Origin of the sequence: Streptomyces sp. NPDC048419 (assembly GCF_043200415.1) — a bacterium.
In the GTDB taxonomy this organism is placed as follows: domain Bacteria; phylum Actinomycetota; class Actinomycetes; order Streptomycetales; family Streptomycetaceae; genus Streptomyces.
Genome location: NZ_JBICXT010000028.1, coordinates 1 through 55,747, shown reverse-complemented (window position 1 = coordinate 55,747; position 55,747 = coordinate 1). Strand labels below are relative to the sequence as shown.

Sequence of the window (55,747 nt, the reverse complement as noted above, 5' to 3'; positions counted from 1 at the left end):
GGGTGAACTGGCCCGCCCCGTAAGGCTGTCGGCCCCGGACGTCATCGACGTCACCCGTCGCAGCCTAGGGGGCGGCGGCCACCGCATGGATCGGCCGAATGGCTGACGGGGGCGCATCGTCGACGGCGCCCGAGGAGTGGCGGGCGATGAACACCCGTGCGGTCGTTCGGCCGGTTGCGACCGAGGCGCAACTGGGCGACGACAGCTACCGCTTCGGCCGCATCGTGAAGCTGGGGGAGGGAGGACCACAGGACCGGTTTCCGAGCGGAGTGCTCGCCTACGACCATCGGGCCGCGTCGCAGCGGCCCGTCCCGGAATTCGCAGCGCTGACATCGGACCGTTCGTTGATGCCGCCGTTCTTCACCATGAACTGGGTCTGGCACAAGGGCTATTTCAGGACCGTGGCACACGAGGAGCTGAACGCCGGACACCTGCACCTGCTGGCCGGGGGTGCTGCGGGCGCAGCCTGCTGAGGGCACTCGCGTCCTGACGATGCCTGACGTGGTCAGTCATCGTCAGGACTCAGCTGGGGCAGACATCGGGTGTCCGCCCAACAGACTCATTTGCAGGGTGAGTTGGCGTGCCCGGTGCGGTGTCCGGGGTGTGCCGGTTGCCCTGGTGTGCCCGTTGGGTGGCAGTGTGTGCAGGCGCATACACAGCGTGAGACCTGATAAGATCATCCCACTTTCGGCAGGCTGACGGCGCGTCACGTTGCACGCGGGGGACGGTCGCCTCTACGACCCCATCGCCAAGGAGTTCCCGTGAATCCGGATGCACGGCCCGATGGGCGTGCGATGCGCCCGGCCCTCCCGCGAATCGCGCCGTCCTGTATTCGCTGTGATGAGGGTCCAAGCCAGCCATCCGGCGCCGTCGCGCCAAGTCCGGCCGGCGCTTGACCCGGCATTCTGAACGGTAGTCAACAACCGGTAATTAACGGCGTGTTGAGCTTGCGTAGGAACCCGGGTGGGGCTCTCAGAAGCTCGCTTCCCGGTGATAGCATCCCCGCATCTGCGACCTTGATCCACTCACTTCAGGCGCTGACTTGAGGGCCAACTGCTCCGAACGCCACCGCGCTTGAGCATGCGGCATGTTGTGTCGCGGATGCGTACTCACGGGGGAATGTATCCGTCTACGTCCGCATTTCATGCGCCGGGAAAGGTTTCCGCATGACTCGAGAGGCGCTCGCCTGGTGCCTGGTTGCGGTGACGGCGATAGCCGCCGCGGCGATCTGGGTGCTCGTTGTCCGTAACAGGGCCCTGGGACGAAGAAGGCAGCAGGCCGAGGAATCTCTGAACAGTCAGCTCGACGCAGAGCGCGGCAGGCTGGCCGCCGCCAATGCCGAGCTGACGAGGTACCGGCAGCACTTCGACGTGACGATCCGTGAGGCCGAGGAGGCCGCCGAGGAAAGCACGAAGGCGGTCCTGAAGGGCTCCGCCAGCTTCCTGCAGAGCCTTGCGGCCGAGCAGATGACCGTCCTGGAACACATCCAGGCCAAGTACGGCGGCGACGCGGTCCTCGCCGACCTCCTCAACGTGAGCCACGCCAACGCCCAGATTCAGCGGAAGGCGCAGGGCATCGCCGTGCTCTGTGGGGCGCCGGTAGGGCGCCGTAGCCACCCCGCGAGCGTCTACGACGTGGTGCGCAGTGCGACAGGACAGATCCGCAACTTCCGCCGTGTCGAAGTCAGGCAGAAGACCGGGTTCGCCATCAAGTCCTCCGCCGTCACGCCGGTCGCGCTCGCCGTTGCCGAGCTGCTGGACAACGCGGCCAGCTTCTCCCAGCAGGACGCTCCGATCGACGTGACCTTCCAGCGTTTCGGGAACAACCTGGGCATCGTGATCGACGACGGCGGCGTCGGCATGATCGACGAGGAGAAGCAGCGGGCCACCGAGCTGCTGTCCGGCGCCTTCGTTCCACGCCTGTCCCAGCTCGGGAACCAGCCCAAGTTCGGGTTCCCGCTGATCGGTCTCCTCGCCCGCCAGTACGGGTTCCGGGTCGACGTCACCGGAGACTCCCGCTACGGCGGTGTCCGCGCCGTCGTCCTGCTGCCCGAGGGCCTGTGGACGCAGGAGCAGCCCTCCCCGGTGGCCCAGGCCCCGGCGAGCGTCGCGCATGTCGCCGAAGGCGGGACGACACAGCCGCTCCGCACCGTCAACGGACTGCCCAAGCGCGGGGCCCGGCAGACCGCTCGCACCACGACCGGCACTCCGGAAGACCAGCAGCCGCGAACAGCCGAGGATACCGGCACCACTTCCGGCCGCAGGGCGGGCGCCCTGGGGGCCTTGCAACGAGGCACGCTCTCGGGCCGCAACCTCGATACCGAAGGGCCCGACGCATGACCACCGATCTCTCGTGGATGCTCGAGGACATCGTGACGAACGTGCCCAAGGCACTGCACGCGGTCCTCCTCTCCGCGGACGGAGTGCCGCTGGGAGCGTCCGAAGGCCTGGTCGACAACGATGTACAGACCATCTCGGCCGCCATGGCGGGGATGCAATCACTCAGCCAGGCCACGTCTCACTTCATCGAACCGGTCACAGACCCGCGGTGGCACCAGACGATCATCGAGTTCTCCGAGGGGTGGATCTTCCTCATCGGGGCTGGGGCGGGGGCCTACCTCGCCGCAGCCGCCGAACCGGACGTCGACATCCAGCAGATTTCCTTCCGGATGCACCGGCTCGTCGCCCGGCTCCGGAACAACCTGACCTCGCCGCCGCGGGTGGATGCCGAGGAGCCGCCGGCGGGGGCGAATGCCTCCGCCCGGAACGAGGAGCCGGACCGCTCCTCTCCGGTGCTCGCCGAACTCGACAACGTCGTCGACAGCGTGCACGGCGCCCGGCACGTCGTGCTGCTCGGCGTCGACGGCCTGCCCCACGGCACGAGTTCAGGCATCAGCCGGAACCTGGTCGACACGGTCTCCGCCGCGATGATGGGCATTCACGCCTACAGCCGGGTCACCTCCCAGTTCACCGGCGTCAAGCAGGCCGGCTGGCGCCAGACGGTCATCGAGTTCGGGACTGGCTGGATCTTCCTCGTCGCGGGGGTGCGGGGCACCCTGCTGGCCGCGGCCGCCGAACCCGACACCGACATCGAGGAGTTCACCACCCGCCTGCACGAGGTCGTGCCCAAGCTGCACGGGGGATCGACAACGCGGGAAGGGGCGCCTGGCGATGCCTGACGAGCACGGCCAGGACCACGAACTCGAGGTGGAACTGACGTCAGCGTTAGTGCCCTTCTTCGTGATCACGAACGGGCGCGCTCTGCCTACGGACCAGCAGTACGAGCGCACCGCTCTGGTGACCGCGCTCAGGGACGCCTCGGCCGCAGTGCGCACGCTCTCCCCGGAAGCCCAGGCCATCGTGGACCTGGTCGCCCACGGCTTCCTGTCCGTGGCCGAAGTGGCAGGCCACACCCACCTGCCGCTGGGCATCGTGCGCATCCTGCTGGCCCAGCTGGAAGAGAGCGGTCTCGTCCTCGTCAGAAAGCCCGTACCGCGCGCCGAGCCCACCGACCGAGAGCTGCTCGGCGACGTCCTCGCCGGCCTGAAATCCAAATTCGGAGCGTAACCCGTGTACCTGGATCCAGACGTCACTCGCATGGTGAAGATCCTCGTCGTCGGGGCCTTCGGCGTAGGCAAGACCACCTACATCGGCAACATCAGCGAGATCAAGCCCCTGCAGACCGAGGAAGAGATCACCGAAGCCAGCGTCGGTGTCGACGACCTCTCCCGCACACCCGAGAAGACGACCACCACCGTCGCCATGGACTTCGGGCGGCTCACCCTCAGCGACGAACTCGTCCTCTACATCTTCGGAACGCCAGGGCAAGAGCGCTTCAAGGAGATGTGGGAGGAACTCAGCAGGGGAGCCTTGGGCGCTCTGGTCATCGTCGACCCCCAGCGGCTCGACGAGTCGTTCCCCGTCCTGGACCTCGTCGAACGCTTCGGTCTGACCTACGCCATCGGCGTCAACCACTTCGAGGGCGCCACCACCTACCCGCTCGACGAAGTCCGCGAGGCGCTGAACCTGCCCGCGGACACCCCCGTCGTGGCCTGCGACGTACGCGACCAGCAGTCGGCGGCCCATGCACTGATCACCCTCGTGCAGCACCTGAAGTCCCTACTCGACTAGGAGCCCGCCCATGGACCAGCACCACGACAGCAGCCAGGGGATACCAGCCGGTTGCCCCGCACACGGCAACATCCCGCTGTACGGAGCCCAGTTCGGCGCCGACCCCGAGGCCACCTACGGCTACCTGCGCTACCTCGGCCTCAGTGCTGCCGTCGACATTGCTCCCGGTGTCCCGGTCGAGCTGGTCACCAGCTACGACGCAGCCCTGTACATCTTGCAGAACACCGAGATCTTCAGGCGCGACTCGCGCCGCTGGAACGCAATGAACCAGGGACTCGTTCCTGCGGACAGCCCGGCCATCCCCATGATGGGCTACCGGCCCAACGCCCTGTTCAGTGACGGGGCGGCGCACGCCCGCCTGCGCCAGGCCGTCGTCGACAGCCTCGCCACCGTCAACGAACTCCAGCTGCGGCGCAAGGTCCAGCAGTCCGCCCAGTACCTGATCAGCCAGTTCGGTACGGAAACGCGTGGTAATGCCGACGTCATGGTCTCCTACGCCATGCAGTTGCCGCTGCTGGTCTTCAGCGACCTGTTCGGCTGCCCGCCTGAGCTCGGCGACCGTGTGATCGCCGGGATCAGCGGCATTTTCCAGGGCACCCCCGGCGCGAACGAGATCCTCGGCGCCGCGCTCGCCGAGTTGATCGCGCTCAAGCACCGGCAGCCCGGCACCGACCTGACGACGAAGCTCATGCAGCACAAGGCCCAGCTGACCGACGAAGAAGTCCTGCACCAGCTCGTCACCCTGCTCTCCGGCGGCACGGCCCCCACAGCCGCAGCCATCGGCACCAGTACCGCCCTGTACCTCGGCGACGAGGGCCAGGCCGCCCTCCCCGTCGAAGACGCCGTCTACCAGACGCTGTGGAACTACGCGCCGATCGCCAACTACGCGGGCCACTACCCGATCCACGACATCGAACTGGGCGACCGGATCCTCAGGGCAGGCGACCCCGTACTGATCTCCTTCGCGGCAGCCAACACCGACCCCAAGCTCACCCAGCACCGTGAACAGCGCAGCCCCAAGGCCCACTTGTCGTTCGGCGCAGGACCCCACGCCTGCCCGGCCAAGGACCCCGCCTTCATGATCACGGTGACCGCCGTCGAGGCCCTCCTCACCGAGCTGCCCGACCTCGCGATGCGCGTCCCCTTCAAGGACCTCCAGTGGGCCGAGGGGCCGTGGAGTCGCACCCTGGTCGGCCTGCCCGTCCAGTTCACCCCCCGTGCCCTCGCCGCCACCAGCCCGGCGCCCACTGCCGGCCCGCAGCAATCAGCCCCGGCCCCGCACCACGCGGCGGCCGCGGCACCACAGGCAGCGGCCAGGGCGACGCCCCAGCAGCGCGGCCTGTACAGCCGGTTCCGGGCCTGGCTGAACGGCGAGTGACGAAGGTAACCCTCACAGCACCGCCACAAGTGGAATTGTCAATCACCCCATGGGGTACGTATGGCGGCTGGTTTCCCCGGAAGGAGCCGCCATCGTGGTGGTGGACGCACGACCGTCGCACGACCGCCGTTCAGCCGTCAGCCTCTTCGCCCGTCTACGGACGGCGGAGGGGCAGACCGACCCCTTTCCCCTCTACACCGAACTCCGGTCGATGGGCCCCGTCGTCCCCGCGCCCTGGGGCGGCCTGCTCGTGAGCAGCTTCGACATCTGCGACCAGGTGCTGCGCGACCGCACCTGGCTGGAACCGGACAAACACTGGCGGGACAAGCAAGGCCCCCGCACGCGCTGGAACGCCCCGTCCTCGCAGGAGATGAGCAACACCCTGCCCGCCCTCAACCCCCCGGACCACACCCTCGTCCGCCGGATGGCCGGCACCTTCGGCGGCGCTGCCCTCAAACGGGTCCGCCGGACGATCATCCGGGCCACCGATCAGCTCCTGACCTCCCTGGCCGACCAACTTCACCACGGCGAGGCCGACTTCGTCGCCGCGGTGAGCGACGAGCTCCCCGTCGCCGCGATCGGCGACTGGCTCGCCCTGCCGACCGCCGACCGGTCCCGCCTCGTGAAGTTGACCCACGACCAGGTCTTCACGCAGGAGCTGCTGCCCACCGCCAGCCAACTGGCCCTCTCCGACGCCGCCACCGCGGAACTGCGCACCTATTTCATGGACCTGGTCCGCGAACGTCGCCGCCGGCCCGCCGAGGATGTCGTATCGCTGTGGATACGGGCCTGGGACACCATCGAACCCGACCGGGACAAGGCCGACCAGGCCGTGTACTACCTGGCGTTGTTCGTCCTCCTGGCAGCCCTGGAGACCACCTCGACCCTGCTGTCGACCATGGTGCTGCGGCTCCTCGAACAGCCCCTGATGTGGGACCTGCTCGCCGCCAACCCCACCTTCGTGCCGGCGTTCGTGGAAGAAACGCTTCGTTTTGACCCGCCGACACACGTGATCAGCCGCGTCGCCGCCGGCGACCGCACCGTGGGCGGGATCGAGATTCCCCAGGACGCCATGGTCCACCTCATGGTGGGTGCGGCGCACCGCGATCCCGCCCGGCACACGAACCCCGACCGCTTCGACCCCCAGCGTGCCAAGTCCGACCATCTCGCCTTCAGCAACGGCATCCACTACTGCCTCGGCGCACCGCTCGCCCGGCTGGAAGCCCAGACCCTCCTCCACCACCTCGTCAGACGCCTGCCCCGCCTCACCCTCGCGCGACGCCCGTCCTGGGCACCCCGGGTGGCGTTCAGACGCCTTATGAACCTGGACGTCGCCCACGCATGACGCACACCACCGAACCCTTCACCGCCCGCGAGCACAAAGCCGTGGCCGTCGAACCCGACGGCCCGGTGCTCCGCGTCTTCCTCAACCCGGGCCGGCACGACGGCGACTCGCTCAGCGTCGCCGTCCTCGACGACCTGCTCGCCGTCCTCGACGACCTCCACCAGCGGCCCGACATCCGCGTCCTGATCCTGTCGTCCCACGGCGAGAACTTCTGCCGGGGCGCAGACCGCAGCGAATACCAGGCAGCACTCTCCGCGGACCCGACCGGCGCCGCGCTGCGCCGCATCGCGGACAAGGCCCACCGGCTGTGCCAGGCCCTGGAGACCAGCCACGCGATAACGATCGCCCGGCTGCATGGCGAAGTCATCGGCGCCGGCCTCGCGCTCGCCTCCTACTGCGACCTGCGCGCCGCCGTGGACACCAGCCGCTTCCGCATGCCCGAAGTAGGACTGGGCCTTCCGCCTGCCTGGGGAGGAGCCATGGGCCGCCTCATCGCCGAGGCCGGCGCCGCACGGATCCGCGAACTGATGCTCACCTGCGAGCCCTTCGACGCGTACACCGCCCAGCGACTCAACCTCCTGCACAAGATCGCACCCGCTGACCGGCTGGACCGCGTCGTCGACGCCTGGGTGAAGCCACTCGTCCGGCGCCAGCCGGAAGCGCTCGTCCTGACCAAGCGCATGCTGGCCGGCTACGCACGCGCCGACCGCACCGCGGACCCGTCCCTGCTCGACTCCCACCTGCTCGCGGCGCAACTCACCGGCCCTCAGGGCCGGTGACGGCGGGCAACGCGCTCATGGAGCTCCGTGGGCGTCCGTGGCCGCCTTCTTGAGGCACTCAAGGGTCTGCCGCTCGGAGGGCTGCAGGGGAGGCTCACTGATCTGGCGTAGGAGGGGCTTCGTCAACGTGGCCAACAGGGCCGCTGGGCGCACGGCGCGTGAGGGGGGTGCCTGGAGGCTGGTGATGTCCCACAGGGCTGCTGCCGCATTCCAGGAGCTCGTGGCCGCACGGGTCAACCGGCGTACGTACGCAGCCGCCGCGCGGTCGGCGATCGTCGGCCTGCCGCCGCGTACCTCTGGGTAGAGGACGTCCATGGCGACCGCGGTGGACCACGCGGTGTTGACGTGCCGGGACACGCTGTGAAGAACACGCTCGGTGAGGCCGGGGCTGCAGATGCCGCCCTGCTGCAATGCCCGGTAGAGGTCACGAGCGCCGAGAGCGGCCACGGAGATGCCTTGACCGTAGGCCGGGTTGAAGGTGGCCAGGGCGTCGCCGAGTACGAGGAACTGCTCGGGCCACAGTGGAGACTTCTCGAAATAGCGGCGCACGTTACTGGTGCTGCGGCTGACCACGACGTCGGTGAGAGGTTCGGCGCTGGAGATGAGTTGGCCGACGATCGGGTGCGGCAGGCTGAGACAGTATTCGAGGAAGCCCTGCTCATCGCTGGGGGGCTCGCCGCCTCTGGTGCCGCCCGCACTGACCATCCAGCGATTGCCTTCGATCGGCAGCACCATGGCGCTCCGGCCGGGCCGGCCGCTGTAGGGGTTCGCCTGGACCAGGGTCAGCGGAAACGTCTCGGCACCTGCCGGAGTGCGGTATATCCGGGTGGCGTTGGTGAGGCCGGAGTCGACCTTCCTCTCCTTGACCTCGCTGATGCCGATGTCCTTCAGCCATTGGACGTTGCGGGATCCTCGTCCGGTCGTGTCGACCACGAGGTCTGCTTCCAACTCGCTTGTGAGGGTGGTGTCGGCCCCGCTGATGCGGACACCACGTACCCGCAGCGCGTCTCCCAGCAGCCCCTCCACGGTGGCCTGATGGATCGACACATTGGGCGCCTCCAGCAAGACTTCACGGACGACCCAGTCCAGCAGGGCGCGCGTACACGTGAACATGCTGGGGCCGTTGCGCCGGTACCGGCGCAACCAGCCGACGTCGGGCGCGAGGGTCAGCATGCCGTTGCCCATCGAGATCCGGTGTGCGCCCGCCTCGATGAGGCGCTCACGCAGGCTGTCTGTGAAGAGGATCTCCATGGCGGACAGACCACCGGCCATGAGCAGGTGGGCATGCTGCCCCTGGGGCACGCCTCGCCGGTTCTCGGGTCCGTCGGGAAGCACATCCCTTTCGAGCAGGAGAACCTCTGCGTCGCGAGCCGCCCGGGCGATCGCCGCTGCGGCGAGCAGCCCGGCTATTCCTGCTCCGATCACGACAGCTCTCTGCGGCAACTGATGCTCCTCGGTGGGGTCGTGGGACACGTATCAAGCCTGTACCCGGTCTGGCGGCGATGCCCGAACTCGGTTCACAGCGTTCGCCAGGTCGACCAGATCAAGGGTGATGCGGAAGTTGTCAGGCGGATCAGGCAAGCCGTCCGTCTGCCCCGACGCCCGGAGAATGCCATCTATGATCATCGCCTTCTCCGAATTTATGCGCGCCACCTCCTCTGTGGCGCCGCGCCTGACCGCGGCCGCGTACGCGGTGCGGCCGACGTGCTGGTCGAACTGCGCGCTCAGCTGAAGCAAGGCGTCGTGGATGTTGGCCTCGAGCAGGTAGAGACGGCTGCTGGGCAGCTGCCACCACAGCTGCCACCACTGTGGTTCCGCCTTCGGAGTGGTGGTCAGGTCCCGCAAGGCCGACCACAGGGGCCTGAGCGCGCGATAGTTGATCAGGTTCTGCCTCTCCGCCGCGGCGGAGGCGAGACGTGGAAGGACGAAGCCGGCGGAGTAGATCAGTGCGCCGAGGGAGGCGGCGGGCGGCGCCACGGTGGTCGACAGGACGTCCAGGTCGTATCCGCACCAACGGGCCACGACTGCAGTGCTCTTGGCGAGTTCGAAACCGACGACGTCCAGCAGCAGCCCGGCAAGGATCAACCGCAGACCGATGCGCAGCAGGCCCGTGACCTCGTCCCGTGCCCACCTCAGGCAGACGACGCTGAGGACGATGGTGCTGGCCAGGTGCCCCACCAGATAGAGAACGATCATCTCGCGCATGTAAGGGGTGTTGGCGTAGTACGTGTCGAGGTCGGTGAGCCGCTCGGCGCGGGCGTCGGCGAGAGCGAACAGTACGCAGATGGCGATGATCAGCGCCCCGTACACCGCGATGCTCCACTGGACCATGCGCCGTATCCGGTCCTGCGGGCCGCCCCTCCAGTGGATCAGCAAGATGATCAAGGAGCAGCTGAAGGCGCTGATCGAGCTGTATGTGATCGGCGCACCCACGTTGGGAATGCCGGTGGCGCGGTTGACCGCGGCCAATGTCGCCGGAGCGGCGCAGGTGAAGCACACGGCGCCGAGGAGCGCGGTCGCGCGCGTGGGAACAGTCAGCGGGGTGCGGGGAGTCCTGCGTGACCGGCGAAGCAGCATGGCGGCCACAACCAGCAGAAAAGCCGCCGTATACACGACAAGACTCATAATCGAGGACTTCCGTTCTGCAGGCTGTGGGGGGAGGCGGCCCTGGATCCGCGCATCACGCCGATCCAGCTCTGGCAGGGCCAGGCGCCGGCGAGCGTGCCTCCCGCGCGGACCTCTTGACGGCGTCAGCGATGAGGACCAGCGCCTTCGGGTCGCGCGGAAGCGGCAGGGGAGTCGACTCGCCGACGGAATCACGTGCGGGCTGTGTGCTTCTCTGCGCGGCCGCGGCGATCGTGGCGGCCCACGCGGCGGCAGCGGCGAGATCTTGTACGGCAGGCCCGTGTTCGCGCCGCTGCCCCGGCGCCCGCAGCCTGTTCAACTCCGCTTCGTAGAAGTCGTCGTAGAGCTGCTGATCGAGAACCGTTTCAATCTCGCGCAGGCCGTTGAGAATGCTGCTGCGGCGCCAGGTGGCCCACAGAAGCGGCGAACGTGGTCGTTCGACACGCAGCGCACGCTCCCGCAGAAGAGGATCGAGTACGGCATCCAGGGGCGCCAGGCGCACGAAGTCGCCCCAGGTGGACAGGCGGTGACCGGCCACCGGCAGCAGGACCCCCGCCACCGTGAGCAGTGCACCGAGACCGGCGCACATGGGTGGGATGGACGTTCCGAATACCGGCCAGTCCCGGCCGGACCACTGTGCTGCAACGGCGATGAGCTTGGAGCTGCTGTAGCCGGCACTGAGCACCGTGCCTGTACCAATCGTCAGCAGGCTGGCCCGCAGCCAGGGTCGCTGCCGCACGTCCGGCTCGCGAGCCCAGCGCAGAGCCCACAGGGCACTGACCGTCGTGGCCGTCAGGTGGGCGAGGAGGTAGAGCACGACCATCTCGGCGACCCACGGTGTCATCGCATAGTAAGTGTCGAAGTCGGTGCGTCGCTCCTCGGCGGCGTTCCCGAGGGCGAAGAGAACGGCAATGCCGACAAGCACCGCCGCGTAGCTGTAGATCCAGTTCCGTGTCGTGCGGCGCATGGAGGGACCACCGCGCCAACAGGCGATAAGGATCAGCAGGGCCGCACTGTATGCGGTGATCGCCGTATAGGTCAGCGGTGCGGCCAGGTTGGGTACACGGGTGACGCGGTTGATCAGTGCGACCGTGGGCGGCGCTCCGAAGAGGAAGCACAGCGAGGCGAATCCCAGGACCCCGACGATGGCACGCAGCGACGGGTCCAATCGGCGGCGGGCCAAGTCGGGCAGCCTGAACAGCAGCGCTGTCCAGAGCAGCCCGCAACTGACGTAGTTGATCGCCCCGTTCATCTCCGGCTCCTCTGGTAGCCGAGCGAGTCGGCGATGCGACGGGCCGTATCGCCGGCGATCACATCCCGCTCCATCAGCGCTCGCATCTGCTGGCCGACGAGAATGCCGAAGAGCTCGGCTTCCTTCTCGGGATCCTCATCGAAACTCGAGCGTGCGGCGGCCGGTTGGGCACCGTGCGAAGGGCCCGGTCCCAGAGGGGAGCACGCCTCGGCCGCCGACTGCTCCGGGGTGAGGCCATCCTTCTGCCGCATGTGCCACAGCTCGTGACCCAGGATCTGCGCTTGGTGCCAGATCTCGGCATCCGCCTCAACGATGACGTCGTCCTGGTGTGTTCGCTCCACCCACATCCCGGTGGCGCCGAACTTGCGGGGGATGCGGACTCGGTGAACCTCGAGCCTCCGCTCGCCGCGCCACCGCCTGGCGGACTCGACCAGCGCCTGGAACAGATCCTCAGGGTCGGGCAGGGACTGCGGTGTGCCTGCCTGCCTCTCGTCGGCGTCGAGCCCCTCCCGGATGGGGCCGATCAGGGTTTCCGCGAGTTCCTGCATCTCCTTGTCGCGCTGCCGAATTCGCCGCCACTGCCGTATGCCGGCCAGAGGATCCATCACCGTTCGCTCCAGTTCGAAGGGAATGGGAAGCCGTGCCGGGAGGCAAGGGCGGGATTCACCGAGCGACAGCAAGGCGCCTGCCCCGTGTTGGGCAGCTCGCCAGCATGATCGATCATGCTGCAGACCACCCTGTTCGTGAGTCCGCCGCCGGCCAGTCCCCGGTAGGCGTCATCTGCTGGCACTGAGCATTCTCCTGAGCGCGTTGGGAGATCAGGGCTGGACCCGACTGAGGGTATATGCGCCGCCTCTCGCCTGGTCGGCAATGTTAGGACCTTCCGCTTCCGTGGAGGAGATCCGCCGGGAGGATGAACATGACCTGCGTGCCCTTCCTCACCTCGATCCGCAGGATGATGCGGTCGTCGGAGGCTGCCTGCCATGCTCGGCAGCGTTGTCCACGTTCGTGGTGGTCCTGCGGGAGGCCGTCACGACGTCGCCGGGCCAGTGGGCCTGATCGGCCGGGGACGAGCGCGCAGTGGCGCATCGGGGTCAGCGTTCTGACCGGCCTGCGGTCGCCGCTACCAGACGAATTGAGGCTCAGACGCGGGCTGTCGAACTCCCTCGTCCGCGGGACGCCCGCGCAAGGCCAAACCTACGGCCCAACTGCCCGACGCGTTTCCCTTTCGCCAGCGCTGCGGCGGTTTTTCCAGTACTCGAGCGCATGGGAGGCGCGAACGGGTGACAGTTCAGTTGGAGGGGCCGGGGGTAGAGGGGACGAGGGTGCCTGGACCCGCCTGGATTGAGGCCTCTCGCCGGCCGGCGGACCGCCGAGCTCATGGATCACTGGGGCGGCGATCACGGCGGCCTGCCCATCGTCGTGCCCAGCCGTCGCCCGCCCGGACCGGCCGCCCGCCGGGGCTATCCGCTCATGACGTACGTGCTCGACGGCATCGAGAGTGCCATGGCCCAGGCCAAGGCCGCCGAGGGTGGCAAGGACGTGCAGGTCACGGGGCGTACACGGGGCAGCGGGTGCTCGACGCCGGGGCACTGGACGAGGTGCAGATCCACCAGATCGCCGTGCTGGAGATCGTCCAGGTGATCGACACCCCGGAGGCCGCCCACATCCGCTACCGCGTGCGGCACTGATCTGTGCCGGTGTGGTGCCGGATGTCGCCGCGGGGGAGCGGACCGGTGCCGCGAGTGGTGTGCTGGACGGGGGTGGGCCTGGGCGAGCCTCGGGCCCGGAGCCCCGGCAGTGACCGTCCGGACGAAGGAAGTGCCGCCATGACCACCATCGCCGTCATCGGAGCCGGACCGGGCCTCGGTGCCGCCGTCGCCCGCCGCTTCGGCCGTGAGGGATTCGACGTGGCGCTCGTCTCCCGCAGCCAGGAGCGGGCGAACGCACTCGCCGCGGACCTGGCGGGCGCGGGCGTCACGGCACGAGGCTTCGCCGCCGACGTACGCGATCCGAAGGCCCTGGCGGCCGCACTCGACACGGCGCACACCGAGCTGGGCCCGATCGAGGTCCTGCAGTACAGCCCGGTCCCGCAAAGGGAGTTCATGCTGCCGGTGCTGGAGACCACGCACATCGACCTCGTCGGACCGATCGAGTTCTCCGTCTACGGCCCCGTCGCCGCGGTCCAGCAGGTGCTGCCCGGGATGCGTGCCCTGGGCCGGGGCACCGTCCTGTTCGTGAACGGCGGCAGCGCCGTCCTGCCGCACCCCGACCGGGCCGGCACCTCCATCGCCTTCGCCGCCGAGAGCGCCTACGGCCATCTGCTGCACGACGTGCTCGCCGGCGAGGGCATCCACGTCGCGCAGCTCATCATCCCCGGCGCGATCATCCCCGGACACCACCGCAAGGACCCGGTCGTCCTCGCGGACACGCTGTGGGACATGCACCGCACGCGCCACGGCTTCCGGCACTTCGCCGACGACCTCGACTCCTGACGGCCGGCCCCCGACGGTCACCGCGTCAGGCCGTGGCGCGCTCCGCCGCCCGCTCCAGGCGCACGATCACGGCCTTCGACGTCGGGGTGTTGCTGATGTCCGCGACGCTGTCGAGCGGGACGAGGACGTTGGTCTCCGGGTAGTACGCGGCGGCCGAACCCGGGGGAGTGGGGTAGCCGACGAGGCGGAAGCTCTCCGCGCGGCGCTCGGAGCCGTCGGTCCAGACGCTGACCAGGTCGACCAGGCCGCCGTCCGTGAGGCCCAGGTCGGCGAGGTCGGCCGGGTTGACCAGGACGACGCGCCGGCCGCCCTTGATGCCCCGGTAGCGGTCGTCCATCGCGTAGGGGATGGTGTTCCACTGGTCGTGCGAGCGCAGGGTCTGCAGGACGAGGTGGCCCTTGGGCGCCTCTAGCATCGTGAAGTCGTTGACGGTGAAGACGGCCTTGCCGCTGGGCGTGCGGAACACCCGCTCGTTGACCGGGTTGGGCAGGCGGAATCCGCCCGGTTGCCGCACCCGCTCGTTGAAGTCCTGGAATCCCTCGACGACTTGGGCGATGCGGTCGCGTACGAGGTCGTAGTCGGCCTCGAAGTCCGCCCAGGGGATGTCCGGTTGAGAGCCCAGGACCCGGTCGGCGAGCCGGCTGATGATGGAGACCTCGCTCAGCAGGTGCTCCGAGGCGGGGGCGAGGCGGCCGCGCGTGGCGTGCACCTCGCTCATGGAGTCCTCGACCGTCATGAACTGCTCGCCGCCCGCCTGGACGTCCCGGTCGCTGCGGCCGAGCGTGGGCAGGATCAGCGCGGTGCGGCCGCACACCGCGTGCGACCGGTTCAGCTTGGTCGAAATGTGTGCGGTCAGGCGGCAGTTGCGCAGGGCGCGCTCGGTGGCGTCGCTGTCGGGCGTGGCCCGCACGAAGTTGCCGGCGACGCCGACGAAGAGCTTGGCGCGGCCGTCGCGCATGGCCCGGATGGAGTCGACCGAGTCCAGGCCGTGCCGGGTGGGCGCGGAGAAGCGGAACTCCTTGCCGAGGCGGTCCATGAACGCCTGCGGCATGCGCTCCCAGATGCCCATGGTGCGGTCGCCCTGGACGTTGCTGTGCCCGCGCACCGGGCACACGCCGGCACCCGGGCGGCCGATGTTGCCGCGCAGCAGAAGGAAGTTGACGACCTCGCGGATGGTCGGCACGCCGTGCTTGTGCTGGGTCAGGCCCATCGCCCAGCAGACGATGACGCTGCGGCTCTTCAGCACGCGCTCGTGGACCTGCTCGATCTCGTCCCGGCTCAGCCCGGTGGCCTGAAGGACCGCGTCCCAGGACGTCGTGGCGCGCAGCTGCTCGGCGAAGGCGTCGTAGCCGGTGGTGTGCGCCTCGATGAACTCCCGGTCCAGGACGGTGCCCGGCTCCTTGTCCTCCGCCTCGAGCAGCAGCAGGTTCAGGGCCTGGAACAGGGCGAGGTCGCCGCCGGGCCGGATCTGCAGGAACTGGTCGGCGATGTCCGTGCCGCGGCCGATGACGCCGCGTGCCTTCTGCGGGTGCTTGAAGCGCAGCAACCCCGCCTCGGGCAGCGGGTTGACGGCGACGACCTGGCCGCCGCGGCGCTTGGTCTCCTCCAGCGCGGACAGCATGCGCGGGTGGTTGGTGCCGGGGTTCTGCCCGACGACGAACACCAGGTCGGAGTCGTACAGGTCGTCCAGGCTGACACTGCCCTTGCCGATGCCGAGGGTCTCGCCGAGGGCCGAACCGCTGGACTCGTGGCACATGTTGGAGCAGTCCGGCAGATTGTTGGTGCCGAAGGCGCGCGCGAACAGCTGGAGCAGGAAGGCGGGTTCGTTGGCCAGCCGCCCCGAGGTGTAGAACAGGGCCTCGTCCGGGTGGTCCAGGGCGCGCAGTTCGTCGGCGAGCAGGTCCAGGGCCTCGTCCCAGCCGATCGGCTCGTAGTGGGTCGCGCCCTCGCGCAGCACCATCGGCTCGGTCAGCCGGCCCTGCTGATTGAGCCAGTAGTCCGACCTACGGCTCAGCTCGTCGACCGAGTGCTGCCGGAAGAACTCCGCGGTCACCCGGTGGGAGGTGGCCTCGTCGCTGATGTGCTTGGCGCCGTTCTCGCAGTACTCGTTGCGGTGGCGCTGTCCGGGGGCGGGCTCGGGCCAGGCGCAGCCGGGGCAGTCGAAGCCCTTCGCCTGGTTGATGTTGAGCAGGGTCAGCGCGGTCCGCTTCGGCGAGGTCTGGCCCAGGGCGTACTTCAGGGCGTGGACGACCGCGGGCGCGCCGGTGGCCCAGGTCTTGGGAGCCGAGACCGACAGCTCGCCCTCGTCCGGTTCGTCGAAGTCCCGCATCGAGTACCACGCCCTCTCCGTGCCGGGCCCCGATCTCGCCCATTCGTCGCGGCACACTCTTCGGCAGGGCGTCGGGCCAGGTCAAAGCGGAAGTTCTTATCGGTCGAGAGGCAGCGCCGATGACGGCTGGGTGGGTGACTTGCGCGGCGGTGACGGCACCGGTGCCGGACGGCCCGTCGCGGTGGATCATTGGAGGGTGCTGCTCCGCCAACTCGAGTACCTCGTCGCCCTCGCCCGCGCCCGCCACTTCGCGAAGGCGGCGCAGGCCTGCTACGTCTCCCAGCCGGCCCTGTCCGAGGGCATCCGGAAACTGGAGGAGGAGCTCGGCATCCCCCTCGTCCAGCGGGGCCGCAGGTTCGACGGCTTCACCCCCGAGGGCGAACGCGTCGTGCTGTGGGCCCAGCGCATCCTCGCCGACCGCGACGCGATGCAGGACGAGATCCAGGCACTGCAGGCCGGACTCAGCGGCCGGCTGCGCATCGGGACCGTGCCGACCGCGGCCACGGCGGTCGCGCTGCTGACCCAGCCGTTCTGCGCGGCCAACCCGCTGGCCACGGTCCAGGTGTTCGCGGACCTGCAGTCCGTGGACATCGTCAACCGCCTCCAGGCCTACGAACTCGACGCCGCCGTCACCTACCACAGCACCGTGGTGGCACACGGTTTCAAGTTCGTCCCGCTGTACCGGGAGCGCTACGTCCTCCTGATCCAGCGCTCCGCCCGCGACGCCCGCCCGGAGGAGATCTCCTGGGAGGACGCGGCCCAGTACCCCCTCTGCCTGCTGCACCCCGGCATGCAGGGACGCCAGGTCCTCGAGGCGGCGTTCGAGGCGGTCGGCGTCTCCGTGACCCCACGCGTGGAGACCGACTCGATCGCCTCCCTGTTCGCCCAGGTCAGATCCGGGCAATGGGCCAGCATCGTGCCGCACGCCTGGCTCCACGTCTTCGGCGTCCCCGCCGGCATGCACGCCGTCCCCCTGGTCCGCCCCACCCGCACGGAACGCATCGGCCTGGTCCTCCCGTCCCGCGAACCGATCTCGGTCATAGGCCAGGCCCTCATCGACGCGGTCGAACAGGCGGGGATCGCTGCGACATTGGAACGGTTGCCGGATTAGGGGGCGAGGCTCTGGCTTTGGCCGGTGGCTCCCCCCGGGTGGGGTCTTGGCCGGTGCGGCCGGCGACAGGCGCGCCCCCGGATAAGGTCAGGCATGCGATCTCGAGCGAGTGGCATGTGGTGGGGGACCGCGATCGAAGCGCCGGAACCCGCAGCCCTGGCCCGCTTCTACGCGGAGTTGCTGGAGTGGCCGATCGTTCACGAGGAGCCCGGGACGGCGGTCGTCGCTCCGCCGCAGGGGGCCGTCTACCTCGTCTTCCAGCAGGCCGCCGGCTACCGGCCGCCCACGTGGCCACCGGGCGACGGCGAGCAGCGGCCGATGATGCACCTCGATTTTCAGGTGGGCGACCTGGACGAGGCGGTTGCCGAGGCCGTCGCCATGGGGGCCACGCCCGCGCCGGTTCAACCGCAGGAGAACGTGCGCGTGCTCTTCGACCCGGCCGGGCATCCCTTCTGCCTCTGTCGTGAGGAAGACTGAGGCGCGCAGACGCGGCCTCCGGAGGGCTCCGCCCCACGCTTCACAGAATGCCCACACACCTCAGGGTGAACTTTAGGTTTCAAGCGCTACGCTCGGCGGCAGTCAGAGCGGTCGAGTGGGCACACCTCGCACCGCTCCCTCCGCAGGCACATCCGCAGCACAGGAGACCCGAGGTGCACGACGGCGACGTAGTGGTGATCGGTGGCGGCTACGCGGGGGTCCGGCTGGCCCGCCGCCTGGACTCGGTCGCGCGGGTCACGCTGGTGGACCGCAAGGAAGTCTTCTTCCACCGCATCGCGTCCTTGCGCGCGGGCGTGCGCCCCGAGTGGTCGGTGACCCCCTTCATCCCCTACGACCGGCTGCTGCACAACGGCCGTGTGGCCGTGGGCAAGGCGGTCCGCATCGACACCGCCGAGCGCCAGGTCGTGCTGGCGACGGGGGAGCGGCTGCCGTACGACGTGGTGGTGATCGCCAGCGGCGCCGACTACCCCGAACCGGCCCGCTTCACCGGTACCACCGCCGACGAGGCGGTGAAGGCCCTGGCCGGGCACCAGCAGAAGATCTCCACCGCCGAGCACGTCCTCGTCGTCGGCGGAGGCCCCTCCGGTGTCGAACTCAGCGCGGAGATACGCCTCGCACGGCCCGACGCCCGGGTCACCCTCGCCCACTCCGGCCCGGCGCTGCTGCACTCGACCGGCGTCGAGCGGGCCGGGCGCAAGGCGCGGGACTGGCTGGAGTCGCACGACGTGGACGTACGGCTGGACTCGTTCATGTCGCCCGGCAACGACTTCGGCACCTATCGCGACAGCCGCGGCAAGATCATCGAGGCGGACCTGTCCTTCTGGGCGACCGGCACCACGCCCAACACCCTCTGGATGCGGCTCGGCGGACACGGCGCCTGGCTGAACGAGACCGGACACGTCAAGGTCGACCGCACGCTGCGGGTCGAGGGGCGGCCGGACGTGTTCGCCGTCGGCGACGTCAACGACGCCACCGAGCTCAAGATCACTCCCGCCGCGCTCGCCCAGGCGGACCTCGCCGCCTGGAACATCCGCGCCCACCTGACCAGTTCGGGCAGGCACCGCAAACAGCTGCGCCTCTACCGGGCGACGCACCGCACCCCGCTCATCGTGCCCTTCGGCTCGGGAGACGGCCTGACCCTGCTGCCCGTGCCGGGCGGCGAGAGCGCGGTCCTCGGCGGCCGTACGTCCGTACTGGCCAAGGCGAAGACGCTGATGACGCCGTACATGAGGCGCCAACTCGGCTACACCGCCACCTGAACCCGGCTGCACCGCCACCCGATACGCCCACGCGCGCGCCCCGGGCCCTGGCAGGCCGGCCAGGCGATCTAGGGTGCGGACATGACCTCGCAGACGTATCTCTCCGAACTGTTCTCGCTGGACGGGCGGGTCGCCGTGGTGACCGGCGGCAGCTCCGGCATCGGCCGCGCCATCGCCGGCGCCCTCGCGCGTGCCGGGGCCGGCGTTGTGGTGGTGGCCCGCCGGGAGGCGGAACTGACCGCCACCGTCGACGAGTTGACGGCGGACGGCTGCACGGCGGCCCGGGTCAGGGGCGACCTGGGCAGTCGCGACGGCGTGCGCGCCGCCGCGGAGCAGGCGGCCGAGGTCTTCGGGGAGCCCGACATCCTCGTCAACAGCGCGGGCATCAACCTGCGTCCGCCGATGGGGGAGTTGGGCGAGGACGTCTGGGACACCACGATGGCGGTGAACCTGGAGGCGCCCTTCCTGCTGGGACAGCGGTTCGGCCCCGGCATGGCCGAGCGCGGCTTCGGGCGGATCATCCACGTCACCTCGCAGCAGGCGCACCGGGCCTTCGTCCAGAGCGGGGCCTACGGGGTGTCCAAGGGGGCGCTCGAGTCGCTGGCCCGCTCGCAGGCCGAGGCGTGGTCGCCGTACGGCGTCACCTGCAACACGCTCGTGCCGGGCTTCGTGATGACGCCGCTCAACGCGCGGCTGTCCTCCGACCCCGAGAGGGTGGCGGAGCTGGCAGCCCGCACGATGGCCGGCCGCAACGGCCTGGCCGAGGACTTCGCGGGCGCCGCGGTGTTCCTGGCGAGCCGCGCCTCCGCCTACGTCACCGGGCAGTCCGTCTTCGTCGACGGCGGGCTGTCCGTGCACTGATGCGGCCGCGCGGCCGCGCATTCCGGTGTTTCCCCGGAGTTGTCAGCGTGCGGGGCCGTCCCGGAGCTCGGTGAGGAAGCCGACGAGCGCGTCGTTCACCTCGTCGGGGCGCTCCTGCTGCGTCCAGTGGCCGCAGCCCGCCAGCTCGATCGGCTTGCGGCGCAGGTTCGGCATCAGACGGGGCAGGGCGGCGATGAGTTCGGGCGTGCCGGGGAAGGCGGGCACCAGGTCGCGATCGCCGTAGACGTAGAGGGCGGGCGAGGTGACGACGGCGCCGTGCCACGGGGCCGTCAGCTCCCAGTTGCGGTCCATGTTGCGGTACCAGTTGAGCGGCCCGGTGAAGCCCCCGGAGAAGCTCTCGGTGAGCGCGTCGAGATCGTCCTTGGTGAACCACTTGGGCAGCACCTCGGGGTCCGGCAGGGTGTCGAGCCAGCTCTGGCCCGGCTCGACCAGCGGCTGCCGGCCGGTGCCGGCGCCGGGTGCGTCGCCGGAGCCCATGTGGAAGAACTTCCGCAGCGTGGCGCGGGTGTTCCGCGCGAACTCGGCGTCGGCGACTCCGGGCCGGCTGAAGTAGTTCCAGTAGAAGCGGCCGTCGAACCTCCGGTCCATGGCGGCCAGCGGCGGCTCGGAGCCGCGGAACGGCGGCGGCACGCTCAGCCCCGCCACGCCGAGCACGATGTCGGGCCGCAGCAGCGCGGTGTGCCAGGCGACCGGGGCGCCCCAGTCGTGCCCGACGACGTACGCCTTCTCCTCGCCCAGCGCGTGGATCAGCCCGACGACGTCGCCGACGAGGTGCAGGATGCTGTACGCGTCCACGTCGGCGGGGTGGTCGCTGCGTCCGTAACCGCGCTGGTCGGGGGCGACCACCCGGAAGCCCGCCTCGGCCAGCGGCCCGAACTGGTGCCGCCAGGAGTGCCACGACTCGGGGAAGCCGTGCAGCAGCACGACCAGGGGGCCTTCGCCCTGCTCGGCGATGTGCAGCCGGATCCCGTTCACGCCGATCACGCGATGCTCAACCATGCGCAGGAGCATAGGTGTCCTCCCCGCTGTATAGTCAACAATGCGAATAGGCAACAAGTCGGTCAGTCGGTGCGTGGTGACGGCGGAAGGCGGTCGATCCGTGGCAGGCAGTGGATATCTGCGCTACGTCGCCCTGGGCGACAGCCAGACCGAGGGGCTCGGCGACGGCGACGAGACGCGGGGCCTGCGGGGTTGGGCGGATCGGCTCGCCGAGCACCTCGCGCAGGACAGCCCGGGTCTGCTGTACGCCAACCTCGCCGTGCGCGGCCGGCTGGCCGGGCAGGTGCGCGCCGAACAGCTGGCAGCCGCGCTGGAGCTGAAGCCCGACCTGGCCACGGTCGTCGCCGGGATCAATGACGTGCTGCGGCCCCGGTTCGACCCGGACGAGGTGGCAGGCCACCTGGAGGCCGTGTTCGCCGCGCTCACCGGACAGGGCGCCCGCGTCGCGACGCTCACCTTCCCCGACATCGGACGGATCGCGCCGCTGGCCCGGCCGCTGGCGCCCCGCGTCGTCGCGCTCAACGCCCGCATCCGGGAGGCGGCCCGGCGGCACGGCGTCGTGGTGGCCGACTCGGCGCCCTACCCGGCGGTGACCGATCCCCGCTTCTGGAGCACGGACCGGCTGCACGCCAGCCCGAGCGGCCACGCCCGCATCGCGGCCGCGGTCGCCCACGCCCTGGAGGTGCCGGGCAGCGACGACAGCTGGACCCGGCCGCTGCCTCCGGACCTGGCGGCACACACGGGCCTGCGGGCCGTCGGCGCCGAACTGCGCTGGCTGGGCACCTTCCTGGGCCCCTGGCTCGTGCGCCGGGTCCGGGGACGCTCGTCCGGCGACGGACGGCTGGCCAAGCGACCTGCGCTGCTCCCCGTGACCGCGCTCGCCGAGGGGTCCTCGTAGGCCCTCGTACGCCCTCGTAGGCCCCTCAGGCCCTCGAAGTCGCTCCGATCGCTCGCCCTAGTCGACCTGTTGATTAATCAACACGCTGATACGTTGGGCCAATGGCTCTGCGCAACGCGGTGATGGCCGCGCTTCTGGAGGGTGAGGCGTCCGGATACGACCTCGCGAAGGGCTTCGGGGCATCGGTGGCCAACTTCTGGATGGCCACCCCGCAGCAGCTCTACCGGGAGCTGGAGCGGATGGAGCAGGAGGGGCTGGTCTCCGCCCGGGTCGTCCAGCAGGAACGCCGCCCGAACAAGCGGCTCTTCTCGCTCACCGAGGCGGGCCTTCAGGTCCTGCGCGACTACGTCGGCAAGGCCCCGGACAAGCCGCCTGCCATGCGGGACGAGTTGATGGTCAAGGTGCAGTGCGTCGACATCGTGGAGGGCACGGAGTTCGACGCCGTACGGGCCGCGGTCGCCGAGCGCCACGAGCGGGCCACCGCCAAACTGGCCCGCTACCTGCGCATGCAGGAACGCATGCTCGACGGGCGCAGCGAGGAGGAGTACCTCGCCACCGCCGACCGCATCGGCCCGTACCTGACCCTGCAGGGCGGAATCGCGTACGAGCGGGCGAACCTCCGCTGGAGCGAGACGGCCCTCAAGAGACTCGCCGAGCGCGCCGGCGCGGCCGGCCGAGCGCGCGGAGGCTGAGGACGGTGTGAGCGTAGGAAATCGATCGGTTTACCACGGGGGTGAAACCGATCGGTTTCCTGTGTCTGGGAGGACTCTGTCATGACCGCTATCAAGAACTCCGTCGTCCTCGTCGCCGGCGGCAGCCGGGGCATCGGCAAGGCGCTGGTGGAGCAGCTGTACGCCCGCGGCGCGGGCAAGGTGTACGCCACCGCGCGCGACCCGCGGACGGTGACGCACCCTGACGCCGTCCCGCCGGCGCTCGAGGTCACCGACCCGGACTCGGTGGCGGCCGCCGCCGAGCGGGCGCCGGACTCACCGTCCTGATCAACAACGCGGGGGCCTCGGTCGGCGGGACTTTCCTGGACACCCCCGTGGACGACGTGCGCCGTGAGTTCGACATCAACACGGCCCGCTGCTGGTGACGCGCGCCTTCGCCCCGGTCGTCGAGCGCAACGGCGGCGGCCACATCCTCAACGTCCACTCGGTGCTGTCCTGGCTCGGCATCGCAGGCTCCCACAGCGCCTCCAAGGCCGCCCTGTGGCAGCAGGCCAACGCCCCGCGCCTGGAGCTGCAACCGTACGGCATCACGGTCACCGGCCTGCACGTCGGCTACGTGGACACCGACCTGACCACCCGTATCACGCCCTCAGGTCCGACCCCCGCACCGTCGCCGCGCTCGCCCTGGACGGCATCGAGGCCGGCGCCCACGAAGTGCCGGCCGACGAGGTCTCGCGTCAGGTGAAGGCCGGACTGTCCGGGGAACTGGCGTCGCTCTATCCGCAGTTGGCGCAGTAGGGCCGGCCGCAGGGTGCTGCCGTTCAGACGTCGGCGTCGGGCCGACCGGCGCTCAGGTAGTGCACCGCCACCTGCTCGGCGTGCGGGACGAGCAGGGACCGCAGTTCCTCCGCCGAGGTCTTGAGGATGTCGCCGTCGCGGGTGGCGTGCAGGGTCTCCAGGACGAAGGCGACGTGCAGGGAGTCCTCGGTGACCCGGGTGCGGTGGGCGTCGCGGTGGTTCCAGTGCCGGGTGAGCACGCCGCCGGCGTCGGCGTAGATGATCTCGCCGGGCTTGGGGTTCTCCACCGTGCCGGGTTCGCCGAGCGGGATGAACTCCTCGCTGCCATCGGCGTGACGGATGTCGATCTCCCTGGCGACGTGGGCGAGGTCGAAGGCGCCGGCGGGAAGGCCGTGGCGGACGGAGACGGAGTTGTAGGAGTCCACGGCGGGGTTGATCCGTGGCAGCGTGCCCTTCTTGGCCATACGGCGGCCGAGGGCGTCGACGCTGGGCCGGATGCGGCGCGGGTTGGTGCCGAAGGAGCGGTAGGCGGTGTGCCATGCCTCGATACGGGCGTCGCTCTCGTCGGCCGGCTGCCAGGCGCCGGCGGCGAGTTGGCGTTCCAGGTCTTCGAGGGCGGCGCTGGTCCCGGGCCAGGGTTTGTGGCCGCGCAGGCCGGTGGCGGTGACCACGGCGATGAGGGTGTCGGGGAAGGCGTCGGCGACGGTGGGGCTGATACGGAAGACGGTCATGGGCGAGGTCCTGTGTCGTGGGTGTGCCGGGCGGCCGGCTCAGGGCTTGCGGGGTTGACAGTCGCATCCGCGGTGCGGGACCCGGAAGCTGCCATCTGATCATGACCGTTCGCCGGCAGCCGGGGCCGGTCCTCTCGCCTGGCGTGAGCCGAGCGCCAAGCCGCCTCGCTCAAGGCCGCAGGGCCCGTGGCGCCGTCTCCGGGTGAGCCGCTAGCCGCGCGGAGTCCGTGGCGCCTGAAACGTCGAACTCACCGATTTCGGTGATGGCGCGGCGCTCTGGGGACGCGGTTGACGCACCACCGCCCACACTGTTTTGCCGTGCCGCCCCCGGTTCCGTACCCCCCAGTTCTGGGCCAGCTGGTCGACGAGGTGCAGGCCCCTGCCCCGCTCGTCCTCCTCGGTGGGCGTCTCCTGCAGAACCGGGTTCTCCGGGCTCTCGTCGGACACGGCGATGAAGCAGGAGCCGTCGGCCCGGGCGGTCACCGCCATCTCGAACTCGCGCTCCATGATCGGCCCGTGGCGCACGACGTTCGCCGCCAGCTCCGAGGCCAGCAGGACCACCCGCTCCGTGATCTCGTCACCCGTGCTGTGCCCCCAGGCGGCCAGATGCTGCCGTACCCGGTACCGGGCCAGGCCCACCGAGGCCGGATGCCGCGGAAGCCGCAACGTCTTGCGCCTCAGCACAGGCCCCCCTGTCGACTTGCGCACACGCATCCCTCCCCAAGGCTGCACACGCATCCCTCCCTAATGCCGTCGAAAATACTCGACACTGGTAGAAGCGCCCAGTGACCGAACAATGTCACTCCGCACACGATGAGCTGCTGAATCTGGCCAAATCTGTACGGCGCGTTCCGTGCGCCTCGCACGCCGAGGGCTGCGTCCCCGTCAGTGCCGCAGTGGCCACCCGTTTCCTCCAGCCCCTGCCGACACAGCCGCCGAGGTCGATCCGTGCCCAGCCGCGCCGCCCACGAACCGCGGCGCCGCCACGCGCGTCCGGCGGGGCGCGGATTCCGGCCACGGCCCGGCGAGAGCCCGGCAGCAGGCCTGGCGCCACCGCGGCTCGAATGTGATTGAAAATTCAAACGCGCTCGCGGTAAACTGTGCCCATGCCGACGACGCCCCGCTGGCTCGACGCGGACGAACGACGGGCCTGGCTGGCCTACGTCGACTTCTCCACCCTGCTCGGCGACCACCTGAACCGTCAGTTGCGGCGCGACGCGGGCGTGACGCACGCCGACTACAGCCTGCTCGCCTATCTCTCCGCCACACCCGACGGCGCCCTCGGCATGTCCGAACTGGCCGAGCGGCTCAAGATCACCCGCAGCCGGCTCACGCACGCGGTGAGCCGGCTGCGCGACATCGGCCTCGTGGACCGGCGCGAGGACCCCGCCGACGGTCGCGGCCAGCTCGCCGTTCTCACCGACGGGGGGCGCGCCCTGCTGGAACGGGCCGCTCCAGGGCACGTGGAGGCCGTGCGCCGGGCGGTGTTCGACGCCCTCACCCCGGACCAGGTACGCCAGTTCGCGGAGATCGGCGAGGCCATCAGCAACGCCCTGCACCGAGCAGAGGGCACCGAAACCGCCCCGGCGGTGCTGCCATGGAGACGCCGGTAGCAGCGGGACGCCGGCAGCGGCGGGCCCCGGACGGCCGCCCAGCTGCCGCCCGACGACCCCTCCATCGCGTCCATCATCCGTCCCAGTAGCGGGAGTTGCGCTCGCAGGGCCGGGCGTGGCCCTGGCGGAGGAAAGGGAAACCGGCGCGATCTTGAAGGCATAATCGGGTCGCATGACTCAGGGGGATCAGCCCGCGGCGCCGACCACGTCGCCGGGCGAACAGGAACAGGGGCGGCATGCGGCCCGGCAGGTGCGGGCGGGGACGGCGCGGTCGTCGCTGCTGATGGCCGTGGCCACCGTCGTGTCGCGAGCCACCGGGCTGATACGGCAGATCCTGCAGGCCGCGGCGCTGGGCACCGGTCTGCTGGCGACCACGTACAACACGGCGAACACCGTGCCGACCAGCCTGTACACACTGCTGATCGGTGGCGCGCTCAACGCCGTGCTGGTGCCCCAACTCGTGCGCGCACGACCACCCAGCGGGACGGTGGCCGTGCCTACGAGCAGCGCCTGGTGACGCTCGTGATCTGTGTGCTGGGTGTGGGCACCGCGCTCGCGGTCTGGGCCACGCCACAGATCGTCGGCCTCTACATCCAGGACACACATCCAGGACACACCGGACGGGCACGACGCCTTCCAACTCACGGTGATCTTCGGCCGGTTCCTGCTGCCGCAGATCTTCTTCTACGGTGTGTTCGGCATCTACGGCCAAGTGCTCAACGCCCGCGAGAAGTTCGGCGCGATGATGTGGACACCGGTCCTCAACAACGTCGTCCTGGCCGGGGTGTTCGGCGCCTACCTGGGTCTCATGGCCGTCCCGCAACGGGTGGAGGACATCACCGATGCTCAGGTCCGGCTGCTGGGCATCGGCACCACCGCCGGTATCGCCGTACAGGCCCTGGCGCTCGTCCCGTTCGTGCGTGCCGCCGGATTCCGCTTCCGGCCCCGCTTCGACTGGCGCGGCTCCGGACTGGGCTCCGGCATCCACGCGGCGAAGTGGACCCTACTGTTCGTCCTGGCCAACCAGGTCGCCCTGACGGTGATCACCAACTACGCCAACTCCGCCGACCGGCAACTGCCGAAGGGCGGTGTGGGCTACTCCGCCTACACCTACGCGCAGACCATCTGGATGCTGCCCCAGTCGATCGCCACGGTGTCCCTGGTGACCGTGCTGCTGCCGCGCATGAGCAGGGCCGTCGCCGAGGACCGGGTCGCGGACCTGCGCGCAGACCTCTCCCGCGCACTGCGCGTCAGCGGCGTCGTCATCGTGCCCGCGGCCTTCCTCTTCCTCGCGCTGGGCCCGCAGATCGCCACGCTGCTGTTCGCCCACGGCACGGCCGACGCCGCCTCCGCACAGCCGCTCGGGCACATGCTGCAGGCGTTCGGGCCCGGCCTGATCCCATTCTCCGCGCAGTACCTGCTGCTCCGGGGCTTCTACGCCTTCGAGGACACCCGCACTCCGTTCCTCATGGCCCTCTGGATCGCCGCGGTGAACATCGCCCTGGCCACCGTCTGCCATGTGCTGCTGCCCGCACGCTGGTCCGTGACCGGAATGGCCGCCGCCTACACGCTGTCCTACGCCCTCGGCCTGGCCCTCACCGCACGGCTGCTGCGCCGCAGAGCAGGCGGCCGCCTCGACGACGGCGCCCTGCGGAGCACATACCTCAAGCTCCTCACCGCCGCCGCGCCGGCCGCACTCCTCGGCTGGGCCGCCGCCCGCTCCTGCACCGGGTTCCTGGGCGGCAGCACCGGGGCCGTCGCGGGCGCCCTCGGCGCGGGAACGCTCACCCTGGTCCTGGCCTATCTCGCCCTGGCCCGTCTGCTGAAGATCGAGGAGTTGCGGCACCTTCGTGCGCTCCGGTGAGATCGCCGTGGGCGACGGTTTACCGAGACCGTCGGGGGCTACGCGGGGCGTGGGCTACCTCGCCCTTCGAGGAGCTGGGAGGTGCCATGACCCGGAAGGTACGCGACGTGATGTCGCCCGGCGCGGCCGCCGTGGAACCCATGACCACGCTGGAACGCGCGGCCCGTGTGATGCGTGAGCAGGACGTCGGCGACGTGCTGGTCGCCTACGACTGCGACCTGTTCGGCGTGCTGACCGACCGGGACATCGTCGTCCGGGCGCTCGCCGCCGGCCTCGACCCGGCCGAGACGACCGTCGGCTCTGTCTGTACGCCGCCGCCTGTGGCGACCCTGGCCCCGGACGACACGACCGACCACGCCGTCGAGCTGATGCGCCGCTACGCCGTACGCCGCCTCCCGGTCGTCGAGCGCGGCGGCTGCCCGGTCGGCGTGATCAGCCTTGGCGACCTCGCCACCGTGGAGGACCCGCACTCCGCGCTCGTCGACATCAGCGGGGCCGCACCGAACCGCTGACGCGGGACGGTGGGCGGCCGGCGGGGGACTCCGTCATGCCCGTGCGTCCGGTCCCATCAGCTCGTCGAGATGCACGTTCTCATTCTCCCCGCGCATCCGCGCCCTGCGGTGCCGGCGGTGCGTCGCCCCGCCCACCATCGTCGCCAGGCCCAGGCAGAAGAGGAGTGCCAGTGCGAGGCCCGAGCTGAAGACGGCCAGCCCGTTCATGGTGGCGATGTGGTGGCCGAGCACCGACACGCTGTACTCGGGGCCCCCGGACAGGTTGCCCGCGATCGCCAGCGCGGTGAAGGCGGCCGTTGCCCCGAGGAGGAGCAGTCCGATGAGCAGCATCCGGTTCATCTCCTCGAATCCTTGAAATCATCTGCAGAGGTACTTCACTTCGTTCGGGTACCCGAACAGCCGGACCCAAAGGTGGTCTCAGCGCGAACGAACGGGAGAGGAGCGGCGACCCAGATGCAGTTCCATGACCGTGAGCAGGCCGGACGGGAACTGGCCGTGCGGCTGCGGATCGAGCAGGAGAAGGGCATGCTGCCCGATCCCCTCGTCCTCGCCCTGCCGCGCGGCGGCGTCACTGTGGCGCAGGAGGTGGCGTCGGCGCTCGACGCCCCGCTCGACGTCCTGGTCGTACGGAAGATCGGCGTCCCGTACGAGGAGGAACTCGGCGTCGGCGCGATCGTAGGCGACGACGAACCGCTCTACGACGAGCGGTCCCTGGACGAGCTCGGCCTCGGCGACGCGGAACTCGCCCCCGTGGTCGAGCGGGAACGCGAGGAGCTCCACCGTCGCGAAACCCTGTACCGGGAGGGCCGCCCGGCGCCCGAGCTCAGAGGCCGGACCGTGATCGTCGTGGACGACGGGCTCGCCACCGGCTCGACGGCCCGCGCGGCCCTGCGCTTCGTACAGCGCAGAGATCCCGCCCGCCTCGTCCTGGCCGTACCCGTCGGCTCACCGGACGCGGCCGACCGGCTGCGGTACGAGGCCGACGAGGTGCTCTGTCTGGAGCGCCCGCCCGCCTTCATGGCCGTGGGCAACTTCTACGAGGACTTCGAGCAGCTCACGGACGACGACGTGCTGCGGACACTGCACACGACGGCCGAGTCCTGAGGACAGCGGAAAAGGACAGCGGAAAATGGCAGCGGAGGCGGGCAGGGGAAGAGGGCAGCGGAAGAGGCCGGTTCGACGACATGGGCGTCGTCGAACCGGCCTCTTCCGGTAGTGCGTCCCGCTTCGGGATCAGTCCGTGCCGGCCTCCATCGCCGCACGGTCCAGCAGCGCGTCCTCCTCCGAGACCTCGCCGCGCGAGGCGATCGCCTCGGCGCCGCCCTCGGGCAGCTCCGGCATGGTGCCGATCAGCCCGGTCGCGGCGGCCTGGGAGGCGCCGATGGTGGGGCTGCCGGTGCCGATCAGGCCGAGCCCGACGTACTGCTCCAGCTTGGCGCGGGAGTCGGCGATGTCCAGATTGCGCATGGTGAGCTGGCCGATCCGGTCCACCGGGCCGAACGCGGAGTCCTCGGTGCGCTCCATCGACAGCTTGTCCGGGTGGTAGCTGAACGCCGGGCCCGTGGTGTCGAGGATCGAGTAGTCCTCACCGCGCCGCAGCCGCAGCGTCACCTCGCCGGTGACGGCCGCGCCGACCCAGCGCTGCAGCGACTCGCGGATCATCAGCGCCTGCGGGTCCAGCCACCGGCCCTCGTACATGAGGCGGCCGAGGCGCCGGCCCTCGCTGTGGTACTGGGCCAGGGTGTCCTCGTTGTGGATCGCGTTGACGAGGCGCTCGTACGCGGCGTGCAGCAGCGCCATGCCCGGCGCCTCGTAGATGCCGCGGCTCTTGGCCTCGATGATCCGGTTCTCGATCTGGTCGGACATGCCCAGGCCGTGGCGGCCGCCGATGGCGTTGGCCTCCATCACCAGGTCGACGGCGCAGGCGAACTCCTTGCCGTTGATCGTCACCGGGCGGCCCTGGTCGAAGCCGATCGTCACGTCCTCCGTGGCGATCTCGACCTCGGGGTCCCAGAACCGCACGCCCATGATGGGCTCCACGGTCTCGACGCCCGCGTCCAGGTGCTCCAGCGTCTTGGCCTCGTGGGTTGCGCCCCAGATGTTGGCGTCGGTGGAGTACGCCTTCTCCGTGCTGTCGCGGTAGGGCAGGCCGTGGGCGACCAGCCACTCCGACATCTCCTTGCGGCCGCCGAGCTCGGTCACGAAGTCCGCGTCCAGCCAGGGCTTGTAGATCCGCAGGTGCGGGTTGGCGAGCAGGCCGTAGCGGTAGAACCGCTCGATGTCGTTGCCCTTGAAGGTCGAGCCGTCGCCCCAGATCTGGACGTCGTCCTCGAGCATCGCCCGCACCAGCAGGGTGCCGGTGACGGCGCGGCCGAGCGGCGTGGTGTTGAAGTAAGCGCGCCCGCCCGAGCGGATGTGGAACGCGCCGCAGGTGAGCGCCGCCAGGCCCTCCTCGACCAGCGCCGCACGGCAGTCGACCAGGCGCGCGATCTCGGCGCCGTAGGTCTTGGCACGGCCGGGCACCGAGGCGATGTCGGGCTCGTCGTACTGACCGATGTCGGCGGTGTAGGTGCACGGGACGGCGCCCTTGTCGCGCATCCACGCGACCGCGACCGACGTGTCGAGGCCGCCCGAGAAGGCGATGCCGACGCGCTCGCCGGCGGGAAGGGAGGTGAGGACCTTGGACATAGGAAGAGTATGCATCATCTCGCATGGTCATGCAAAGCGGTCTGCGAAGCGGTTGTGCGAAGCGGTTGTGCGAAGCGGTGGTGGGAAGCGGTCATGCAAAGCCGGGTTCCGCCCCTGAAGACGGCTTCCTTCCGGTTCCCTCCCCTCACGTGTCATCCCTCAGGCACCATGATCGTGTGACATACGCGGTGACTGTGGACGTGGAGCTGCCCGAGGGCGGCCCTGAGCTCGACGTCCTTCAGCGGGAGGGCGTGGTCTTCCTGCTGCGCAAGGGCCTCGATTCGATCGCTGCGATCGAGGGGCCCGACGGGATGGAGGTCGACCTGGTGGACGACGTCATCACCGTCCATCGTCTAGGCGCCCGGCTCAAGCTGTACGTCGACGCTCCCGCGCTGGAGTTCGCCGAGGACGCCGCGCGTGAGGTCGTCGCCGGACTGCTGGAGAGCACCGAACCGCTCGCCGCCTGGGAGATCACCCGCTGTGGCGTGGAGCTCGCCCCTGAAGTGCTCCAGGAGAGCCTCGACGCGGCGGACGGCCCGGACGCACCGCCGGCCGACCCCGCCGAACGCGCCCGCAGGCATGCGGCGGGCAAGCCCTCCGGCGACGCCGCCCGCCGGGACGACACCGACGTCGCGGACATGCGGCGCAAGCTCCGCTCCCTCGCGCCAGGCCTGCAGGCCTTCCCGCTCACGTCCTTCGGCCACTCCGATGACGAGGAGAAACGGATCGTCGGCCGGGAGGCGGCGGAGATCGCGGCCGGCGCCGTCGTCTACGCCATCGATCTTCTGGTCGACGAGCTGTTCACCGACCTTGCCGGTCTGGAGGAGGAAGGGCCCACCGTCGCGGACACCGACGCGCCGTTCATGATCCTCGACGAGCTGCCCCGGCAGTTCGCCCAGCAGTACTCGGTCCTGTTCGCGCGCCGACTGACCGTCACGGCCGTGGCCCTGACCGGCCGCCTCACCCAGCCGCACTTCGGCCGGCTGAGCTGCGTGGCCGAGGAACTGCTGCTGAAGTTCCTCGTCGGTCAGGCCGAGGCGACGGCCGACCTGTACGAGCTGCTGAGCGAGGAGGTCGAGACGGCCCTCCAGGTCTTCGCCGACGGCGTGGGCGACGACATGGACCACGAATGGCCCTACGCCCCGGCCGCGGACGGCGTCGGCAAGGGCCTCGCCCAGGACTGGTTCATCCCCTTCGGCGACGAGGGGTATGTGCATCCGTATGCCGCGCACGACGACGGCGAAGACGGCGATACCGGTAGCGGTGACGACGGCGGTGACAGTGGCTGTGAAGGAGGCGGCGGCGATGACGGCCAGGGGCCCCCGCGCTGACCGCGGTCGGCCCCGCGGGAGCTCTACCCTGGTGCCCGTGCACAGCGGCATCCCCTCCGAGGGCTCCCCGTACGACGGCTCCTCCTCCGGCGACTCCTCTTCCTCCGGCTCCTCCTCGTACCGCTCCTCTTCGTCCGGCGACGGTGACGACGGACCGGCCGCCGCTGCCGCCCGGATCACCGGCCGTACCGTGCGCGGGGAGCGCCCCATGTCCGGAGCGCTCGCCGAAGTCGGCCTCGACGGCGGCCAGTTGGTCATGGTCAAGCGTGGGGACGATCCCGGAGCGGCGCAGGCCGAGGCGGCGGGGCTGCGCTGGCTGGCCGCGGCCGGCGCCGTCCGCATCCCCAAGGTCCATGGCCACGAGGCGCGTTGGCTCGTGACCGATCTGGTCCCGCAGGGCCGGCCGTCGGCTCGGGCCGCGCAGCAGTTCGGGAGCGGGCTGGCGGCCCTGCATGCCGCGGGCGCCCCCGCGTTCGGCGCGCCACCGCCCGGCGGTCTCGTCGAGGCGTACATCGGACTCGCGCCCATGCGCAACGTCACCGGCACCGACTGGCCCGTCTGGTACGCCGAGCATCGTGTGCTGCCGTATCTGCGCGTCGCGGTCGACCGGGGCACGATACGCCCCGGCGAGTCGGCTGTGGTCGAGCGCGTCTGCGAGCGGCTGCCCGAACTGGCCGGGCCCGCCGAGCCGCCCGCCCGGCTGCACGGCGACCTGTGGAACGGCAACGTGCTGTGGGGCGCCGACGGGGACGCGTGGCTCATCGACCCGGCCGCGCACGGCGGACACCGGGAGACCGACCTCGCGATGCTCCACCTCTTCGGCTGCCCGCACCTGGAGCAGGTCGTCGACGGCTACCAGCGGGCGGCTCCGCTCGCGGACGGATGGGCGGACCGGATCGCGCTGCACCAGCTCTTTCCCCTGCTGGTGCACGCGGTGCTCTTCGGTCGCGGTTATGCCGAGCAGGCCCTCACGGCAGCGCGAAGGGCCCTCGCGTGACGAGACGCGAGGGCCCTTGCTGGCAGTGAGCGGCGAGGAGAGCGAACGGACTAGTTTCAGGAGTTTGAGAAGGAAGTCCGTCCATGGCCTCGCCTGCGGCAACCCTAACAGTCACTCCGGGATCAAGTCGCGGAGATTTTCCGGGGTGATGACCCGGGAGTCCGGGTGCAGTCCGTCGGGGCGCTCCAGGCCGATATAGGTGACGGGGCCCGGCGGCAGGGTCTCGCCGTCCCACAGCGTCACCTCCGTCGCACTCTCGCCCCCGGCCAGCAGATCGGTGACGTAGCGGACCGTCAGGTGCTCGCGCTCGACGATGCCGCGCAGCAGCGTCGCGACCGTCACGCGGTTGCCCTCGACACGGTTGGCCGACGGCGTGCCCTTGAGGTACAGGTGCAGCCACCTGGCGGTCCAACTGCCGTCCGTCTCACGCCGGAACGCCAGTGGCAGCGCGACCCGGCCGGGCCCGCGCAGCTCCGACTTCATGCGCACGGTCGCCGGCTCGAACGGCCGTCCCTGCTGCTCGGCCTCGCGCAGCATGAAGCCGAAGAAGGACTCCTCGACCTCCTCGAAGCCCTCGCCCGCGAAGATGTTGACCTGCGGCACGACGTAGGTACCGCGCACCGCGCCCAGGCGCAGGTTGATGAACTCCGAGGCGCCGTCGGGTGCTTCGGTGATATCGCCGGAGTGCTCGCCCTCGAGCTGGGTGAGCGCGGTGTACGACAGCCAGGCGACCGTCTGGTACCGCTCGTCGAGCATGATCGCCGACAGGTCGAAGTCCGTGCGCTGCCGCGACTCCTTCCAGTACACGAAGAACCGCAGCAGATCACCTTCGACGGGGGAGACGGAGCCGCGGGGCAGGACCCCCAGACCGGCCGCGGTCGACTTGCCGCTGAGCGGCAGCGCGACGTCGAGGACGTCCGGGTCGACCAACACCCGCTCCGGGGAGGGGAGTCGGCGCCTGATCTCGGCGTCGAGCGCGGCGCTCAGGCGCCGCCGCTCGGCCGGCAGCACGGGCGGCCGCTCGTCCTCGGCGACCCAGGCGCGGCCGAGCCGGTTGACGAACACCCGGCGCTCGCCGGTGGCTTCGGCGCGGTTGTGGAGGTGCTCGCGCACCGACAGCACGACCCGGCCGGACACCTCGGTCACGACCTGCTCGGCGGCGACGACCACGGCCTCCCGCTCGTCCTGCGTCAGCGCCATCCGCAGCAGCCGGTCCAGCGAGCGGAACAGCTTGCCCGGCGCGGACGTGAGCAGCCGCGCGGCACCCGTCACGTCGTGCATGGCGAGCAGTTCCTCGACGCGGCTGTCGAAGGACCGGGCCTTCACCTCGCCCCGTGCGACGGCGAACACCTGGGCCGCGTGCGGCCACTGGGGGTACTCGTGCGGGTGCAGCCGCTCGCCCAGCCGCTTGAAGTCCTCGCGCCACGCGTTGACGTCGGCGAGCTTGGCCGGGGACGCCGCGACGACGGCGTCCAGACCCGCGAGCAGCGCGCGGCGCACCGGTCGCGACAGTCCCCTGAACCGGGTGGCCGTCTGCAGCGTCACGTCACCGTCCGACAGGGCGCACGCCAGGCGCAGCACGTCGGTGACGGTGTCCAGGAGCAGGCTGGCACCGGCCCGCAGACGTGCCTCGTTGACGACGGCGCGGTTCTCCCGGACCGGGATCTCCCCGGGCTGCGGGCCGTCGACGCAGTGCCGGGCGAGCGCCCTGAGGTCGTGCAGGTCGTCCTCGCCCAGCGGGGTGGCGCTGCCGGCCAGCGCCAGATAGAGCGCACCGATCTCGTCCTCCGCCTTGCCGCCCAGGTGCAGCACGGTCATGCGGTCACCCGCCGCGGCGATCAACTCGCCGTGCGCGGCCAGCATTTCGGCGTAGGTGTGCCGGTAGTTGCCGTAGGAAGGCAGCGTGAGCAGGTCCATCACGCCGCTCTCCAGCTGGGCGACGGTCCCGGGGCGAGTCCTGTCGTCGGCGAGTGCCTCGGCGATGCAGCTCATCCAGAAGTCGAAGGTGTCGGGCACGTTGGCCGGGAAGTCGATGAAGTAGACGTTGTGCCGCGCGTGGTCGCCGACCGTTTCGCGGACCGTGCGCAGCGTGCGCACGGCGGTGTCGACGACCGTGCCCTCGGACAGCCCCGACAGGTGCTCCAGCAGCTCGGCCGAGAGCTTGAAGCCCACCGACATCAGCACGGCGTCGAACTGCCGCGCCGCGACGTCCCCTTGGCCGGCCGGGCCGGCCGGGAGAGGGATGCGGTGGGTATGCCGGATGACCAGCGGTTCCAGAAGGTGGGACATTCCGGAATGATCGCAGAGCCCGCCCGGCCGGCGCATTCGGGTTTTCTCCGGATCACGGGCCGAAGCGCTTCACACACCGGACGGGTTATGGCGTTTCGGTGTGGAAGCGGAACGTAGATCTATCGCGGCACGCGCCCGGCGTGCACAGTCAGGAGCCGCCATCAAGGCGAGTGCCGTGCGCTGGGAGGACAGCTGATGGGAGCACCTGAACACCCGCAGCGGCAGAACGCCGTGTCCGCCCCGGACGGCATCGGGCGGCGGCGCTTTCTGGGCTATGTGGTGGCCGCCTCGACGCTGACCGTCGCCGCCGAACTCGGCGAGGCCGTCCTCGCCCCCACCCCGGCCGCGGCGGTCGTCCCCTCCGTGCCCGGACCGGCCGAGATCTACGACCTCAACGACATGCTCACGCACGCCACCCTGCCCACGGCGAACCTGATCACCATCCGGCTCGACCCCGACGGCACCGCGCACTTCGCCCTGCCCCGGGCCGAGGTCGGACAGGGCATCACCACCTCCAGCGCCATGCTCGTCGCCGAGGAGCTGGACCTCCAGCTCGACCAGGTCCACGTCACCCTGGCCGACGCCCGCCCCGAGCTGCTGTTCAACCAGCTCACCGGCGGCTCCAACACCACCATCTCCACCTTCACCCCGATCCGGGTGGCCGCCGCCGTCGCCCGCGGCCGGCTGCTGCACGCGGCGGCACTCGAACTGGGTGAGGCCCTCGGCACCCTGACCGCCAAGGCCGGTGTCATCACCTCCACCGTCACCGGCGAGAGCCTCGGCTACGGCGAACTGGCGCAGAAAGCGGCGTCAGTGACGACCAGTCAGGTGTCGGTAGCCCTCAAGGACACCTCCGAGTTCAAGGTCATCGGCACCGCGCAGCGCCGTATCGACGCGCTGGAGGCCGTCACCGGGCGCAAGAAGTACGCCATGGACCTGAAGGTGCCGGACGCGCTGCCCGCGATGGTGTGCCGGCCGCCGACGATCAACGGCACGGTCCGCTCCGTCGACAACCTCGACGCGGTCCGGGCCATGCCCGGCATCACCGACGTCGTACGGATCTCCAGCGGAGTCGCGGTCCGCGGCCGCACCTTCGGCCAGTGCATCGACGCGGTACGCGCCCTGAAGGTCACCTGGGGCCCCGGCACCGTGGACGGAGAGTCCGACGACACCATCGGCGAGGAACTCCGCAGGGCCGAACTGCCGCTGCCCGCACTCGACGTGCTGACCAAGTCCGTCGACGCCCGCTTCACCTTCCACTTCGCCAGCAACAGCGCCCTGGAGCCCAACTGCGCCGTCGCCGACGTGCGGCAGGACTCCGCCGAGATCTGGGCCAGCCTGAAGTCGCCGATCACCGCCCAGGAGCAGATCGCGCTCACCCTCGGACTGCCCACGGCCGCTGTCAAGGTTCATGTCACCGAGGGCGGCGGCTCGTTCGGGCGCAAGCTCTTCCACGACGGTGCCGCCGAGGCCGCCGAGATCTCCAAGGCGACGGGCAAGCCGGTCCGGCTGATGTGGCACCGCACCGACGACTTCCGGCACGGTCGAACCCACCCCATGTCCACCTCCCGCGTGCGTGCCTCCTACGCCCTCGGCCAGGTCCTCACCTACAACCACCACCACACCTCCGTGGCCACCGACTTCGGCCACGGCGTCGGTGAGATCATCACCGCCGAGGCCGCCCAACTGCCCGTCGGCGACCTCACCTTCTCCGAGACGATCTTCACGCTCACACAGCAGACCCCGTACAACTTCGGCGTCGTCACCCAGCTGCTCAGCGAGACCGACAAGGGCTTCCACACCGGCTCCATGCGCAACATCTACTCGCCGAATGTGCGGTGCGCGCAGGAGCTGGTGGTGGACGAGCTGGCCAGGCGGATGGGCCAGGACCCCTACCGCTTCCGCCGGTCGTTCCTCAAGGAGGACCGTGCCCGGGCCGTCCTCGACAAGGTCGCCGAAGTGGGCAGTTGGGGACGCGGCATGCCCGCCGGCACGGCCCAGGGCATCGCCCTGCACCCCGAGTACCACGGCTACGTCGCCGTCCTCGCCGAGATCGACTGCCGGCCGCAGACCACCGGACGCAAGGTCCCCGATGCCTACACGGGGCCCCGGGTCACCAAGGTCGTCTGCGCCGTCGACGTGGGCCTCGCCGTCAACCCGCGCGGCCTTCAGGCCCAGATGATGGGCGGCATCATGGACGGCATCGCGATCACCCTCAGCTCGGGGCTGCACCTGGACAACGGGCGCTTCCTGGAAGGCAGTTGGGACAACTACTTCTACACCCGCCAGTGGAACACCCCACCGGAGCTGGAGATCGTCGTCATGCCACCGACCACCGGCAGGCCCGGCGGCGCCGGTGAACTCGCCGTCGCCGGCGCGATGGCCGCCGTGGCCTGCGCCTACGGACGCGCCACCGGCACCATGCCGACGACCTTCCCGATCAACCACGACGGCCCGCTCGGCTTCGAGCCGCTGCCCACGAGCCCGCCGATCCCCGAGTCCCCCACCGACGGCCTGAGCCGCGCCTACTAGGAGTTCAGGAGGCCCTTCGTGCCCGAACACACCTTCATCCTCAACGGCAGACCGGTGAGCGTGGACATCGAGGACGACGTACGGCTGCTGTGGGTGCTGCGGGACGTCCTCGGCGTCACCGGGCCGAAGTACGGCTGCGGACTCGGCGTGTGCCAGGCCTGCACCAGCCACATCAACGGCAAGGCGTTCAACCCCTGCAGCGTCCCGGTGGGGGACCTCGCCCCCACCGACGAGGTGACGACCATCGAGGGACTGCCCGCCACCGTCGGCAAGGACCTCCACCCGATGCAGGAGGCGTGGCTGGAGTACGACGTCGCCCAGTGCGGCTACTGCCAGCCAGGCCAGATCATGGCCGCCGTTGCCAAGGTCCGCCTGGCGCGCGAGGAGGGCCGCGACATCACCGAGGCCGACCTCGACGAGATCCGCAACGTCTGCCGCTGCGGCACGTACCACCGCATCCGCGAGGCGATCGTGGCGGGCGCGAAGAAGTACTGACGTCTCGGTCACGCGCCGCGTGCGGTCTCCAGCAGATGGTCGCGGACCAGCGTCACATGCGGGTTGGTGACGGCGCCCGGGCGCTGGACGAGGAACGCCGTGTTGATGGGCGGGTCGTCCGGGTCGTGCAGCAGGACCAGGGCGCCGGAGGCCAGTTCGCCGGCGCACAGATAGCAGGGCAGCACCGTGAAGCCCGTACCGCCGACGACCCCGGCCTTGACCGCGTTCAGGTCGGGCATGGTGACCGCGGGCTGACGGACCAGGCGCCGCCCGAAGACGTGGCGCCAGTAGCGGCGGACGATGGGCAGGTCCTCGGCGTAGGCCAGCAGCGGCACGCCGTGCAGGGCGGCGGGCCCGGCGGCGGCGATCCGGGCGGGACCGCCGACGTGCTCGGCCCAGGCGGGAGAGGTGACCAGCACGAACTCCTCGTCCTCCAGCGGTACGGAGGCCAGGGCGCGCCCGCGCGGCCGGTAGGTCGCGATCACCAGGTCGTGGCGGCCCGCCCGCAGCTCCTCCAGCAGCGGCTCGGTCAGGCCGGGCGTGATGCGCAGCCGTACGCCTCGCTCCACCAGGGGTGCCAGGCCGGGCAGCACGGAACGGGTCAGGAACTCGTGCGGACCGGCCAGATGCACCGGCTCCGGCGGATGCCCGGCGCCCGGCCCGCCCGGCGCGACCCCGGCGAGCGCGTCCAGCGGCTGCACGATCCGGGAGGCGAGTTCGTCCGCGTACGGAGCGGGGGAGACGCCGCGGGCCTGGCGCTCGAACAACTCCCGGTCCAACTGCCGCTCCAGGGCGCGCACCTGCGTGGTCACCGTGGGCTGCGACAGCCCGAGCACCCTCGCCGCGGCCGTGAAGGAGCCGGTCCGGTAGACGGCGAGGAAGGTGCGCAGCAGGTTGAGATCCAGCGCGGAGGCGTCGCCGGCCCGGGCCCTCACCTCCCTGCCATTGGTTTCCCTATCTCTCACATGGCCGAGCCTATTGGATTCCAATGGCAAGGGAGTCATACGGTCGGAGCCTGACAAGCTTCCGCGACCCCTCGGAGACCCACCCCATGTCGAAGATCCTTTTCGTGCTGACCGGCGCGGACCACTGGACGCTGGCCGACGGCACCCTCCACCCCACCGGCTTCTGGGCCGAGGAGGCCGTCGCCCCCTACGAGGCCTTCAAGGCGGCCGGCTACGAGATCGTCGTCGCCACCCCGGGCGGCGTCGTGCCCAGCGTGGACAAGGCCAGCCTCGCGCCCGAGTTCAACGGCGGCCAGGAGAACGCCGACCGCGTCGCCGCCGTGCTCACCGCGGCGACCGAACTGCAGCACCCCGTACGCCTGGAGGACGTGAACCTCGACGACTACGCCGCCGTCTACTACCCGGGCGGCCACGGCCCGATGGAGGACCTGGCCGTCGACGCCGAATCCGGCCGGCTGCTCACCCGCGCCCTGGAGTCCGGCAAGCCCCTCGGCGTCGTCTGCCACGGCCCGGCCGCGCTGCTCGCCGCCGAACGGGACGGCGTGAACACCTTCGCCGGGTACCAGGTGGCCGCCTTCACCAACGCCGAGGAGACCCAGTCCGGCTTCGCCGACAAGGCCAAGTGGCTCCTCCAGGACCGCCTGACCGAGGCCGGCGTCCAGGTCCAGGTCGGCGAGCCCTGGGCACCGAAGGTCGTCGTTGACCGCAACCTCATCACCGGCCAGAACCCGGCCTCCTCCGCCCCTCTCGCCGAGGAACTGCTCAAGCGGCTGGGCTGAGACCGTGCCGGCAGGACCGGTCACCCCGCCCTGAGGGTGATCCGCAGGTGTGCCGAGCCGCGGGGCCCGGCACACCCTCCGGGCCGGATTGGCGGAACGGAGGGGCTTCAGCCCTGAGGCTCGCCGATGTTGACCATCCAGGTGACGCCGAACCGGTCTGTGCACATGCCGAAGACGTCACCCCACATCTGCTTCTCCAGCGGCACTGACACAGTGCTGCCGACCGACAGCTTCTCCCAGTAGCCGCGCAGTTCGGCGTCGTCGTCCCCGCTGACGCTCACCGCGAAGTTGGTACCCGGGGTGTAGTCCATACCGGGCGGGGTATCGGCGCCCATCAGAGTGAAGCCGCGGGGAGTGTCCAGCAATGCGTGCATGATCTTGTCGGCGTGGGGGGCGGTGGCATCGCCGGCTTCCCCGAAGGTGTTCAGCGCCAGCGTGCCGCCGAAGATCCCCTTGTAGAACTCCATCGCCTGCCGGGCGTCGCCGTCGAAGCTGATGTACGGGTTGAGACGCGAGGTCATGCAAGCCTCCCGAAAAGGGGCGAACGGTCAGTTACGGGCACACTAGCGCGGTGCACTGACAGCGGCCCGCCGAGTGTGGACGCTGCGCCGAGTCGCCGGAGCCGCCGACGAAGTGTCGGGCGTTCGGAACTGTTGACGTGGTCGCCGATGGTTCGGAAACTGGCATGACTGTGTAGTCATGAGTATGGCTCCCACCTTTCGGGCCAGGCCGTCTGCGTAGTCACGCACTCGGACATGCCAGGAGAGCCCATGGTCACCATGACCGAGGTCGCCCGTGCCGCCGGTGTCTCGCAGAAGACCGTCTCCCGGGTCGTCAACGGCGAGCCGCACGTCAGCTCCGAGGTGCGCGAGCGCTTACTGCGGGTCGTCCGGGAGCTGGAGTACCGCCCGAACAACGCGGCGCGCGCCCTGCTCCTGGGGCGTTACCGGCGCATAGGCGTCGTCTCGCTGGGCTCCGCCCTCTACGGGCCCCGCCAGTCTTCTCCTCGCGCTGGAACGCGCGATGCAGCAGGCGGGCTACTCCTTCGCCCTGGCCGGCACCCTCGAAGGGCAACGAGTCTCCGGCGCCGTGGAGACGCTGCTGGAACAGGGCGTCGACGGAATCGTCCTGTCCGAACCCATCGACGACGGCACCCCGCTCGGACTCGGCGCGGACGTGCCCGTCGTCAGCCTCGGCGAGGGGCCGAAGCCCGGCGAGGGCATCGGCGCCGTCGTCGGCCTCGACGGCGTCGCCGCCGCCCGCACGGCCACCGAGCACCTGCTCACCCTCGGCCACCGAACCGTCTGGCACATCCCCGGCCCGCAGAACTGGTGGGCCGCCCCCGACCGGCTGCGCGGCTGGCGCGAGGCGCTCGCCGCCGCAGGCGTCCCGGAACCACCCCTGCCCCTGGAGGGGGACTGGAGCCCGGCGTCCGGATACGCGTCCGGCCGGCAGCTCGCCCGACTCGCCGACGTCACGGCCGTGTTCGCCGCCAACGACGACATGGCCCTCGGCGCGCTGCGGGCGTTCGCCGAGGCCGGGCTGTCCGTCCCTGGGGACGTGAGCGTCGTCGACTACGACGACATCCCGGCCGCCGCCTACCTCTCCCCGCCCCTGACCACCGTCCGCCAGGACTTCGCGGCCCTCGCCACCCGCGCCGTGGAGACACTCATCGTCCTGATCGAGCACCGTTCCGTCCCGGCCGAACACACGCACCTCGACGTCGAGTTGACCGCACGAGGCTCCACCGGGCCGGCACGCCACCGCACCACACCCGCGTCCGTCAAGGGCTGACGACGCTCAACCACCCCGTGGGAGAAGGATGTTCGAGCTTGCGCACCGAGTCCTGTTCGGCGCCGCCTACTACCACGAGTACCAGCCGTACGAACGCCTCAAGGACGACCTCGACCTGATGGCCGAGGCCCGCTTCACCGTGATCCGGGTCGGTGGGTCCGTGTGGTCGACCTGGGAGCCCGAGAACGGCCGCTTCGACCTCGACTGGCTCCAGCCCGTCCTGGACGGCGCCCACGAGCGGGGAATCTCCGTCGTCCTCGGCACCCCGACCTACGCCGTGCCGCCGTGGCCGGCCCGCCAGTACCCGGAGGTCGCGGGGGAGTCGCGCACCGGCGAGCGCATGGGCTGGGGTGGGCGCCAGGAGGTCGACATCACCCACCCGGCGTTCCGCTTCCACGCCGAGCGGATCATCCGGAAGGTCGTCGCCCGGTACGCCGGCCACCCGGCCGTCATCGGCTTCCAGGTCGACAACGAACCGGGTCTTCATCTCCTGCACAACCACGGCGTGTTCCAGCGCTTCAGCGGCGAACTCCGCGAGAAGTACGGGGACGTGGAGACCCTCAATCGCGAGTGGGGTCTGGTGTACTGGTCGCACCGGCTCGCCACCTGGTCCGACCTGTGGACCCCTGACGGCAACGTCCAGCCGCAGTACGACCTGGCCTGGCGGCGCTTCCAGGCGAACCTCGTCACGGAGTTCATCGCCTGGCAGGCCGGAATCGTCCGCGAATACGCCCGACCCGGCCAGTTCGTCACCACCTGCATCGCCTACGACCGCCCGGCCGTCGAGGACGACCGGCTGACCGAACGCCTCGACGTCACCGCGGGCAACCCCTACTACACGATGCAGGACGCGCTCGCCCTGCCCGACCGCAACCGCGACGGCCGGGACTGGACGACCAACGGCACCTGGGCGCTGTACCGCAGCGCCGACCGCATGTACTCCTCGCGCCAGGAGCCCTTCCTGGTGACCGAGACCAACGCCCAGGCCATCGGCCATCCGTGGAACAACCGCCCCGCCTACGACGGCCAGTGGCGCCAGGCCGCCTGGGCGCTGATCTCCCGCGGAGCCTCGATGATCGAGTACTGGCACTGGCACACCCTGCACTTCGGCGCCGAGACCTACTGGGGCGGCATCCTCCCGCACAGCGGCCGACCGGGCCGCGTCCATCGCGAAATCGCCGCCCTGGGAGCCGAGTTGGAGAAGGCGGGCGACCTGGTGGCGCAACTGACCCCGGACGCCGACGTCGCCTTCCTCCACGACGGCCCCAGCAAATGGGCGCTCCAAGGCCACCCGCCACTGGCCACGGCCGACGGCGGCCCGGACGGGCGCTCGTACGAGCGGATCTTCGACGCCTTCTACCGGGGTGCCTTCGACGCCGGCCTCCAGTGCCGCATCCTGCATCCCGGCCAGCTCCCGGACGCCGACCTGCCGCCCGTCCTGGTCGTCCCCGCCTACTACGCCGCCGACGACGCGACCCTCGACCGGCTGAAGGCCTACGCCGCACAGGGCGGCCACCTCGTCCTCGGCCCCCGCACCGCCTACGCCGACGTCGAGGCCCGGGCCCGCACCGGCGCGCAGCCGGCCCGTCTCGCCGACGCGGCCGGAGTGACGTACGACGAGTTCAGCAACCTCGGCGAACCCCTGCCCGTCATCGGAACGGCCGCCCTCGCCCTTCCGCCCGAGGCCCGCGCCCTGGACTGGGCGGACGGTCTGCGGCCCCAGGGAGCCGAGGCACTGGCGACCTACCAGCACGCGCACTTCGGCCGCTGGCCGGCAGCCGCCACCCACCCCCACGGCGACGGCCGCATCACCTACGTCGGCACGATCCCCGACCCAACCTTCGCCCGAGCCCTGCTCAACTGGACTGCTCCGAACGGGGCTTGGCACGCGCCCCACCCCAGCGTCACCTCGACCACGGCCACCTCCCGCGACGGCCGCCGCGTCCGCTTCCTGCACAACTGGTCGTGGGAGACGGTGTCCGTCCCCCTGCCCGAGCCCGTGCGCGACGTGCTGTCGGAAGCGGTGCATGAGGACACCGTCACCCTTGGACCCTGGGACGTGAAGATCCTCGCGGAGGGTTGATCGCTGTCCCCGAGCGGACACGGTCGGCAGGATGACCGACATGGATCACGCGCAGGGCGACGTACCCGCAGCCCAGGACCCTTCCGCCGCCCGCCGGTCCGCGTACGCGACGGTCGGCACGGCGCTCGGTCTGCTCAGCGACCGCCGCCTCGCCGACATCGTGGCCGCCACTCCCGTGCTGGGCGCCGGGATCGGCGGGCGGGCGGCGGAGCTGGACGTGGACGGGGTGCGCGTCTTCGTGAAGCGGGTGCCGCTGACGGACCTCGAACTCCGGCCGGAACACGAGCGGTCGACGGCGAACCTGTTCGAGCTGCCGCTGTTCTACCAGTACGGCGTCGGGTCCGCCGGATTCGGGGCCTGGCGGGAGCTGGCCGCGCATCTGATGACGACCGGGTGGGTGCTGCGCGGCGGGCACCCGGGCTTTCCGCTGCTGTACCACTGGCGGATCCTGCCCGATCAGCCGCCGACGGGCTTCGCCGACGCGTTCGGCGGCATCGAGGGCGCCGTCGCGCACTGGGAGGGCTCCGCGGCCGTACGGCGCCGGCTGCAGGCCGTCGGCCGGTCCTCGGCAAGCCTGGTCCTCTTCCTGGAGCACGTGCCGCACACCCTCGCCGCATGGCTGGCCGACCACGAGGACCCCGGGACCGCGCTGCCCTGGATGGAGGACGCCCTGACCCGCGGCACGGCGTTCATGAGCGACCGGGGACTGGTCCACTTCGACGCCCACTTCCACAACCTCCTCACCGACGGCAGGCAGGTGTACTTCGCGGACTTCGGCCTCGCCCTGAGCTCGCGCTTCGAACTCTCCGCGAAGGAGGCCGAGTTCCTGTCGGACCATCTCCTCTACGACCGCTGCTATGTCCCGACGCACCTGCTGCGGCACCATCTGCTGGACCGGGTACGCGGTGACGTCTCCCGCGAGACGTACGTACGCGAGTGGGGCACCGGTCACCGGCGCGACGGGGTCCCGCCCAGGACGGCCGCCTTCCTCGACCGGCACGCGCGCACGGCGACCGTCCTGGACGACTTCCACCACCGGCTGCTGACCCGGAGCAAGCGCACTCCGTTCCCGGCCGAGGACCTCCGCGCGGCGTTGAACGCGAGCCCCGCCGCGCGGAGTTGACCTGTTCGGCTACCGGGCCGTCAGCTTCCACAGATGGTCGGCCGTGCCGTTGTCGTCCCACTGCAGGACCTGGGCACCGGAGGAGGTGCTCATGCCGTCCACCCCGAGCAGCAGCCCGCTGTTGTAGTTGGCGATCTTGTAGTAGCCGTCGCCGGACGGGATCAGCTGCCAGAGGTGGTCCGCGGTGCCGTTGTCGCCCCAGATCAGGGCGTTTCCACCGTCCGCCGTGCTCATGCTGTCGATGCCGAGGAGCAGCCCGCTCGCCCCGTTCGTGATCTTGTAGAGGCCCGAGCCGGCCGAACTCAGCGTCCACGACTGACTCGTGCCCGTGCCCGGCGCCGCCTGCACGGCCGCCGCACCCTGCGCCGTCCCCGCGCCCTGAGTGTCGAGCGCCAGCCCGCTGTTCCTGTTGGTGATCTGGTACGTCCCCGCCAGCGAGGTCGACGAGCCGCTCGGGGTGATCACCAGGTGGTAGCCGTCGGAGGCGTTCGTGGTCACGGGCACGGTGATCGAGCCGTTGGAGACGGTGTAGTCGGCCTCCGAGATCGTGACCGGCCCGGACACGGCGGTCGTACGGCCCTTGGACGGGGTGTACTCCAGCTTCGCGTGCACGGTGGAGCCGAACGCCGCGAGCGACCCGAATCCCTTGACCTGTACGGCAGTTGAACCGGCACCGCCGCCGAAGATCACGCCGATCTGCCGGCCGTCACCGCTCAGCGAGGCCGCGCCGTCGATGCCGGTCTGCGCCGGAGGAGTGGTGACCAGCATGCTCCCGGCCATGTCGCCGTACCACTTGTAGAGCCAGTAGGAGCCGTTGGGCGAGGCGCCGGTGTCGGTCAGGGTGTCGCCGAGGGTGCCGTAGTGGTTCCAGAAGGCCAGTTCGGCGTCGTGCACGCCCGCCCGCTCGAACTTGGCGACGTAGCCGACCAGCGGCCCGGGCACACCGATCTCGCTCGGCGTGCCGTACTCCTCGATCGCGATCGGCCGCGGACTGATCCCGAGGCTGCTCTCCAGTGCGCGGTACGCCGAGACGTGCGCGGCGATGTCCTTGCTGCCCTGCAGCTCGTGCCAGGCGATGACGTCAGGGACGGTACCGCTCGCCTTGGCGTCGGTGAGGAACGTGCTCATCCAGGACTGGTTCCACGCCGAGTAACTCGGTCCCTGGATCGGCGTCCTGGTGTCCTTGGCCCGCACCTCCTTGAACGTGCGGGTCCAGCCCGCGTCGAAGGCACCGGCACCGGCGGTGTCCCACGTCCAGTCGGGCTCGTTCCACAGCTCGTACGCGGCGATGTTCGTGGCGCCCGAGGACTGCACGGAGGCGACCTGCTTGTCCACCGCGGACAGCCAGTCGCTCCAACTCACCCACTTGTACGGGAAGTTCGGATACCAGTCCGGCATGCGGACGACGACCTCGGCGCCGGCCCGCGCCGCCTTGGACGCCACCACGAGCGCGTCCCCGGCCGGCTTCGGCTCACCGTTGGGCAACTGCGAGCCGCCCGGTGCCATCTGCACGAAGGTGTTCGGCTTGAGCGGCGCGACCGAGCTGTCGGCCGGCGTGCCCGCGTCGGCCAGACCGTAGAGACTGCCGGTCGCCACATGCGTGACGGGCCGCAGCGTCTGGTTGGCGTTGACCACCAGAGTGGTCGCGGCGGTAGGGGCCGCCTGGGCGGGCGCGGCGACGGCGAGCGCGGTTGCGGTGAGGGCGGCAGCGCCTAAGACGGCGACAAGGCGAGGGGGAGCAGGGGGTCTTGTGCGGCTCATGAGAGGGGTTCTCCTCACGGAATGGGTTGAGGGGGAGCGCCCCTTCAGGGGCGCGGGGAACTGCGCGACCAGCCGCAACGAACCGGCAGACGAAAAGCGACCTAGTCCTTGACGGCGCCGGAAGTCACCCCGGCCGCCACGTACCGCTGCGCAAGCACCAGCAGGACGGCAGCCGGGACGGAAGCGACCACCGCGGTGGCCATGATCGCGTTCCACTCCTGGTTGTTGTTGCCGATGTACTTGTAGATGCCGAGGGTGATCGGCCGCAGGTCGCCGCCGCCGTCGAGGGTGTTGGCGAAGACGAAGTCGGACCAGGCCCACAGGAAGCTGAAGAGCGAGACGGTGACCACGGCGTTGCGGCTCACCGGCAGCACCACCGACCAGAAGGTGCGGAAGGTGCCCGCGCCGTCGATACGGGAGGCGGCGACGAGCTCGCCGGGGATGCCCGACATGAACGCCGTGAAGATCATGACGCCGAACGGCACGGCGATGGTGGAGTCCGCGATGATCAGGCCCCACCAGGAGTTGAGCAGACCGAGGTCCAGGAAGATGCCGTAGAAGCCCATCGCCATGACGATCCCGGGGATCATCTGCGCGATCAGCAGGGCCAGGCCGAGCGCGCCGCCGCCCCTGGGGCGCAGCTTGGCCAGCGAGTAGCCGGCCGGGGCCGCGAGCAGCAGGGTGAGCGCGACCGTGCCCAGGCCGATGAGCAGGCTGGTGCCCAGGTACGGCAACTGGTCGTCCAGGACGGCCCGGTAGCCCGCGAAGGTGGGGTGCAGCGGGAGCAGGTCGGGTGGGTCCTTGCGCATGTCCTGCTGCGGGGTGAGGGAGACGTTCAGCATCCAGTACACCGGGAACAACATCAGCGCTGTGAGGACCAGCCCGATGACCGTGTAACGGCGCTTGTGCGTACGGGAGTTCACGCTTCCTGCCTCCTCTGGACGCGGATGTAGGCCAGCCCGAAGACGAGCGCGATGAGGATGAGGATGTTGCCGACCGCCGCCCCGGGGCCGAACTTGGGCAGTAGCGTGCCGAAGCCGAGCTGGTAGGACCAGGTCGCCAGGGTGGACGAGGCGTCCCCCGGACCGCCCTTGGTCATGATCCAGATCAGGTCGAACACCTTGAGGGTGTAGACGAGTCCGAGGAGCAGGGTGATCGCCGACACCGGGCGCAGCAGCGGGAAGGTGATGCGGCGGAACTGCTGCCAGGCGTTCGCTCCGTCCAGCGATGCAGCCTCGTAGAGCTCGGCCGGGATGTTCTGCAGCCCGCTGTGGAGGATGACCAGGTTGAACGGGATGCCGATCCAGATGTTGGCGACGATCACCGACGTCAGTGCCCAGTCCGGCGAGGTCAGCCAGCCGACCGGGTCGACCCCGAAGAAGTGAAGGAAGTAATTGACCACTCCGGACTCGCTGTTGAACATCCACGACCAGGTGGAGGACGACACGATCAGCGGCAGCAGCCACGGGATCAGGAACAGTGCCCGCAGCACGGTCGAGAGCCTGAAGTGCCGGTTGAAGAAGACGGCGAGGGCGAGCCCTATCACGTACTGGAAGGCGATCGACACGAAGGTGAAGACCATCGTGTGCCGCATCGCCGGGCCGAACGTCGGATCGTCCAGCACCTTCTGGAAGTTGGCCCAGCCGGTGAACGGCGCGTCCCCGGCCACGAACGAGCGGACGGTGTAGTCGCGCAGGCTCAGATCGAGGTTGCGGTAGAGCGGATAGAGGTAGAAGGCGGCGAGGTAGGCCAGCAGGGGGGTCACGAAGGCGAGCGCGGTCAGCCTGGCCCTGCGCCGCTGGCGGCGGCGCAGGGCAGGGGCGTCGCCGGCGCTCGCGTGCGTGGCCGCCGGTGCTCGCCGCGGACGGTCGACCCGGGCGATGGTCATGCCGGTCCTAGCCCTTCCGCGCGCTCGACTGGGCCGTGTCCAGGGCGTCCTGGGGACTCTTGCTGCCCGACAGCGCGGCCTGCACGGCCGTCCACATCGGCTCCGAGATGGTCGGGTACTTGGTGCCCAGACCGCCGCTGGTGCGGCCGCGTGCGGAGGCGACCGCGTCCACCCAGGGCTTCAGCTTCGGGTTCTGCTTCACCTGCTCGGCCTGCACGGCGGCCGTGGGGGCGACGTACATCAGCGTCGTGTCGGTGGGCAGCAGGTTCGCGTCGCTGGTCAGACACGTGACGATCTTCTTGCTGACGTCGTAGCGCCCGGTGTCCTTCTGCACGGGCACGGTCACGAACTCGCCGCCCGTCGGCACCGGGGCCGAACCGCCGTTCTGCCCGGGGATGTTGATGATGCCGTAATCGATGCCGGCCTTGTCCGCGTTGCCCAGCTGCCAGGTGCCGTTCTCGCCGAAGGCGTAGTCGCCCGTCGCGAACTCCTGCCAGGCGGTGGTCTGCGTGTTCTGCAGCACGTCCTTGGGCGCGTAGCCGTCCTTCACCCACTGCTGCCACAGCGACAGGGCCGCAACTCCCTTGGCGCTGTCGAGCTTTGTCAGATCGCCGCCCGCGCCCCAGAACCAGGGCAGGAACTGGAAGCTGCCCTCCTCCGTGTTGATGGCGGAGAAGGTGATGCCCTTCTTGCCCGCCGCCTTGACCTTCTGCATCGCCGCCGTGAGCGAGGCCCAGTCCTTGACCGAGGCCGGGTCGACGTGCGCGGCGGACAGGACCTTCTTGTTGTAGTAGAGGGCAAGGGTGTTGGCGCCGATCGGCATTCCGTAGGAGGCGCCGTCGATGGTGCCCGCGCCGAGGATGTTCTTCTGGATGGACTTCGTGTCCAGGCCCAGGTCGCTCGTCTTGTTGAGGATCCCCGCCTCCACCAGCGTGGAGACCACCGGGTTGTCCACGAGCATCACATCGGGCGCGTTGCCCTGCTGGGCGGCCAGCAGCGCCTTGTTGCCCAGGTCGGTGGTGTCGAACGGGGTGCGCTTGAGCTTCACCCCGGCCTTCGTGCCGCAGGAGGTCACGAGCTTGCCCCAGGCCGAGGAGGCGTCGAGCTGCGGATAGGGGTCCCAGAAGGTGTACGTGCCCGACGACGCGCCGGAGGAGGAGCCCGAGTTGTCGGAGCCGCCTCCGCACGCGGTGAGGGAGGCGAGCGTGCCGACGGCGGCGAGTGCGGTCAGGAGACTGCGGCGGGTGGGTATCACGGGGTGACCTCGTTGTCGTAGGGCGAAGGTGATGGGGTGTCAGGAGGTGGGCAGCCAGACGCGCATGGCGCCGTCCTGCCGGTTGGCCCAGGCGTAGTAGGGGATCGCGGTGAGCTCGACCGGCTCGCCCGCGGTGGGGGAGTCGTCGGCGGCCGGCCGGTACGGCCACCAGCCCGCCTCGACCAGGTCACGCCGCCGCCCGGCCGCCGCGACCGTCGTGACCCCGCCGAGCAGATCGGGGCGGTGCTTGACGGCGAGCGGGCGGGAGGTGTCCAGGACGACGTCGTCGAGTCCGCCGCCGGGGTGGTCGGCCTGCTCCAGGCAGTACACGAGCGGCCCGCGCTCGATCGCCACGCAGCCCCGTACGGCGTCCACGCGCGGGTCGGCCGCCGTGAGCCGCGGCTCCAGGCCGAGTTCCAGGACGACCTGGTCGCCCGGCGCCCAGGTGCGTTCGATGCGCAGCCAGCCGTCCTCGACCGGTGCGTCGGTCTGGTCGTACGTCAACTCGCCGCAGCGCAACCGGAATTCACGGCACCACTGCGGGATGCGCAGCGAGAGTGCCCAGGGGCGGTCGGCGGGGGTCTCCTCGACGGTGAGGGCGACCGTGCCGTGCCAGGGGTAGTCCGTCTCGGCGCGCACCGCGATCGGGCCGCAGGCGTAGCGCCCGGTGACGTACTGGTGGATCTGCAGGCCCTCGTCGTCGCCGGTGGCGAGGTAGTGCCCCAGGGAGGCCAGCAGCCGCATCACGTTGGGCGGGCAGCAGGCGCAGCGGAACCAGCGGGTGCGGCGGGCCGACTGGTCGCCGCCGTGGTCGGTGTGCCCGTCGCGGACCTGGAGCGGGTTGACGTACAGCCAGCGCTCGCCGTCCAGGGAGACGCCGGCCAGGAAGCCGTTGAAGAGGGTGCGCTCGATCAGGTCGGCGTAACGGGCCTCGCCCGTGAGCAGGGCCATACGCCAGCTCCACTGCACGGAGGCGATGGCGGCGCAGGTCTCGCAGTATGCGCGCTCGTTGGGGAGTTCGTAGGGGTCGCCGAAGTCCTCCCAGTCGTGGTGGGCGCCCAGGCCGCCGGTCAGGTGGGTCTTGGTGGCGGTCATCGCCTGCCACAACCGCTCGGTGGCGGCCCGCAGTTCGGCCTCTCCCGTCTCGGTGGCGAGGTCCGCGGCGGCGGCCAGCAGATACAGCTGCCGTACGGCGTGGCCCTCGACGTTCGTCGACTCGCGCACCGGGACGCGGTCCTGGCAGTAGGCCTCGCCGCCGAGCAGGCCGTGGCCGTGGCGGTCGACGAAGTAGCCGGCGAGGTCGAGATAGCGTCGTTCACCGGTCTCCCGGTACAGCTCGACCAGGGCGGTCTCGACCTCGGGGTGGCCATCGATGCCGTCGATCGGCCGGCCGCTGCCGGGCGGCCCGAAGACCGAGTCGATGTGGTCGGCGAACTTCCGTGCCACGTCGAGGAGTTCGGGACGGCCGGTGGCCCGGTGGTGGGCGACGGCCGCCTGCATCAGATGGCCCGCGCAGTACAGCTCGTGGCCCCAGCGCAGGTCCTGGTAGCGCTCGCCGTCCTTGACCAGCTGGAACCAGGTGTTGAGATAGCCGTCCGGCTGCTGGGCGGCGGCGATCAGGCGGGTGATCCGCTCGACATCGGCCTCCAGCTCCGGGGAGGGGCCTTGGCCGAGTTGCCAGGACGCGGCCTCCAGCCACTTGTAGACGTCCGAGTCCATGAACGGATAGGCGCCCTGGAACGCGCCCTCGGCCGACGCGTCCGACGGTGCGGGCGCCGCGAGCCGCAGGTTGTGCAGATTGCCCGCCGACTCCAGCAGGCCGGGGCCCTGCGGGATCGAGGTGCGCGCGTTGACCACCCGCCGGCTGTGCCAGAAGCCGTCGTCCACCTCGGCGGCGGCGGGGCGCAGGGCGGCACGGGCACCGGGGCCGAGACGGACCGGGCCGGCGGAGGGCGCGGGGGAGGGCTGGGCGGAGCGGGCGCGGGGCATGGTTCTCCGGGTGCTGGACGGCGGGAGGCGCGGACCACGGCTGGGCAAGTGTGAGCAACCGTTTTCCTCGCCGAAGAGTAGAGTGGAGTCGGGGATTTGGGGTCAAGGGTTCTGACCGAGTTTCTCAAGTTGCTCAAGGGCTGGTACTCCACTCGGCCGCCTGCCACCATGGGCCGGGCCGCACCAGCCAGGCACGACCAGCGAGAAAAGGATTGCCCGTGACCGAAGCCGCTCAGCGTCCTGCGTCCACCGGCCGGGCCAAGCTCGCCGACGTCGCCGCCCTCGCCGGCGTCAGCGTCGGCACGGCGTCGAAGGCCCTGAGCGGCAGCGGCCGGATGCGGCCGGAGACCCGTCAGCGGGTGCTCGACGCCGTGGAGACGCTCGGCTTCCGGCCCAACCAGCACGCGCAGAGCCTGCACGCCGGCCGCAGCTGGACCGTCGGCCTGATGACCACCGACGGCATCGGCCGCTTCAGCACACCGGTGCTGCTGGGCGCCGAGGACGCGCTCGGCGCCGGCAAGATCTCCGTCCTGCTCTGCGACACCAGGGGCGACACCATCCGCGAGCAGCACCACCTGCGCAACCTCATGGACCGCCGGGTGGACGGCATCATCGTCACCGGCCGACGCACCGACCCGCGCCCGCCCATGAAGGGCGTCGAGGGCATACCGATCGTCTACGCCCTCTCCCCGTCCACCGACCCGGCCGACACCTCGGTGGCCTCAGACGACCGGGGCGGCGCGTTCCTCGCCGTCGAGCACCTGCTCGCCACGGGACGCACCCGGATCGCCCATGTCACCGGACCCGAACACCATGCGGCCGCCCGCGACCGGGCCCGCCACGCCGTCGACCTGCTGGCCCAGGCCGGGGCCCAACTGGCCGGTGGACGGGTCCACTTCGGCGAGTGGAGCGAGGCGTGGGGCCGCCGCGCCGCCGACGCGGTGCTGCGCACGGCACCCGACACCGACGCCTTCTTCTGCGGCAACGACCAGATCGCCCGTGGCGTGGCCGACGCTCTGCGCGAGCGCGGCCGGGACGTGCCCGGCGAGATCGCCGTCGTGGGCTACGACAACTGGGACACCATGGCGCTGGCCAGCCGTCCGCCGCTCACCACGATCGACATGGACCTGGCCGAGATCGGCCGGATAGCGGCCCTGAAACTGCTGGAGGCCATCGACGCCGAGCCGGTGCCCGGGGTGCACACGGTGCCGTGCAGGCTGGTGGTCCGTGAGAGCACCTGACGGCCGCGGGGTGTCGACAGGTACACCGTCGGCGGGTGCACAGGGCCATGGCTGGGCGCCGCCGGCCTTCGTAGCGTCAGGGGCATGGCTGACACAGAGAATCTCGACAACGCGAACACCGTTGAAAGCAAGGGCACTTCAGGGACGATCTCGCGCCGGCACGCGATGCGGCTGACGGCAGGGATCGGGGGCGCCGCTCTCGCCGCCGGCATGGGGATGCCGGAGGCCGCCGCGGCGGACAGGACCAGGCACCACGGCGACGGCGTCCGCACCTACGTCCTCGTGCACGGCACCCACAGCGCCGGATCCTTCTGGACGGCGATCGGCCGCGAGCTGGCGCTGCGCGGTCATCGCGTCGTCGCCGTCGACCAACCCCTGCACGGCACCGAGCGGTTCGTGCCGCGGGCGTACCAGACGCAGGACCTGCGCGCGCTGGCCACGGAGGCCTCGCCCGTCGCCGCCCTCACGCTGGACGATTTCGAGCGGCGCGTCACCGCGGCGGTGCGCCGCGCCGCCCGGCTCGGTGGCCCCGTGGTCCTGGTCGGGCACAGCATGGGCGGCCTCTCGGTCAGCAGGGTCGGCAACGCCGTCCCCGAACTCCTCGCCCACATCTGCTACATGGCGGCCTTCTGCCCGAGCCGCACCATGCCCTCCCTCAACGCGTGCGCCGCCTCGCCGGAGGGGCAGCACGCCATCACGCCGATGGACCAACTCGTCGGCGATCCGGCGAAGTCGGGCGTGCTGCGCCTCAACTGGCGTACCTCCGAGCGGCGGGACCTCGCCGTGTTCCGGGAGATGATCTGCGCCGACTACTCGGACGTGGGGTTCCTGCGGGTGCTGGAGGGCATGCAGACGGACGAGTCGATGACGGCGTACGACGGCCGCGCGGTCGGACACGCAGGCACCTGGGGCCGCATCCCGCGCACCTATCTGCGCTTCGGCAAGGACCGGACGGTGGCCACCGAGCTCCAGGACCGCATGATCGCGGAGGCCGACGCCCTTACTCCGGGCAACCGCTTCACCGTCCACAGCATCCGCGACGCGGGACACCTCGGACCCGAGGACCCCGCTCAGGTGACCGATCTGCTGCATGGCCTGCGGGTGTAACCGCGCGGGGGCCGGGGCGGGCCGAGGTGTTCACGGGACGTTCAGCCCAGCGACAGTTTCTCCGGCCCCCAGTGAGCACACTCGTTTCATGGCGACTGCACAAGCAACCGACAAGATTCCCGGCGAGCTCAAAGACGTCCCCGGCTGGTTCCCGCCGCTGGATCAACTGCTGTTCACCTGGTTCCTGGAGCGGCAGGAGACGCGCGGCTTCGAGGGCGACCTGGTGGAGCTCGGCGCGTACATGGGCAAGAGCGCGATCCTCCTCGGCCATCATCTGCAGGACGGCGAGAAGTTCACGGTCTGCGACCTCTTCGGCGGCGAGGCGCCGGACGGGGCCAACGCGGCCGAGACGGCCAAGTCGTACTCCTCGCTCACCCGGCAGGCCTTCGAACGCAACTACCTGGCCTTCCACGAGGCCCTGCCCCGGGTGATAGAGGCGACGACCTCCGTCATTCCGAAGGAAGTCGAGGCGGACAGCTGCCGCTTCGTCCACATCGACGCCTCACACCTGTACGAGCACGTCCGCGACGACATAGGTGCCGCCCGCGACCTCCTCCTCCCGGGCGGCATCGTCGTCCTCGACGACTTCCGCTCCGAGCACACCCCCGGCGTCTCGGTCGCCACCTGGGAGGCCGTGCTCAACCGCGGGCTGCACCCCATCTGCCTGAGCACCCAGAAGCTCTACGGCACCTGGGACGACCCGGAGCCCGTCCAGGAGGAGCTGCTGGCGATGCTCAGGGAGCGCCCGGACTGCGGTCTGAGCGTCCAGGACGCCGCCGGGCACCGGCTGATCCGCACTCGCGCGCAGAAGGGGATGCAGCCGCCGTCCTTCCCCCACTCGCGCCACTACACCGTGCCCGAACCCCCGCGGCCCGCGGCGGCCGCGCCCGCACCCGCTCCCGCACCGGCCCGCCCCCGGCCGCGCCCCCGCTCCAGGGCCCGCCGCATCGGCGCGGACATCCTGCCCCCGATCGTCACCCGCGCCCTGCGCCGCACCCTCGCCCGCAGCGCCCAGGGCAGGGCGTGACGGCGGCTCCGCCGGTCCCGCGCTAGTGTCCTGCGCCAGAGATCCGTCGGCAGAAGCGGGCGAGGGAGTCGAGGATCTCTTCAGCGGTCTTGGTCCAGATGAAGGGCTTGGGGTTGTTGTTCCAGTCGTTGACCCAGGTCCGGATGTCGGCTTCGAGTGCCTGGATGTTCTTGTGTGCGCCGCGGCGGATCATCTGGTGGGCGAGGTAGCCGAACCACCGCTCGACCTGGTTGA

General features: G+C 70.5%; 48 protein-coding genes and 4 pseudogenes. 33 read left to right on the top strand and 19 right to left on the bottom strand.

All coding sequences use genetic code 11. The features are described 5' to 3' along the window. Window positions 1-146 precede the first annotated feature (146 nt). The 8 genes from ACGFYN_RS38805 to ACGFYN_RS38770 all read left to right on the top strand — a co-directional run bounded on the left by ACGFYN_RS38805 (window position 147) and on the right by ACGFYN_RS38770 (window position 7,632). Window positions 147-473, top strand: coding sequence for a hypothetical protein (locus ACGFYN_RS38805; protein ID WP_393870684.1), 327 nt, complete (start codon window positions 147-149; stop codon window positions 471-473). Window positions 474-1,166: 693 nt separating this feature from the next. Further along, complete coding sequence (locus ACGFYN_RS38800; RefSeq protein ID WP_393870683.1) at window positions 1,167-2,339, top strand: ATP-binding protein; 1,173 nt, start codon at window positions 1,167-1,169, stop codon at window positions 2,337-2,339. Then, window positions 2,336-3,178, top strand: coding sequence for a roadblock/LC7 domain-containing protein (locus tag ACGFYN_RS38795; RefSeq protein ID WP_393870682.1), 843 nt, complete (start codon window positions 2,336-2,338; stop codon window positions 3,176-3,178). The genes ACGFYN_RS38800 and ACGFYN_RS38795 overlap by 4 nt, the downstream gene beginning before the upstream one ends. Beyond that, complete coding sequence (locus ACGFYN_RS38790) at window positions 3,171-3,566, top strand: DUF742 domain-containing protein (RefSeq protein WP_393870681.1); 396 nt, start codon at window positions 3,171-3,173, stop codon at window positions 3,564-3,566. The genes ACGFYN_RS38795 and ACGFYN_RS38790 overlap by 8 nt, the downstream gene beginning before the upstream one ends. Before the next feature lie 3 nt (window positions 3,567-3,569). Beyond that, window positions 3,570-4,130 carry an ATP/GTP-binding protein gene (locus tag ACGFYN_RS38785; protein ID WP_393870680.1) on the top strand — a complete coding sequence of 187 codons (561 nt, stop codon included), beginning with the start codon at window positions 3,570-3,572 and terminating at the stop codon, window positions 4,128-4,130. A gap of 10 nt (window positions 4,131-4,140) precedes the next feature. After that, a complete protein-coding gene (locus tag ACGFYN_RS38780; RefSeq protein WP_393870679.1) occupies window positions 4,141-5,508 on the top strand; it encodes a cytochrome P450 in 1,368 nt (455 codons plus the stop codon). Between the two features lie 94 nt (window positions 5,509-5,602). Beyond that, complete coding sequence (locus ACGFYN_RS38775; RefSeq protein ID WP_393870678.1) at window positions 5,603-6,853, top strand: cytochrome P450; 1,251 nt, start codon at window positions 5,603-5,605, stop codon at window positions 6,851-6,853. Next, window positions 6,850-7,632 carry an enoyl-CoA hydratase/isomerase family protein gene (locus ACGFYN_RS38770; RefSeq protein WP_393870677.1) on the top strand — a complete coding sequence of 261 codons (783 nt, stop codon included), beginning with the start codon at window positions 6,850-6,852 and terminating at the stop codon, window positions 7,630-7,632. The genes ACGFYN_RS38775 and ACGFYN_RS38770 overlap by 4 nt, the downstream gene beginning before the upstream one ends. A 15-nt stretch (window positions 7,633-7,647) precedes the next feature. Here the strand turns inward: ACGFYN_RS38770 and ACGFYN_RS38765 are convergent, their stop codons facing one another. The 4 genes from ACGFYN_RS38765 to ACGFYN_RS38750 are packed head-to-tail and all read right to left on the bottom strand — an operon-like array spanning window position 7,648 to window position 12,114. Beyond that, a complete protein-coding gene (locus ACGFYN_RS38765; RefSeq protein WP_393870676.1) occupies window positions 7,648-9,075 on the bottom strand; it encodes an NAD(P)/FAD-dependent oxidoreductase in 1,428 nt (475 codons plus the stop codon). Window positions 9,076-9,108: 33 nt separating this feature from the next. Then, on the bottom strand, window positions 9,109-10,257 hold the full coding sequence (locus tag ACGFYN_RS38760) for an MAB_1171c family putative transporter (RefSeq protein ID WP_393870675.1): 1,149 nt from the start codon (window positions 10,255-10,257) through the stop codon (window positions 9,109-9,111). A 55-nt stretch (window positions 10,258-10,312) separates the two neighbouring features. Next, complete coding sequence (locus ACGFYN_RS38755) at window positions 10,313-11,509, bottom strand: hypothetical protein (RefSeq protein ID WP_393870674.1); 1,197 nt, start codon at window positions 11,507-11,509, stop codon at window positions 10,313-10,315. Continuing rightward, window positions 11,506-12,114: a toxin gene (locus ACGFYN_RS38750; protein ID WP_393870673.1), complete on the bottom strand. Its 609-nt coding sequence runs from the start codon at window positions 12,112-12,114 to the stop codon at window positions 11,506-11,508. Before ACGFYN_RS38750 ends, ACGFYN_RS38755 begins: the two co-directional genes overlap by 4 nt. Window positions 12,115-12,400: 286 nt before the next feature. Here ACGFYN_RS38750 and ACGFYN_RS38745 point away from each other — a divergent pair, with 286 nt between their 5' ends. Further along, the gene (locus tag ACGFYN_RS38745; protein ID WP_393870672.1) at window positions 12,401-12,568 is read left to right on the top strand and encodes a hypothetical protein; all 168 of its coding nucleotides are present in this window, start codon (window positions 12,401-12,403) and stop codon (window positions 12,566-12,568) included. A gap of 770 nt (window positions 12,569-13,338) precedes the next feature. Continuing rightward, the gene (locus tag ACGFYN_RS38740; RefSeq protein ID WP_393870671.1) at window positions 13,339-14,004 is read left to right on the top strand and encodes an SDR family NAD(P)-dependent oxidoreductase; all 666 of its coding nucleotides are present in this window, start codon (window positions 13,339-13,341) and stop codon (window positions 14,002-14,004) included. Between the two features lie 25 nt (window positions 14,005-14,029). On the opposite strand, the gene ACGFYN_RS38735 is transcribed toward ACGFYN_RS38740, so the two are convergent. Continuing rightward, entirely contained in the window at window positions 14,030-16,333 is a 2,304-nt protein-coding gene (locus tag ACGFYN_RS38735; protein ID WP_393870670.1) for an FdhF/YdeP family oxidoreductase, read from the bottom strand. Window positions 16,334-16,529: 196 nt separating this feature from the next. Here ACGFYN_RS38735 and ACGFYN_RS38730 point away from each other — a divergent pair, with 196 nt between their 5' ends. The 4 genes from ACGFYN_RS38730 (at window position 16,530) to ACGFYN_RS38715 (ending at window position 20,062) form a co-directional block, all read left to right on the top strand. Next, entirely contained in the window at window positions 16,530-17,444 is a 915-nt protein-coding gene (locus ACGFYN_RS38730) for a LysR family transcriptional regulator (protein WP_393870669.1), read from the top strand. A 93-nt stretch (window positions 17,445-17,537) separates the two neighbouring features. Then, complete coding sequence (locus tag ACGFYN_RS38725; protein ID WP_393870668.1) at window positions 17,538-17,921, top strand: VOC family protein; 384 nt, start codon at window positions 17,538-17,540, stop codon at window positions 17,919-17,921. 173 nt (window positions 17,922-18,094) lie between these two features. Further along, the gene (locus ACGFYN_RS38720) at window positions 18,095-19,201 is read left to right on the top strand and encodes an NAD(P)/FAD-dependent oxidoreductase (RefSeq protein ID WP_393870667.1); all 1,107 of its coding nucleotides are present in this window, start codon (window positions 18,095-18,097) and stop codon (window positions 19,199-19,201) included. Window positions 19,202-19,282: 81 nt separating this feature from the next. Continuing rightward, window positions 19,283-20,062: an SDR family NAD(P)-dependent oxidoreductase gene (locus ACGFYN_RS38715; protein ID WP_393870666.1), complete on the top strand. Its 780-nt coding sequence runs from the start codon at window positions 19,283-19,285 to the stop codon at window positions 20,060-20,062. Window positions 20,063-20,104: 42 nt separating this feature from the next. On the opposite strand, the gene ACGFYN_RS38710 is transcribed toward ACGFYN_RS38715, so the two are convergent. Continuing rightward, window positions 20,105-21,082, bottom strand: a complete 978-nt coding sequence (locus ACGFYN_RS38710; protein ID WP_393870665.1) for an alpha/beta fold hydrolase — start codon at window positions 21,080-21,082, stop codon at window positions 20,105-20,107. Window positions 21,083-21,182: 100 nt separating this feature from the next. Here ACGFYN_RS38710 and ACGFYN_RS38705 point away from each other — a divergent pair, with 100 nt between their 5' ends. The 3 genes and pseudogenes from ACGFYN_RS38705 to ACGFYN_RS38695 all read left to right on the top strand — a co-directional run bounded on the left by ACGFYN_RS38705 (window position 21,183) and on the right by ACGFYN_RS38695 (window position 23,449). Continuing rightward, on the top strand, window positions 21,183-21,980 hold the full coding sequence (locus ACGFYN_RS38705; protein ID WP_393870664.1) for an SGNH/GDSL hydrolase family protein: 798 nt from the start codon (window positions 21,183-21,185) through the stop codon (window positions 21,978-21,980). Between the two features lie 101 nt (window positions 21,981-22,081). Beyond that, window positions 22,082-22,672: a PadR family transcriptional regulator gene (locus ACGFYN_RS38700; protein WP_393870663.1), complete on the top strand. Its 591-nt coding sequence runs from the start codon at window positions 22,082-22,084 to the stop codon at window positions 22,670-22,672. Between the two features lie 81 nt (window positions 22,673-22,753). Beyond that, window positions 22,754-23,449, top strand: a pseudogene (locus ACGFYN_RS38695) (SDR family oxidoreductase). Between the two features lie 23 nt (window positions 23,450-23,472). Here the strand turns inward: ACGFYN_RS38695 and ACGFYN_RS38690 are convergent. Continuing rightward, window positions 23,473-24,180 carry a B3/4 domain-containing protein gene (locus ACGFYN_RS38690; RefSeq protein WP_393870662.1) on the bottom strand — a complete coding sequence of 236 codons (708 nt, stop codon included), beginning with the start codon at window positions 24,178-24,180 and terminating at the stop codon, window positions 23,473-23,475. Between the two features lie 210 nt (window positions 24,181-24,390). Continuing rightward, window positions 24,391-24,864 (bottom strand): ATP-binding protein, encoded by a 474-nt coding sequence (locus ACGFYN_RS38685; RefSeq protein WP_393870661.1) that lies wholly within the window; start codon window positions 24,862-24,864, stop codon window positions 24,391-24,393. A 422-nt stretch (window positions 24,865-25,286) separates the two neighbouring features. Here ACGFYN_RS38685 and ACGFYN_RS38680 point away from each other — a divergent pair, with 422 nt between their 5' ends. The 3 genes and pseudogenes from ACGFYN_RS38680 to ACGFYN_RS38670 all read left to right on the top strand — a co-directional run bounded on the left by ACGFYN_RS38680 (window position 25,287) and on the right by ACGFYN_RS38670 (window position 28,169). Continuing rightward, entirely contained in the window at window positions 25,287-25,793 is a 507-nt protein-coding gene (locus tag ACGFYN_RS38680) for a MarR family winged helix-turn-helix transcriptional regulator (protein ID WP_393870660.1), read from the top strand. Between the two features lie 172 nt (window positions 25,794-25,965). After that, window positions 25,966-27,657: pseudogene (gene murJ, locus ACGFYN_RS38675) on the top strand (murein biosynthesis integral membrane protein MurJ). Between the two features lie 86 nt (window positions 27,658-27,743). Beyond that, on the top strand, window positions 27,744-28,169 hold the full coding sequence (locus ACGFYN_RS38670; RefSeq protein WP_393870659.1) for a CBS domain-containing protein: 426 nt from the start codon (window positions 27,744-27,746) through the stop codon (window positions 28,167-28,169). Window positions 28,170-28,202: 33 nt separating this feature from the next. On the opposite strand, the gene ACGFYN_RS38665 is transcribed toward ACGFYN_RS38670, so the two are convergent. Continuing rightward, window positions 28,203-28,508: a hypothetical protein gene (locus ACGFYN_RS38665; protein ID WP_393870658.1), complete on the bottom strand. Its 306-nt coding sequence runs from the start codon at window positions 28,506-28,508 to the stop codon at window positions 28,203-28,205. A 114-nt stretch (window positions 28,509-28,622) separates the two neighbouring features. On the opposite strand from ACGFYN_RS38665, the gene ACGFYN_RS38660 reads away from it, so the two are divergent. Then, entirely contained in the window at window positions 28,623-29,273 is a 651-nt protein-coding gene (locus ACGFYN_RS38660; RefSeq protein ID WP_393870657.1) for a phosphoribosyltransferase, read from the top strand. A gap of 129 nt (window positions 29,274-29,402) precedes the next feature. On the opposite strand, the gene argG is transcribed toward ACGFYN_RS38660, so the two are convergent. Beyond that, window positions 29,403-30,857, bottom strand: coding sequence for an argininosuccinate synthase (argG, locus tag ACGFYN_RS38655; RefSeq protein WP_393870656.1), 1,455 nt, complete (start codon window positions 30,855-30,857; stop codon window positions 29,403-29,405). Between the two features lie 176 nt (window positions 30,858-31,033). Here argG and ACGFYN_RS38650 point away from each other — a divergent pair, with 176 nt between their 5' ends. Both ACGFYN_RS38650 and ACGFYN_RS38645 read left to right on the top strand, forming a co-directional pair. After that, on the top strand, window positions 31,034-32,188 hold the full coding sequence (locus ACGFYN_RS38650; RefSeq protein WP_393870655.1) for a hypothetical protein: 1,155 nt from the start codon (window positions 31,034-31,036) through the stop codon (window positions 32,186-32,188). Window positions 32,189-32,396: 208 nt separating this feature from the next. Continuing rightward, entirely contained in the window at window positions 32,397-33,185 is a 789-nt protein-coding gene (locus tag ACGFYN_RS38645) for a fructosamine kinase family protein (RefSeq protein ID WP_393870733.1), read from the top strand. Between the two features lie 111 nt (window positions 33,186-33,296). On the opposite strand, the gene ACGFYN_RS38640 is transcribed toward ACGFYN_RS38645, so the two are convergent. Then, complete coding sequence (locus ACGFYN_RS38640) at window positions 33,297-35,474, bottom strand: hypothetical protein (protein WP_393870654.1); 2,178 nt, start codon at window positions 35,472-35,474, stop codon at window positions 33,297-33,299. Between the two features lie 195 nt (window positions 35,475-35,669). Here ACGFYN_RS38640 and ACGFYN_RS38635 point away from each other — a divergent pair, with 195 nt between their 5' ends. Then, window positions 35,670-38,006: a molybdopterin cofactor-binding domain-containing protein gene (locus ACGFYN_RS38635; protein ID WP_393870653.1), complete on the top strand. Its 2,337-nt coding sequence runs from the start codon at window positions 35,670-35,672 to the stop codon at window positions 38,004-38,006. An 18-nt stretch (window positions 38,007-38,024) separates the two neighbouring features. After that, window positions 38,025-38,501: a (2Fe-2S)-binding protein gene (locus ACGFYN_RS38630; protein WP_393870652.1), complete on the top strand. Its 477-nt coding sequence runs from the start codon at window positions 38,025-38,027 to the stop codon at window positions 38,499-38,501. 8 nt (window positions 38,502-38,509) lie between these two features. Here ACGFYN_RS38630 and ACGFYN_RS38625 read toward each other — a convergent pair whose 3' ends face one another. Continuing rightward, window positions 38,510-39,466: a LysR family transcriptional regulator gene (locus ACGFYN_RS38625; RefSeq protein ID WP_393870651.1), complete on the bottom strand. Its 957-nt coding sequence runs from the start codon at window positions 39,464-39,466 to the stop codon at window positions 38,510-38,512. An 86-nt stretch (window positions 39,467-39,552) separates the two neighbouring features. Between ACGFYN_RS38625 and ACGFYN_RS38620 the strand changes: the two genes are divergently transcribed. Beyond that, window positions 39,553-40,245 carry a type 1 glutamine amidotransferase domain-containing protein gene (locus ACGFYN_RS38620; protein WP_393870650.1) on the top strand — a complete coding sequence of 231 codons (693 nt, stop codon included), beginning with the start codon at window positions 39,553-39,555 and terminating at the stop codon, window positions 40,243-40,245. A 107-nt stretch (window positions 40,246-40,352) separates the two neighbouring features. Here ACGFYN_RS38620 and ACGFYN_RS38615 read toward each other — a convergent pair whose 3' ends face one another. Further along, window positions 40,353-40,766: a VOC family protein gene (locus tag ACGFYN_RS38615; protein ID WP_393870649.1), complete on the bottom strand. Its 414-nt coding sequence runs from the start codon at window positions 40,764-40,766 to the stop codon at window positions 40,353-40,355. A 234-nt stretch (window positions 40,767-41,000) separates the two neighbouring features. Here ACGFYN_RS38615 and ACGFYN_RS38610 point away from each other — a divergent pair. The 4 genes and pseudogenes from ACGFYN_RS38610 to ACGFYN_RS38595 all read left to right on the top strand — a co-directional run. Further along, window positions 41,001-41,099 (top strand): annotated as a pseudogene (locus ACGFYN_RS38610) (LacI family DNA-binding transcriptional regulator); the annotation flags it as partial. Between the two features lie 169 nt (window positions 41,100-41,268). Then, window positions 41,269-42,039 carry a substrate-binding domain-containing protein gene (locus ACGFYN_RS38605; RefSeq protein ID WP_393870648.1) on the top strand — a complete coding sequence of 257 codons (771 nt, stop codon included), beginning with the start codon at window positions 41,269-41,271 and terminating at the stop codon, window positions 42,037-42,039. A 28-nt stretch (window positions 42,040-42,067) separates the two neighbouring features. Next, window positions 42,068-44,122: a beta-galactosidase gene (locus ACGFYN_RS38600; protein ID WP_393870647.1), complete on the top strand. Its 2,055-nt coding sequence runs from the start codon at window positions 42,068-42,070 to the stop codon at window positions 44,120-44,122. 40 nt (window positions 44,123-44,162) lie between these two features. After that, a complete protein-coding gene (locus tag ACGFYN_RS38595) occupies window positions 44,163-45,245 on the top strand; it encodes a protein kinase family protein (protein ID WP_393870732.1) in 1,083 nt (360 codons plus the stop codon). A gap of 9 nt (window positions 45,246-45,254) precedes the next feature. Here ACGFYN_RS38595 and ACGFYN_RS38590 read toward each other — a convergent pair whose 3' ends face one another. The 5 genes from ACGFYN_RS38590 to ACGFYN_RS38570 all read right to left on the bottom strand — a co-directional run bounded on the left by ACGFYN_RS38590 (window position 45,255) and on the right by ACGFYN_RS38570 (window position 52,138). Next, complete coding sequence (locus ACGFYN_RS38590) at window positions 45,255-47,006, bottom strand: RICIN domain-containing protein (RefSeq protein ID WP_393870646.1); 1,752 nt, start codon at window positions 47,004-47,006, stop codon at window positions 45,255-45,257. Between the two features lie 101 nt (window positions 47,007-47,107). Beyond that, entirely contained in the window at window positions 47,108-47,929 is an 822-nt protein-coding gene (locus ACGFYN_RS38585; RefSeq protein WP_393870645.1) for a carbohydrate ABC transporter permease, read from the bottom strand. Next, complete coding sequence (locus ACGFYN_RS38580; protein ID WP_393870644.1) at window positions 47,926-48,894, bottom strand: carbohydrate ABC transporter permease; 969 nt, start codon at window positions 48,892-48,894, stop codon at window positions 47,926-47,928. Before ACGFYN_RS38580 ends, ACGFYN_RS38585 begins: the two co-directional genes overlap by 4 nt. A gap of 7 nt (window positions 48,895-48,901) precedes the next feature. After that, window positions 48,902-50,149: an extracellular solute-binding protein gene (locus ACGFYN_RS38575; RefSeq protein ID WP_393870643.1), complete on the bottom strand. Its 1,248-nt coding sequence runs from the start codon at window positions 50,147-50,149 to the stop codon at window positions 48,902-48,904. Between the two features lie 39 nt (window positions 50,150-50,188). Continuing rightward, window positions 50,189-52,138 (bottom strand): glycoside hydrolase family 127 protein, encoded by a 1,950-nt coding sequence (locus tag ACGFYN_RS38570; RefSeq protein WP_393870642.1) that lies wholly within the window; start codon window positions 52,136-52,138, stop codon window positions 50,189-50,191. A gap of 218 nt (window positions 52,139-52,356) precedes the next feature. Between ACGFYN_RS38570 and ACGFYN_RS38565 the strand changes: the two genes are divergently transcribed. From ACGFYN_RS38565 to ACGFYN_RS38555, 3 genes are all read left to right on the top strand, one after another. Beyond that, a complete protein-coding gene (locus ACGFYN_RS38565; protein ID WP_393870641.1) occupies window positions 52,357-53,379 on the top strand; it encodes a LacI family DNA-binding transcriptional regulator in 1,023 nt (340 codons plus the stop codon). A gap of 165 nt (window positions 53,380-53,544) precedes the next feature. Beyond that, the gene (locus ACGFYN_RS38560) at window positions 53,545-54,486 is read left to right on the top strand and encodes an alpha/beta hydrolase (RefSeq protein ID WP_393870731.1); all 942 of its coding nucleotides are present in this window, start codon (window positions 53,545-53,547) and stop codon (window positions 54,484-54,486) included. Between the two features lie 88 nt (window positions 54,487-54,574). After that, a complete protein-coding gene (locus ACGFYN_RS38555) occupies window positions 54,575-55,513 on the top strand; it encodes a class I SAM-dependent methyltransferase (RefSeq protein WP_393870640.1) in 939 nt (312 codons plus the stop codon). A gap of 22 nt (window positions 55,514-55,535) precedes the next feature. Here ACGFYN_RS38555 and ACGFYN_RS38550 read toward each other — a convergent pair. Further along, window positions 55,536-55,747: pseudogene (locus ACGFYN_RS38550) on the bottom strand (IS630 family transposase); the annotation flags it as partial.

What these genes read in the sequence shown, in the direction of transcription:
- ACGFYN_RS38805 (WP_393870684.1), top strand. Translation starts at nt 147, where the DNA reads ATGAACACCCGTGCGGTCGTTCGGCCGGTTGCGACCGAGGCGCAACTG.
- ACGFYN_RS38800 (WP_393870683.1), top strand. Translation starts at nt 1,167, where the DNA reads ATGACTCGAGAGGCGCTCGCCTGGTGCCTGGTTGCGGTGACGGCGATA.
- ACGFYN_RS38795 (WP_393870682.1), top strand. Translation starts at nt 2,336, where the DNA reads ATGACCACCGATCTCTCGTGGATGCTCGAGGACATCGTGACGAACGTG.
- ACGFYN_RS38790 (WP_393870681.1), top strand. Translation starts at nt 3,171, where the DNA reads ATGCCTGACGAGCACGGCCAGGACCACGAACTCGAGGTGGAACTGACG.
- ACGFYN_RS38780 (WP_393870679.1), top strand. Translation starts at nt 4,141, where the DNA reads ATGGACCAGCACCACGACAGCAGCCAGGGGATACCAGCCGGTTGCCCC.
- ACGFYN_RS38770 (WP_393870677.1), top strand. Translation starts at nt 6,850, where the DNA reads ATGACGCACACCACCGAACCCTTCACCGCCCGCGAGCACAAAGCCGTG.
- ACGFYN_RS38760 (WP_393870675.1), bottom strand. Translation starts at nt 10,257, where the DNA reads ATGAGTCTTGTCGTGTATACGGCGGCTTTTCTGCTGGTTGTGGCCGCC.
- ACGFYN_RS38755 (WP_393870674.1), bottom strand. Translation starts at nt 11,509, where the DNA reads ATGAACGGGGCGATCAACTACGTCAGTTGCGGGCTGCTCTGGACAGCG.
- ACGFYN_RS38750 (WP_393870673.1), bottom strand. Translation starts at nt 12,114, where the DNA reads ATGGATCCTCTGGCCGGCATACGGCAGTGGCGGCGAATTCGGCAGCGC.
- ACGFYN_RS38740 (WP_393870671.1), top strand. Translation starts at nt 13,339, where the DNA reads ATGACCACCATCGCCGTCATCGGAGCCGGACCGGGCCTCGGTGCCGCC.
- ACGFYN_RS38735 (WP_393870670.1), bottom strand. Translation starts at nt 16,333, where the DNA reads ATGCGGGACTTCGACGAACCGGACGAGGGCGAGCTGTCGGTCTCGGCT.
- ACGFYN_RS38725 (WP_393870668.1), top strand. Translation starts at nt 17,538, where the DNA reads ATGCGATCTCGAGCGAGTGGCATGTGGTGGGGGACCGCGATCGAAGCG.
- ACGFYN_RS38715 (WP_393870666.1), top strand. Translation starts at nt 19,283, where the DNA reads ATGACCTCGCAGACGTATCTCTCCGAACTGTTCTCGCTGGACGGGCGG.
- ACGFYN_RS38710 (WP_393870665.1), bottom strand. Translation starts at nt 21,082, where the DNA reads ATGGTTGAGCATCGCGTGATCGGCGTGAACGGGATCCGGCTGCACATC.
- ACGFYN_RS38700 (WP_393870663.1), top strand. Translation starts at nt 22,082, where the DNA reads ATGGCTCTGCGCAACGCGGTGATGGCCGCGCTTCTGGAGGGTGAGGCG.
- ACGFYN_RS38690 (WP_393870662.1), bottom strand. Translation starts at nt 24,180, where the DNA reads ATGACCGTCTTCCGTATCAGCCCCACCGTCGCCGACGCCTTCCCCGAC.
- ACGFYN_RS38680 (WP_393870660.1), top strand. Translation starts at nt 25,287, where the DNA reads ATGCCGACGACGCCCCGCTGGCTCGACGCGGACGAACGACGGGCCTGG.
- ACGFYN_RS38670 (WP_393870659.1), top strand. Translation starts at nt 27,744, where the DNA reads ATGACCCGGAAGGTACGCGACGTGATGTCGCCCGGCGCGGCCGCCGTG.
- ACGFYN_RS38665 (WP_393870658.1), bottom strand. Translation starts at nt 28,508, where the DNA reads ATGAACCGGATGCTGCTCATCGGACTGCTCCTCCTCGGGGCAACGGCC.
- ACGFYN_RS38660 (WP_393870657.1), top strand. Translation starts at nt 28,623, where the DNA reads ATGCAGTTCCATGACCGTGAGCAGGCCGGACGGGAACTGGCCGTGCGG.
- argG (WP_393870656.1), bottom strand. Translation starts at nt 30,857, where the DNA reads ATGTCCAAGGTCCTCACCTCCCTTCCCGCCGGCGAGCGCGTCGGCATC.
- ACGFYN_RS38645 (WP_393870733.1), top strand. Translation starts at nt 32,397, where the DNA reads ATGTCCGGAGCGCTCGCCGAAGTCGGCCTCGACGGCGGCCAGTTGGTC.
- ACGFYN_RS38640 (WP_393870654.1), bottom strand. Translation starts at nt 35,474, where the DNA reads ATGTCCCACCTTCTGGAACCGCTGGTCATCCGGCATACCCACCGCATC.
- ACGFYN_RS38635 (WP_393870653.1), top strand. Translation starts at nt 35,670, where the DNA reads ATGGGAGCACCTGAACACCCGCAGCGGCAGAACGCCGTGTCCGCCCCG.
- ACGFYN_RS38620 (WP_393870650.1), top strand. Translation starts at nt 39,553, where the DNA reads ATGTCGAAGATCCTTTTCGTGCTGACCGGCGCGGACCACTGGACGCTG.
- ACGFYN_RS38615 (WP_393870649.1), bottom strand. Translation starts at nt 40,766, where the DNA reads ATGACCTCGCGTCTCAACCCGTACATCAGCTTCGACGGCGACGCCCGG.
- ACGFYN_RS38605 (WP_393870648.1), top strand. Translation starts at nt 41,269, where the DNA reads ATGCAGCAGGCGGGCTACTCCTTCGCCCTGGCCGGCACCCTCGAAGGG.
- ACGFYN_RS38600 (WP_393870647.1), top strand. Translation starts at nt 42,068, where the DNA reads ATGTTCGAGCTTGCGCACCGAGTCCTGTTCGGCGCCGCCTACTACCAC.
- ACGFYN_RS38595 (WP_393870732.1), top strand. Translation starts at nt 44,163, where the DNA reads ATGGATCACGCGCAGGGCGACGTACCCGCAGCCCAGGACCCTTCCGCC.
- ACGFYN_RS38590 (WP_393870646.1), bottom strand. Translation starts at nt 47,006, where the DNA reads ATGAGCCGCACAAGACCCCCTGCTCCCCCTCGCCTTGTCGCCGTCTTA.
- ACGFYN_RS38580 (WP_393870644.1), bottom strand. Translation starts at nt 48,894, where the DNA reads ATGACCATCGCCCGGGTCGACCGTCCGCGGCGAGCACCGGCGGCCACG.
- ACGFYN_RS38570 (WP_393870642.1), bottom strand. Translation starts at nt 52,138, where the DNA reads ATGCCCCGCGCCCGCTCCGCCCAGCCCTCCCCCGCGCCCTCCGCCGGC.
- ACGFYN_RS38560 (WP_393870731.1), top strand. Translation starts at nt 53,545, where the DNA reads ATGCGGCTGACGGCAGGGATCGGGGGCGCCGCTCTCGCCGCCGGCATG.
- ACGFYN_RS38555 (WP_393870640.1), top strand. Translation starts at nt 54,575, where the DNA reads ATGGCGACTGCACAAGCAACCGACAAGATTCCCGGCGAGCTCAAAGAC.